Here is a 55098-nt window from a genome sequence, read left to right as displayed (position 1 = left end):
GTGTCTCAGGCCTCCTCGAAGTCGACGGTCTTCGCGCGGATTTTCATGGCCTTGCCGGGCGCTTCCAGCACAAGGTCAGTGGCCGCGGTAATGCGGAGCTTGTCCGGCCCCAGTTCCACCGAGGAACCGTGGCCGTCCGTGAAGCTGACGGTGCGGGCACCGCCGTCGAGCATCACTTGCTGGCCACCAGCGGTCCGGAAGGCGTAGCGGCTGTGCCGGGGCGTCCCTACGTTATGGTCCGGCGGCTGTTCGCGGCCGTAGAGACCACCGAGGACGATTGCCTGGGCGGGATCGCTCGCCGGGAGCAGCACCAGGACGGTGTCGCCCGGAGCGGGGGTGGCCACGAGCCCCTTGTCCGGACCCCCAGCGGGTGTGAGGACCGGCGCCCACGCGGTGTGGAGGTCAGGAAAGGCCGGTAACCGGACCTGCGCCCGTGCCCGCGCTTCGGGATCCTCGGTGTCCACGACGATCCCGAGCGTGAACACATCAGGCCTCCGTTCCGGTGCAGCGGTGGGCGGCCGGGTGGTCACTGTGGTTTCGTATCCCGTCCCGTCCAGCCGGTGCGCGGCGCTTGCGATCAGGTACGTGCCCTCGATATTCGAAGCAACGCCCGCGATCCTGACCCTGCCGCCAGCGCGGAGCCTGGGATTGCCCTCCGCGACGAAAATACCGCTCACCTGCCCGGCCATCCGGAGGTCCAACTCAGCGTGGGCCAAACCGTCCGCGAGCGCAGCGTTGTCCAGGAGTTCGTTGTCCCTCCGGACGGGTCCGCCTGCACCCACGCTGGCCAGGCCCGGGTCGGCAGAGACGCTGGCCTTGGCGTTGGAGGTGCTGGTTGTTGCCTCATGGGTGGATGCGTCCTCCGCGCGCCAGCCGTTGCTTGCGGCACTGGCGAAGGCAGGTTCCTGGCTGACTTCAATCTCCGCTGAATGGAGCGTCGAGCCGAGCATGAGGTCCACGGGTTCGCCGTCGCCGTCGAGCCCGGTGAGGGTCAGCGTGCCATCGTGGACCACGGGATAGGCGCCAACGCGGGCGCTTTGTTCCACGAGCAGGCTGAGGTCCGTTCGGGCGCATTGGTAGACGTTGCCCAGGCGCTCGCCGCCGCCCACCACGTTCAGTCGTGTCCCGTCGCAGAGGGTCTTGGCCAGGGTGGCAAGGTCCGTATCGGAGTGCAGCCGCGTGAATTGGCGTTTCCTCAGCCGGTGTAAAGCATCGTAGGCCCGGACGCGGATTTCCTGGCCAAGGTCCGCCCCGTAGCTGTACTCCACCACCGTGACCTCACCCGCGAACAGCGGTGTACGTTGGCCGCCAAGTTCCACCCGGAGGGCATCGCCGGGCGCGGGGTCCACCCCGCCCCGGGCTGCGGCTGTCCGGCCCGGCCCCGGACGCCAACTGATGAGGCATTGGGCCGGCCTCGCCAGGGAACTGAACACGCTGACGGACACGATGGCTGCGGTCTCCGCGGTGCTGAGCCTGCGCCGGCCGAGCGTGACGATGAGCTCGGGAAGGCCCTGGAGTTGCCTCATGGCGCCTCACCGACCGGCGGGACAGCGAGGGGTCCATTGAAGTGGGCGGGGTCGTCGATGTTGTTGTACTCCAGGAGCAGCTTCCAGAGCAGGGGCGTGCCGAACGCTTCAATGGACAGCCGCCCCAACTCAGCAGGCGGCACCTCGGGGAGGAGGTCACCGCCGTCGGGCATTGGCATGTCCCGGTCGGTGCTGCCGTCCCCGGTGACCTGCAGCGTGTCCACGGGGGGTGCCGTCAGGTCCACGGCAGGGAGGCGCTGGGCGAGTTCGTAGTTTTCGCCGCCTTCCTCATCCGCGGCCTGGCCAACCCGCACGAACACCATCCGCATCCATGAGCGCAGGGGTGAACCGTCGGGCGCGAAACGGTCGAACCGTTCCGCCACTTCCGTGACGATACCCGGCACGTTCCACGCGCGTCCCCAGACAAAACGGACCGACGGCGGCCGGCGTTGCCGCTCCACTTCGGCGCTGTTTTCCGCGAGCGCCCAAATGGGCCGGGTCATCTGCCGCACGTCCTGCACATGGAGCGACGCCGGCGCGAGGTCGACGTCGAACAGGAGATCCAGCCGCAATTCGGTGTGGCCGCCGCCGGTGAAGAGGAGGGGGTCGTCCGCCAACCCGGTGCCGCTGAGCTTGCCGCCCGCGCTCCTTCGCGGCTCCACGCCGGCCGTGCGTTGCATCACGACGGTCTCGGGGTTCAGCAAGCAGCCGAGGTGTTCCCCGGTGTCCTCGATCAGGAAGGCGACCCGTTCCACGTCAGACCGCCTGCTGCTCTTGGTCCAGGCGGGATTGGCGGGCGATGGTCTGGGTCAGGGCGCTCGCCGGGTGTGCCTGCTGGAACGTGGGCCTGGGCGCGAGTTCGGGCCAGGTGCCTTGCAGCGCGGGGGCTGGGGTGTGCAAGGGGGAGTGGGTACGGTTTGGCTGGCGTTGACTGTGTTGCTGGGCCTGCTCTGCGTTCTTTGGTGGCTGGTTGGGGCGCAGGGCGGGCCTAGCAACGGGAGTGTTGGTGGGCGCTTGGGGTGTTTCGGGCTGGGATGGTGTGCGCAGCCTGATGGCCAGAGTTCGCTGTGGGGCCTGCTCCGCGTCTTCTGGGTGCTCCGAAGCACGTACAGCGGGGGCAGCAACGGGAGTCTCTGCGGGGGCTTGGGGCGTTTCGGGTTGGGATGGTGTGCGAAGCCGCAGGGCAGGTGTCTGTTGAGGGGCCCGTTCTGCGTTCATTGGGTGCTCCGAAGCACGTATAGCGGGCCCAGCAACGGGAGTCCCCGTGGGGGCTTGGGGCGTTTCGGGTTGGGATGGTGTGCGAAGCCGCAGGGCAGGTGTCCGGTGAGGGGCCGGTTCTGCGTTCATTGGATGCTCGGAAGCACGCATAACGGGCCCCGCAACGGGAGGCGCCTGGGTGCGAACGACGTGTGGGGCCTGCTGTGCGCTCTTTGTTGGCTGGTTGGGGCGCAGAGCGGGCCCAGCAAGGGGAGTGCTTGTGGGCGCTTGGGGTTCTTCGGGGTGGGATGATGTGCGCAGCCGCAGGGCAGGTGTCCGTTGAGGGGCCTGCTCTGCGTTCATTGGATGCTCGGAAGCACGTGGAGCGGGCCCCGCAGCAGGAGTGGGTTCCTGCTTTGGGGCCTGTTGTGCGGCCCAAAGCCGGCGAATCCCACGCAGAGCGGGCCTTGCAAGGGGAGTTGGTGAGAGGGGCTTGGAAGGAACGGAGCCGCCGGCTACCTTAGGGGCCAGTCCTGCATCCCGCAGCAACGCAACCCAATGCTCGGGCGCGCCGTCGAGGTCGAAGCCGCGGGCCGCCGTCGTGCCTTCCTCAAAGAACCCCGACGCGGGACCCCCGCCGGACACATCGCTGGCACCCGTCGCCGGGCCCAGGTTGGCATCAGGCGCCCGGGCGGCGTCAGAACCGCGAACCGGCTCCACCCATGCGGCCACGCGGCGCAACCGTCCGGCCAGTGCCCGCCGCCAAGAGAAGGGGTCAGGCGACGGGAGCGCGGGCATCGTCGAGCTCCAGGCGGTCGTACGCGATGCTCAGGGTTTCGATCGCGAGGTCCTTCCCCAGCGCATCGAGGGGTGCTCCGAACCAGTCGCACGGCCAGGCGCCCAGGAGGTTCCAGCGCCGGACTTCCGCGGAACCGGCATCGTTGAGCATGGCGATGGACACGTTGCGCCGTTCCACCGTCCCGTTCACTGCTTTGAAAAGCCACTGCAGCATTTCCGTGGAATCGGTCAGGCCGTACTTCAACGTGACGGGCGTGTATTCGACTTGGCCGGGGATGACCCGGACGGTGCTGTTTTCGCCGCCGGAACGGTAGAGAATGCGGCCGATTTTCAGGCCCAGACCCTCGACGTTGGTGAAATGTCCTTGCACCACGCCCTGGATCACGAGCTTGAAGTTGTACGCGCGGTACGGGTCCACCACGTTTCCGGGTTGGGCTGCAGGGGTTGGGGTGCTCATGTCAGGCTCCTGCGTTCTCGGTCTGGCTGGTGTTTTCGGCCGACTGCATGAGCTTGAAGATCACGAACTCGGCCGGTTTCACAGGCGCTATGCCAATCAGCGTGACCACTTGCCCGGCGTCGCGGACTTCGGGTGGGTTGGTTTCCTCGTCGCACTTGACGAAGAAGGCCTGTTGAGGAGTAGTCCCGAGCAGGGCGCCATCCCGCCAGACGTTGGTGAGGAACGCACCAATGTCCCGCCGGATCGACTTCCACAGGGTGTGGTCGTTGGGTTCGAAGACCACCCAGCGCGTCCCGTCCGCCACGGATTCCTTGATCATGTTGGTCAGCCGCCGGACGTTCACGTAGCGGTATTCGCTGGCTTCGGGGGCCTTGGTCCGCGCACCCCACACCCGGATGCCTTCGCCGGGGAAGTATCGGATGCAGTTCACGCCCGCGGGGTTGAGGACCTCCTGCTCGCCCCGGCTCACCCGCCGCACCAGGTCGAGCGCGCCCTGGATGGGCTCGTTGGCTGGCGCCTTGTGGACTCCGCGGGTGGCATCAACGCGCGCCCACACCCCGGCGATATGGCCCGACGGCGGTTGGGTTACCTTCTGGCCGGAAACGGGGTCGATCATCACGATCCACGGAAAGTACAGCGCCGTGTAGCCCCCGGGTGACTGCGGCGCACCCAAGTCTTCCTGGCCGTCCGCCTCGGCGACGGAGGTGGTGTCGCTCTTCTTCGTCGACGAAGACGAATCCGTGTCCTCCGGAACCCCGGACGTCGCCGCCCGGGTGAGGGCGCCGACGTCGTCTATTTTCTCGAGCGTGTCCATGATGGCCATGCGGTCCTGACGCAGCGGGTGTTCAACGTGTGCCTGCAGTGCCGCGTAGGCTTCGGCCGTGGCGTAGCCGGGGGCCGCCACCATGGAGATGTCGTCCACGGCTTCGAACAGCGTCAGTCCGTTCGGCGCCGAGGCGGTCCCGGTCAGGCTGCCGTCCGCCCCGATGTTCACCACATAGCAACGGCTTCCTCCGTTTGAGAAGAAGCCGTAGACAGCGTTGGAGAGGGGCGTCCCCGCAGCCGCGTTGCCGACGTATTGGTCCACGAACTGGGTCCAGTTGTCCAGTACGCGAAGTTCACCCACCAGGGCGTTCTTGTCCGGGGCCAGGCCGACGAAGCCGGCGATGCTTGTGTTCACTTGCCCGATGGCTCGCGCGCCGCTGGGCACTTCCTGTACATAAACGCCTGGCGCCTGATAGTTCGCCATGGTGCGCTCCCTTTCCTACCCGCCTAGCGGGCTCAGGTCCACCGGATGATGACCGGCAGGCTGCTGGTGCTGGCCGAGACTTCCCGTTCAGTGCCGCGTACCGCTACGGCAAAGTGCTGGAGTTCGTCCGCCGAGGCCAGGACCTCAAAATGGCCGGTCGCATCGCTGACGACGGCCGTGGCGGAGGAATGGGCGTGGATGTAGGCGTCGGGGATGCCTTTGTTGTGGACGTCCACCAAGCGTCCGTGGATACGCCGGGCAACGCCGGTCTTGGCGATGAGTGGCTCCAGGACGGGTGGTCCGGAGGGTTCTTCGAAGCGCAGCGCGACGGGAATGCGGACCAGGAACCCGAGCCCGTCTTCGATGCTTTCCTGGTACTCGCCGGGCCGATACTCGTTGCTGGAAACGATGGAGTACAGGCTGTGGCGTTCCACGGACAGCAGGAGCCGTTCCATGGTGTCGAGCTGATCGGGGCCGTGGCATTCAATGGCTACGCGCAGCTCAAGATCGAGTACGGGTCCGTCGCGGCGGGAACGGCCCACCCGGTTGAGGGCCACGGCGTGGACTACTACTGGAGCGTCGGGTGCCGGGACGCCTGCGGTGGGGGAGCCGTCGTCGAACCTGACGCGTTGGGGAGCGACGGCGTCGGAAAGGACCCCGAGAAGGTCGGACAGCGACGAACGCACATAGCCCACGGCAGAACCCCAGCGGTTAGGTGACCCACAAACGTAACTGGGAATAGGTTACTCCCGCTGTTGCCCGTAGTCACTGGGGAAACAGGGGTATCTCCATTCGTTTGAAAACGCCCGGCCCGGTACCCAACCAGGGGACAGCAAACGTTCCACTGAGCCGTGAATGGAGCAGGTGCTGTCCCCCAGTTGGGTGGGGTTCCCCGGACGGGTTAGGCCAGGCCGGGAACCCGATCGTTGATGGTGAAGGACTTCTTGGTGCTGACCGGTGCGCCGGGCCTGGTGACGTAGTCCAGCACGCGGAAATCCGCCGTCATGGAGTCCTTGGTGATGCGGGTGTTCACGTAGCCGCGGTTGTCGTTGTAGAACTTCAGGTGCGGGTTCCAGGCCATGGTCGGGTCCGTGGTTGAGCCGCTGCCATCGCCCGTGGAGGTGATGGAGGAGCACACCAGTTCCGAACCGACCACCGGGGAAGCCGGATCCTTGTAATCCACCTTCAGGTCCGTGGCCCAGTGGCGGTGCACGTCGCCGGTAAGCACGACGGCGTTGCGCACCTTTGCGTCCACCCATCCTTGGGTGATGCGGCGGCGGGAGGTGGCGTATCCGTCCCAGCCGTCCATGGACACGTCGTCGACGTCGGCCGCCTTGTCGCGGTCCCGTTCTGCGAAGAAGACCTGCTGGCCGAGGATGTCCCAGCGCTGGGTGGAGTTCCGGAAGCCGTCCAGCAGCCACTTTTCCTGTTCGGCGCCGGTGATGGTGCGGTTCTCGTCCAGGCGCTCGGCCACGTTCTTCCGCCATCCGTCGCCCGCGAGCTGGTCGTCGCGGTACTGCCGGGTGTCCATCATGTGGAAGTTGGCCAGTTGGCCCCACTGGATGGTGCGGTAGATCTTCATGTCGAAGCCCGCCGGCAACGAGGACCGGCGCAGGGGCATGTTCTCGTAGTATGCCTGGAATGCCGCCGCCCGACGCTGCCGGAAGTGTTCGGTGGTGTCGTTGAGCTGGGCAGGGTCGCTGTTCTCCGGGATGTCGTCAGCCCAGTTGTTGTCCACCTCGTGGTCGTCCCACACCACCAGCCACGGGGCAATGGCGTGGCCGGCCTGAAGGTCGGTGTCGGCCTTGTACTGTGCGTGCCGCTGGCGGTAGCTTGCCAGTCCCACAGTCTCGGGACCTTCGTGGTCGCGCGGGTTGCCGCCGCCGATCACGTAACTGCCCTTCTTGTATTCATAGAGGTAGTCGCCCAGGTGGAGCACCAGGTCCGGGTGGTCCTCCGCGAGGCGGGAGTAGGCCGTGAAGTAACCGTGCTCGTACTGGGCGCAGCTGGCGAAGGCCATGGCGAGGGCAGCCGGTGTTTCACCGGGGGCGGGGCTGGTGAGGGTGCGTCCCACAGCGCTGACGTGGCGGCCCGTCCGGAACCGGTAGAAGTACTCGCGGCCCGGCTGGAGGCCTTTTACTTCGACGTGCACTGAGTGGGCGCTTTCGATCCGGGCATGTTCGACGCCGCGGGCTACTGTCCGGCGCATCGCCTGGTCCTCTGCCAGTTCCCATGCAACGGCGACGTTGCGGGACGGCATGCCGCCCAAGCCGTCTTCGGCCACGGGGTTTACAGCCAAGCGGGTCCACAGCACGAAGCCGTCCGGCCACGGCTCGCCGGAGGCGATACCGAGCGTGAACGGGTCGGCGCGGAGACCGGCGTCGTCCGCTGTTGAAACGGCCACCGCATTGTTGGGGAGGGCGGCAACCAGGCCGGCGCCCAGACCGGCGGAAATGAGGGATCTGCGGGTGATGTTGTCCATGGCCTCGACGCTAAGGAACCTCAGTTGACAGGTGCCGAGGGTAGTGTGAATGGGTGGTTAATTGTGTGACAAAAGCAGTTAATCCGTGTCGGTGCTGAGACGATCGTGGAACCTGCCTGACCCGCCAGGAATGTCAGTGGTTGCTGTGAGGCTTGACCTATAAAACTGAGTCCCAAAGTCCTGACCGACACGCGCGCTCTGTCCTTAGCTGCTGCCTGGACCGCGCAAAGGTGCAACAAGCTGTTGCACCATTGCCGTGATCGTGTCTGGACGATTGCGTCTAGGCCGTCAATTGCCCTGGATTGGGAATCATGACCCAGATCGAGCCCGAGCTGCCGCGGGACTATGCGGCTGCACTCACGTCCCTCAAGGACCTTGTGCGTCAGGCGCAGTTCCGGGCCCAACGAGTGGTGAACACCGCCATGATCGAGCTGTACTGGAACATCGGACGGACGATCTTGGATCGGCAGGCCAACGAGGCGTGGGGCAGTGAAACCTTGGACAGACTGGCGCGTGACCTGCGCTCGGAATTCCCACATATGAGAGGATTTTCCCGGACCAATGTCTACAACATGCGCGCGTTCGCGGCCGCGTGGACCGGTCCGGAACCAATTGTCCAGACACCGTCTGGACAATTGAGTTGGAGCCACAACGTCACGCTCCTGAACAAAGTCAGGAACCACGATCTGCGGCGTTGGTATGCGTCCAAAGCCGTCCAAAACGGTTGGTCCGTTGCGGCTCTTGAACACCAAATCCTCACCGGCCTGCACACTCGCACCGGCGCCGCGCCCAACAATCCAGAAGCCCTCCTGCCCGGTTCACAGGTAAATGTGTTACGTTCTACCCATCAGACATTGCCCCCCTCTGAGCTTCGGCTCAAGGGGGCAATTTTCGTTAACGGGACGAGTCGGTGAAGTGTGGAGTACACCAAGGAATTCAAAGAGCGCGAAGAGTTGCTTCAACATCCCAAAAAGGCCTGATGGACTTCGAAGTTCGTCTGAGGGCTGCGATTGCCCATACCCTCGCGGCGAAGGATGTGGCCGCACATGCGTCCAAGAGGTTCCTTGATGAGCACAATTGTGATCGGCCCGCGGGAGGTCGCACGAAGTTTGAGGCATGGACCTCCACCTGGCGGGGCGCTGTCGGGGCAGCGGCAGAAGACGAAGATTTCCTCAAGCATCACTTGCTGAAGTATCCGCAGCAAGAGGTCCCTATCTGGGCCGTCACCGAGGTGCTGAGCTTCGGAAATTTGCCGTATCTCTTTGAATTGATGCAGACACCTGATGCTCGCGAGGTAGCGCGCATGTTTGGGTTCGCCCACCCGCGGCGCTTCGGTGCAGTGCTCCGGATGATGGTCGACTTCCGGAACGCGTCTGCGCACGGCTCCCGGCTTTTCAATCGGGCTTTCAAAAGGGCTATCTCGCTCAAGGAGCACGACACCATCGGCGCCTTTTTGGCACATCTGACTCGACCTGACTTTACGGCCACGCCCAAAGCACATCAGAGACTCTACATTTATGCTGCAACCCTGGCTTTCATGCTTCGGTCGCACTCCGGCGGAACCAATTGGCACCTGACCTTTGGAACCCACATTAAGAAGTTGGATATCAGGCTTCGCGCCCCAGGTGGGGCTGAACTCCTTTCTCCGTACGTAAGCATGGGATTTCCCGAGGACTGGCAGAACTTGGCATTATGGCAGTCGCGGTGACATCGAGCAGGTTTTAAGCAAGCGTCGCGCGCTTCGCCTGCCACCACGCCACTGTTGCCGCCGCTGCATCCGGGAGGGGAGTCGGGTCCAGGCCAAGGAGCTTTTGGCTCTCACTCGAGTCCATGACGAACGGCCGCTCGAACTGGTACAGCATCTCGGCCAGTTCCCGCATGTCCGTGGCGAAAACGCCGGCGACACGCAAGGCCCAGCCGGGGATCGCGCTCACCTTCGGTGTCCCAACTTCCGCCGCAGCAGCGTAGGCGCCGGCAAGTGCGCGCTGGGTCGTCGCCGGACCCGTCGGCGCGTGATGCACACGGTTCCACAGCTCGGGCCTTTGGGCCGCAGCAATCATGGCCGCGGCCAGGTCGGGGACGAAGGTAAAGGAGTGCGGCTGGTCCGCGCTGCCCAGCACCTGGACCGTCTTGCCTGCCAGGACCAGTGGCACCATGCGCTCGCCGGCGTGGGCCATCATGACCCGCGGCCCGAAGAAGTCGCCCGCCACGATGCTCACGGTGTTCGCCGCATGGGCTTGCCGCGCCTTGAGCAGTTCCGCCCGGACGCCGCGCTTACCGCCCGTCGCCTCGCGTGGGCCGGCTTCCGTCATGACGCTGTCAGGCTCGCTGTAGGAGTAGAGGCTTTCAGGAAAAACGACGACGGCGTCCGCGGCTGCCGCGGCGTCCATCACCACCTGCTCGGCTCCAGGAAGTTCAGCTGCCCATTCCTTTGCGCGGTACTTGGAACCGTGAATGCAATGGAAGATCGCCTGCGCGCCGCGAACTGCTTCGCTGAACTGAGCGGCGTCAGAGGCGTCTCCGCGCACGCGTTGGATCAGGGGATGTTCCGGTCCGCTGCCTGATCTGGTGACCACCCGGACCTCGTTCCCTTGCATGGCGAGAGTTTCAGCCACGGTCCATCCAACGGGTCCTGCTCCGGTGACGACGTACATGGGGTTCCTTTCCTGGCTTCCTGTGAAATAGAGAGCAGTGCTCTCATGGATTCAGAATGAACCGGCGCCGCCCTAAAGTCAAGAGCACTGCTCTCTTTTGTTGACGCCGCTCTCAAATGTGGCAAGCTGTTCCCATGCCGCCAACAGCCAAAGCAAAGCCGCCCACGCCCAGGCAGCGCGCCCGCGCCCAGACCATCGCCGACATCGTCCGACTCGGCAGGGAACATCTGGCCACACATGGAGCTGCCGGACTTTCCCTTCGCGCAGTGGCCCGCGACCTTGGAGTGGTCTCCTCGGCCGTTTACCGCTACGTGGAGAGCCGCGACGAATTGCTGACCCTCCTCCTCATCGATGCCTACAACGATCTCGGTGACGAGGTAGACGCGGCGGTGGACTCCGCCGGCGGACAGGACTTCGCGGGGCAGTTCCAAGCGTTGGGCATGGCCGTCAGGAGATGGGCGCTCCGGGAACCGTCAAGGTACGCACTCCTGTTCGGCAGCCCCGTCCCTGGATACCAAGCCCCTGGGGAGCGCACCACGGTGCCCGGCACCCGCGTCATTGTTCGCCTCGTCGGGATTTTCGACGCCGCGTACCGGGCCGGTGCGTTGACAGCGGCGGTGCCTCCCGCCGTCGTCATTCACCCCAAGCTCTCGGGGGATCTGGCGAGAATCCGTGCGGAGATGGGGCTGGCGGCACCGGATGCGTCGCTCGCGAGGGGTGTGCTCGTGTGGACATCGTTGTTTGGGGCGGTCAGTTTTGAGGTGTTTGGCCAGTACGGCGCGGACACCTTTGCCGCCCGCGATGAACTCTTCGAACACCAGTTGGCTGTCCTGCAGGGAGTCGCCGGGCTGTAGGCGGCGGAAGTAGAGTATTCGGATGGCTCGTGGACTGGCAGATATCGGGGCGGAGGGCGTCCTGCTCGCCGGTGCCGGGCGTGCCATTCTCCTGCAGATCGCCGACCCGCGGGTAGGTCACGGCGTGGCGGACCACAGCAATTTCGTTGACCGTCCGCAGGACCGGCTCAAGGCCACGCTGACTTACGTCTACGCCGTGGTGTACGGGACCGAGGAGCAGGTCGCCGCTGTCCGCCGCGCGGTCAATCGGGCCCATGCCCCGGTCCGGAGCGCGGCCGATGGCAAGTCCAAGGGCTACAACGCCTTCGATGCCTCATCACAGCTCTGGGTGGTGGCCACCCTCTACAACACGGCGCTCACTGTCTACGAGCAGGTCCATGGAACGCTCGACGACGAGACCGCGGACCTCATGTACCAGGACTACGCCCGGATCGGCACAGCCCTGCAGCTTCCGGCGGACATGTGGCCGACGGACCGGGCGGCGTTTGCCGAGTACTGGAACGCGCAGATGGCGGTGCTGCAGCCGGACGATAAGGCACGGAAGATCGCCCGCGACTTGCTCTATCCGGTGGGCGGTCCGGCCCTCATGCGCCTCGTGATGCCCGTTGCCCGGTTCCTGACGGTTGGTCTGTTGCCGGACCATCTGCGGCAAGGGTTCGGATTCGATTGGACTCCGGTGCATGCCCGGCGTTTCGACCGTGCCATGCGTGTTGTGGGGCACGTGTATCCCCGTTTGCCGCAGCGGATCCGGCACTGGCCCCGGGACTATTGCCTGAGTGCCTTGAAGCCGGCCCCGGCCGAGCGCACGGTGCGGCATGCGTAATTCGACGTCGGTTGAACAGTCCATCGACCGGCTCGCCCACCGCTACCTGGACCGATCAGCCGGGCGTCTTCGGGCGGGACTTACGGAGTTCGTCGTCTTCGGCCTGAAGCAGGCGTGGGCCTGCGTTTTCGGAGCATCCCTGCTGGCTGTGATTATCGCGGTGCGGCTCTGGTATCCCTCCGGGGCGGGCCTGGCCAGCAACGACTTCCTGACCTTCGCGGCTGTGGCAATCCAGGTGTTGATGGTGGTCTTCCGGTTGGAGACTATGCGTGAGCTTCGCGTGATCGTCCTGTTCCATGTGGTGGGGACGGTCATGGAGTTGTTCAAGACGGACGTCGGCTCGTGGTCCTATGAAGCGGACGGCATCCTTCGAATTAGTGCGGTTCCCTTGTTCAGCGGCTTCATGTACGCGGCCGTGGGCTCCTACATGGTGCGGGTATTCCGGCTGTTTGACCTCCGCTTCGACCGCTACCCTCGACGATGGATCACAGCCCTTGTAGCGGCCGGGATCTACGTCAATTTCTTCTCGCACCACTACATCTTCGACTTCCGCTGGGTGCTGCTGGCCGCCGTCGTACTTGTCTACGGGCGGTGCGTGATGAACTACCGGGTGTTCCGCAAGCGCTTCCGGATGCCCATCCTGGTGTCGTTCCTGCTGGTGGCGCTGTTCATCTGGTTCGCGGAGAACATCGGCACGTGGTCCCGCGCCTGGCTCTACCCGAACCAGTTGAACGGGTGGCAGGCTGTCTCGATCGACAAGCTGCTGGCGTGGTTCCTGTTGATGATCATTTCGGTGGTGCTCGTGGCGTGGGTGTACAAGCCGGAGCCACCTGAGCAGTTCACCGTAGGCGAAACGAGCCCGGAATTCCGCGTGAACACTGGGAAGTAGGGACGTTGAGCCACAAAGTTGAGCGTACCTCACTCAACTTTGGATTGACATCTTTTCGAGGCTGAGTACAGTTGAGTGCAGAACGCTCAACTAGCCGATTGTTGAGTGGGCTCCCGACAGCAAAACCCGCCTTGGCGGAGAGTGCTGTTCGAGTGCAATCATCAACATCGGTCATTGAAAGGAAACAAGATATGTCACGTGCAGTAGGTATCGACCTCGGAACCACCAACTCCGTGGTCTCTGTTCTTGAAGGTGGCGAGCCCACCGTCATCGCCAACGCAGAAGGCGGCCGCACCACGCCGTCCGTCGTCGCGTTCTCCAAGTCCGGCGAAGTCCTGGTTGGCGAGATCGCCAAGCGCCAGGCCGTCAACAACATCGACCGCACCATCGCCTCCGTCAAGCGCCACATGGGCACCGACTGGACCGTCGCCATCGATGACAAGAAGTACACGCCGCAGGAAATTTCCGCGCGTATCCTCATGAAGCTCAAGAACGACGCCGAGAGCTACTTGGGCGAAAAGGTCACCGACGCTGTGATCACCGTTCCGGCCTACTTCAATGACGCCGAGCGCCAGTCCACCAAGGAAGCCGGCGAAATCGCGGGCCTCAACGTCCTCCGCATCGTCAACGAGCCCACCGCGGCTGCCTTGGCTTACGGGCTGGACAAGGGCAAGGAAGACGAACTCATCCTGGTCTTCGACCTCGGTGGCGGTACGTTCGACGTCTCCCTCCTCGAAGTTGGCAAGGACGAAGACAACTTCTCCACCATCCAGGTCCGCGCAACGGCCGGTGACAACCGCCTCGGTGGCGACGACTGGGACAACCGCGTCGTCGAATGGCTCTTGAGCCAGCTCAAGGTCAAGGGCATCGACCTCTCCAAGGACAAGATCGCCCTTCAGCGTCTCCGCGAAGCCGCAGAGCAGGCCAAGAAGGAACTGTCTTCCTCCACCAGCACCAACATCTCCCTCCAGTACCTGTCCGTCACCCCCGACGGCCCGGTCCACCTGGACGAGCAGCTCACCCGCGCCAAGTTCCAGGACCTCACCAAGGACCTGCTGGACCGCACCAAGAAGCCGTTCCACGACGTCATCGCTGAAGCCGGCATCAAGGTTTCGGACATCGACCACATCGTGCTCGTCGGTGGCTCCACCCGTATGCCTGCTGTCTCCGAGCTCGTCAAGGAACTCGCCGGCGGCAAGGAGCCCAACAAGGGCGTCAACCCGGATGAGGTTGTGGCCGTTGGTGCCGCACTCCAGGCCGGTGTACTGAAGGGCGAGCGCAAGGACGTCCTGCTCATCGACGTCACGCCGCTGTCCCTCGGCATCGAAACCAAGGGTGGCGTCATGACGCACCTCATCGAGCGCAACACGGCTATCCCCACCAAGCGTTCGGAGACCTTCACCACCGCTGACGACAACCAGCCGTCCGTGGCCATCCAGGTCTTCCAGGGCGAGCGTGAATTCACCCGCGACAACAAGCCGCTGGGCACGTTCGAACTGACCGGCATCGCCCCGGCACCGCGTGGCGTTCCGCAGGTCGAGGTCACCTTCGACATCGACGCCAACGGCATTGTGCACGTGTCCGCCAAGGACAAGGGCACTGGCAAGGAACAGTCCATGACCATCACCGGTGGCACGGCACTCTCCAAGGACGACATTGACCGCATGGTCCGTGAAGCCGAGGAGCACGCTGCCGAGGACAAGGCACGCCGTGAAGCTACGGACACCCGTAACTCCGCTGAGCAGCTCGCCTACTCGGTGGAGAAGCTCATCGCCGAAAACGAGGACAAGCTGCCCGAAGAGGTCAAGACCGAGGTCAAGGCCGACGTCGACTCCCTCAAGTCCGCGCTCGAAGGCACCGACGACGCAGCCGTGAAGACGGCGTTTGAGAAGCTGCAGGCTTCCCAGACCAAGCTCGGCGAAGCCATCTACTCGCAGGCCGCAGCAGCCGACGCCCCGGGTGCCGGTGCTGAAGGTGCCTCCGCAGGTGCCGCCGGCGACAAGGCCGACGAGGACATCGTCGACGCCGAGATCATCGACGAAGACGAAGCGAAGAAGTAACCATGCCTCATCACGGCAACGAAGCAGAACACTCCGAAGACGAGCGCGGCAACGAGCAGCGCAAGCCGGTCATCCGGGACAACCGCAAGGTTGATCCGGAAACCGGTGCGGCCCGCCACCCCGAGGGCGAAGCGACTGCTGCGTCCACCGAGGGCGACGCCCTGTCCCAGGCTGAGGAAATCCTCAACGGGGTAGAGGTTCCGGCTGAAGAGTCGGTCGCTCCCGGTGCCGCGGCGGAAGCCCAGGCGGCCGAACTGCGCAACGACCTCCTCCGCCTGCAGGCTGAGTACGTCAACTACCGCAAGCGCGTGGAACGCGACCGCGCCGTAGCAGGGGAGATGGCCGTCATCGGCGTCCTGAACTCCCTGCTCCCGGTGCTGGACGATGTTGACGCCGCACGCCAGCACGGTGACCTCGAGGACGGCCCCTTCGCCGCCATCGCCACCAAGCTGGAGAACGCGCTGAAGACGTACGGACTGGAGCGCATCGCGGACACCGGAGTCGAATTCGACCCCACCATCCACGAGGCACTCATCCAGCAGCCGGGCGAGGACATCGAAGTAGACACGGTCAGCCAGGTGCTGCGCTCGGGATACCGCTCAGGCGAGCGTGTCCTGCGGGCAGCCCAAGTGATCGTCGCAGTACCGGCGTAGCTCACCCCGCCTGCGCGGATGAGGGGGCCCCGCCCCTACGCCGGGTGGCCGAGGATCTGCGATCCTTGGCCACCCGGCTTCGGCAGCGGATATTGGCCTTCCCAACACTCGCAAGCTCGTGTAGGGGCCCTCGGCCAGATCCTTGGATGCCACTCCCGGGCCCCCTCATCCGCTACGGCTAGGCGGTAAGGTCGCCGTACGCTTTAGTTTTGATTTGAAAGGAAACGCTCTTGGCCAGCCAGGACTGGGTTGAAAAGGATTTTTACGCGATCCTTGGTGTTGCCAAGGACGCGTCCGACGCTGACATCAAGAAGGCTTACCGCAAGCTTGCGCGGCAGTACCATCCGGATACCAACGCCGGGGACGCTGTCGCGGAGAAGAAGTTCAAGGACATTTCCGAGGCCTACTCGGTGCTGTCGAGCCCTGAGGACCGGCAGCAGTATGATGCCATCCGCGCCATGGGTGGTGCCCGGTTCGCTCCGGGCGCTGGTGGTCGTGGCGGCGCAGGGGCCAACGGAGGGTTCGAGGACCTGTTCGGCGGCCTGTTCGGCGGCGGCGCAGGTGCACGCCAACCGCAGGGTGGCGGCATTCCGCCGGAGTTCGCTGACCTGTTCGGCGGCGGATTCGGGGGAGGCCAGACAGGTTTCCAGCGCGCCCCGCAGAAGGGCTCGGACCGCACGGCCACCACGTCGATCTCCTTTGCCGGCTCCATCAAGGGCACCACGGTGAGCTTGCGCGAGAGCAACGGCAACGTCATCGACGTGAAGATCCCGGCCGGTATCAAGGACGGCCAAAAGGTCCGCCAGCGCGGCAAGGGCAACGTTGGCCCGGCCGGCAATGGGGACCTCATCATCACGGTCAGCGTGAAACCCCACGACTTCTTTCAGCGCGACGGGGACAACATCCGCGTCCACGTGCCTGTCACGTTCGCGGAAGCGGCGCTGGGCGCCACCATCGAGGTTCCAACGCTCGACGGCGACACCGTCAAGTTGCGCGTCCCGGCGGGCACTCCCGCAGGCCGGACTCTGCGTGTGAAGGGCCGGGGCGTGAAGACGTCCAAGGCGACCGGCGACCTGCTGGTGACCTTCGACGTCGCCGTTCCGCAGAACCTGAGCAAGGAAGCGGAGGAGGCCGTGAAGGCGTTCGCTGCGGCCACTTCCGACGCCAACCCGCGTCACGACCTGGCCGCGAAGGCCCGGTTGTAAGGAGAAGGTCATGGCTATCGACGTCAACCAGCCGATCTTCGTCATCTCCGTCGCTGCGGAGCTTGCCGACATGCATCCGCAGACGTTGCGCCAGTACGACCGTTTGGGCATCGTCTCGCCCAGCCGCGCGCCCGGAAAGTCCCGCCGCTACTCACAGAACGACGTGGACAGGCTGCGCGAGGTGCAACGCCTTTCGCAATCCGGCGTCTCCCTTGAAGGGATCAAGCGCATCCTGGACCTCGAGAACCAGGTGGCTGCCCTGCAATACCGCGTGGCGGAGCTGACGGAAGAACTGTCACGCCGCCGGACTCCCGTGGACGCGAGGATCTTCGCAGCGGGAGCTGCGGGCGACGTCGTAAGCCTCGCACGGGGCCAGCGTCCCCGCGCCCGCTCCCAGGCCGTCGTCGTATGGCGACCGCGGCCGGGGGAGGGACAGCGTTAGCAGCAGGGACTAGGCCGAACGGTCCCAGCGGACCACAACCTTGGCTGCGCCCCCTTCTGTGCGCTCCACCTCGGCGATGATCTGCGACTCGGACGCGCCCATGTCCCGGATCTGCTGCTTGTAGTCCTCGAGGTGTTCCTGCAGGGACTCCTCCGTCCATTCTCCGGGCCGCATGCGGGTGGAGATTTCCACGGGCTCGGTGGGGACTACCAGGTCCTGCGGCTGGGTGTCCGCCACGGGCCCGCGCCGAACGGGTTCACCATCCGGGGCCAGCATGCGCCAGGCAAAGGCGCCGCCAGCAATGCCGGCCAGGAGTCCCATGACGACGAGCCATGCTGTGCGGCCGCGTCGTGGCCTCGGGTGCTGTGCCAGGCTGTTCGGAATGTTTGCAGATCGTCGTGCCATGGGAAGAATCGCCTTCCAGTTGGTTGCCGTACGTCGTGCTGGGTACGTTCTTAGCTTGTCACAGTATCGCCGTGCCTGTGGGCCACCCGCCAGGCACCGTCTTCCCGGCGGTAAACCTGCGTGGCGCGCAGTACGTAACTGCGGGGCTCGCCGTTGACGGAGGTGGAGGTGTGCTCCATGCCGACGGTGTAGGCCATGTCGCCCATGACATCGAAGGACAATAACTCGAACTCATATGCCGTGCAGTCGGAGAAGCTCTTTCCCAGATCAGTGAACAGCCGGTCCAAAGCGGCTTGCCCGAAAGTATTCTGCCAGGCGCCCAACACGCTGACTGGTTCTTTTCGGGACCACAGTGCGCGCCGCGGCGCAGCGTCCCCGTTATGCAGCGCACGTTCGGCCTGGTAAAGATCAGCCCTGACCCAGGCGAGGAAATCATCGTGGTCGGTCATTCTTCCAGAGTGGTGCTTTCCCTTGCCGGATGGAAGGGCAAGCTGTGGCTACGGCGGTCGAATCGACAGATAATAAAGGCATGGCACGGCAAGCAGCGCAGGTGCCTCAGCGTGGAATGTAAGCGCCAGTGGCGTTGAATGCTCATGGGGTGGGGATGGATTCCGATGTCGTTATCGGATGAAGAGCGACGGAGCCTCGAAGAGCTCGAGCGTGGCCTTGTTGCATCGGACCCGGACCTTGACCTTCAGCTGAGGTCCGGGCGCCTCCGTGGAACGGGAGCCAGGATGGTCCTGGGCGCTCTGGCCCTCCTGGTCGGCTTTGCCTTGGTCATTTCGGGAATCATCACCCAGATCCTCATCGTGGGCGTGGCCGGATTCCTCGTCGCTGGTGGCGGAGCCTACCTCTTGCTGAGCCGTTTGGTTCTCAGGCGGCGGATCCGCAGGAACGGCGAGACGGGAAATGAGGCGGGACGAGGCGCCTAAACCACCGGCGAGTCCGGTTTGAACGGCACCTTGTCCAAGTTGGTGGCGGCCTGATCGGGCGGCGTGGTGTCCGCAGGAACGGGAGTGGGCTCACCAGGCCGGGCCATCATCCGCCAGACCATGACGGCACCGAAGCACAATCCGGCACCGACCAGGAACGCCACCAATCCCGCACTCCCGGACTTCTGTTTGCGTCCACGCCGGAGCGTTTGTGTTGCTTTCTTGACGGCCTTCGCTGCGGTGCCGCGCGCATGCTTGGCTGCCTTCCGGTCACCGGTCAGCGTGAGGACAACTCCGTGCACCACCGAAGGCACATCGGCGTGGTTGATCCGGGACAACGCCCATCCCACCACGGCATCAGTTTGCGAAGCAGTACCTTCGGCGGCGTGCTTAACCCACTCGCCTGCCAGGTCCTGGACGGCTGGAACTACGGATTTGACTGAGTACACGATGACCCCTTCACGGAGTAGATGGCCCCGTGTGCCAGCCTACGCTACCCGCCCGGTGACAAACAGTACCGCGATCAGGCTCTAGTCCCGGACCACCGACGCAAGTTCCACGGGGTTGTCGAGCCCTGCCCACGAGCCGTGCAGCGCGAGTTCGGCGTGCAGCTCCGGCGCTGCAGCAGTGTTGACGGCGGCATCCGCGGCCACATCCACCACGCGGTTCACCTTCAGGCGAAGCGACCCCGCATCGATGATCGTCACGCCGCTGCCCGATACTGGCGCCGACGCGCTCAACCCGGGAACACCGCCGTCGAGCGTTCCGCTGCCCTTGACCGTGACGGTGCTGCGGCGCGGCTCGGTCTCACCGTCCACCAGCAACGCCGCTTCTTTTTGTCCGGTGAGGATCGCGGTGGCCAAGGCCTTGACGTAGACCGGATCGCCGCAGGCGTCGTACACCCAGCGCTTGCCCAGGACCGAGTGCTCCATGGTGCCGATCAGCCACTCGCTGGCGCCGCCGAGCTCGTGTCCGCGGTAGCTCAGGGGAATCTGGTAGACGCGTTCACCCGCGGCAACGACGTGGGTTTCAATGCCTACCTCGCCAGCGGGATCGTCAAAACGGTAGGCGCCGATGACCTCTGGTTCGCCGTCCTGGATGAACCACGGCTGCGTCGGCAGGTAGTCAGCGATGAGTTCAAGCTTGGTGGGGGACAGGGTTGCTTTGTGGATGATCGCCATGTCCCCCAGCCTAGGCCACGCCCTTTACAATCGAAGAGACGTCGACCATTGAGGGAATCATGAAGAAACTCACCACTGTCCTGATCGCTGCCGGGCTGCTCGCCTCGGCTTCCGCTTGTTCAGCACCGCAGCTGACCACCGCGCAGACCTGCGACAGGATGGCCGCCGCCGCGTCCGGGCTCACCCAGAGCAACAACAAGACGGCAAGCAACCGCGTGGCCAACGCCATCCGCCCCATCGAGGGTGTCGCCTCGGACGACATGAAGCCGGTTGTGACCTCCATCCTGGCCCTGCTGGATGAGCAGGCGAAGGAGAACCCGGACGAGGAGAAGCTCGGCAAGCTGACTGAGGAGTACCAGGAGGCTGGCACCAAGTACGGCCAGCTCTGCAACGGCGCCCAGTAGCGAACCTTTCCTACGAACGCTCTCTCACCTTCCACCCCTTAAACGCCAACGCTCTCTCATCGGATGAGAGAGCGATCGGCTGAAGGGGCGGTTTGGTGAGAGAGCGTTTTTAGTTGGAGGGGGTATGGAGTACGGCGTGGAAGGCGTAGGAGGCGTTGCTCCAGATCACGAACAGCAGCGGCGCTGGAGCCAGCGCGATGCCCAGGACGGGCTGCAGGACGGCGGCGGAGACGATGATGCCGAGCAGTACCAGCATGGCCAGGCTCAGGTACCAGCGCTGTACCACCAGGTAGAGGGAGGCCTTGAGGATGCTTTTCAGCCTCGCTTGGGGCAGAAGTACGACGCCGGCAATCGCCGTCACTGCCAGGGTCACCGTCACGGCGGCTGCTACGACGATGAGCGGCAACAGAAGCGCGGCACCTGGAAGGGACTGGATGGCTACGAGGTCTACACCGAGGAACAGAAGCAGTGCCACCGCAGCCACGCCGAGCGGAGCGGTCTTCACGAAACTGCGTTTGTATCCCGACAGGAAGGCAGCAACGGGGGTGACCGCGCCGCCGTCGTCGTTCAGGGACCGGAAGGCTGCGAAGAGGCCGGCGAGGGAAGGTGCGATGGTGACTGAGAGGGCGAGGAAGAACGGCCAAGCGGCCGCTGGGTCTGCCACCAGGGAGAGGCAGAGCACCAGCGGCGCGTTGGCCAGGGCCAGCAGGACGTTGCCGGCCAGGAAGGTGTAGACGAAACCGAAGATGCTGCCGAAGGTTTCGAATCCTGGTCCTGACCAGCGGCGTTTGCGGGGAGCACGCACGGTGCTCATCCCTTCATGCCGCTCGTCGCGATGCCCTGGATGAAGTAGCGCTGGCCGATCAGGAAGATGATGAGGATGGGGATCACGGAGATCACCGAGCCGGTCATGATCATGGCGTATTCGGCGTCGAACTGGCCCACGAAGGAGCGCAGGCCCAGCTGGACGGTCCAGAGGCGGTTGGAGGTGAGGTAGATGAACGGGCCCATGTAGTCGTTCCACGTGTTCACGAACGTCAGCAGGGCCAGGCTCGCCAATGCGGGCTTGGACAGGGGCAGGATCACGCGGGCCCAGATGCCGTACTCGCTGAGCCCATCGATGCGGGCTGCTTCGCACAGTTCGTCCGGGATGGTCATGTAGTACTGGCGCATCAGGAACACACCGAACGCACCGAAAGCCTGCAACAGGATCAGGGCGTTGAAGCTGTTGGTCAGGCCCAGGTTCTGCATCATGATGTACTGCGGCACCATGTACGCCTGCCACGGAACGGCGATGGTGCCGATGTAGCAGAGGAACAGCACGTCACGCCCGGGGAAGCGGACCTTGGAGAAACCGTAGGCCGCCAGTGAGCCCGTGAGTACCTGAAGGCAGGTGATGATCACTGCCAGGTAGAGCGAGTTCTGCAGGTAGCCCATCATGGGAATGCGGGTCCAGATGTCGGCGTAGTTGCTCCACACAAACTCCTGCGGGATCCACTGGATGGGGACGGTGAGGACCTGGTTGTTCTCCTTCAGCGAGGAGGACACCATCCAGATGAACGGCACCATGAGCGCCACCACCAGGACCACCAGCACACCGTAGATGATCACATTGGCGGTCCGCTTCTTCTGCTCGCGCGGCGAACGCTTGCGGACTGTCCGACGGCGGTCTCCCGCACCTGCAGGAGGCAGGCCCGACCCGGCGAAGCGGGCCTCAGCCTTGAGGTCTTCGGCCATGTTGGTCATCAGCGTTCCCTCCGCTGTTGGATCTTGAACTGCAGGACGGTGACCGTCAGGACGATGAGGAACAGGACCAGCGAAATGGCCGAGGAGTAGCCGAACTTACCTTCGCCGATGCCCTCCTGGTAGATCAGCTGGGACAGGACTGTGGTGGAGCGTCCGGGGCCGCCGTTGGTCATGACGACGATCAGGTCGAACACCTTGAAGCTGGAGACCGTCAGCATGACCACCACGAAGAACGTGGTAGGCCGCAGCGACGGGATGGTGACGTTCCAGAAACGCTGCCAGGCGCTGGCGCCATCGACTTCCGCGGCCTCGTAGAGTTCGGTCGGGATGGCTTGGAGTCCGGCCAGGTAGAGGACCATGTAGTAGCCCATGTCCCGCCACACGCTGGTGATGATCACGGCAGGGAGCGCCCAGTCCGAGCTTGAGGTCCAGCCCGGTGCGTTGGCGATGCCGATCGCGTGGAGGAGCTGGTTGATCGGTCCGTTGTCCGGGCTGAACAGCATGTTCCAGACGACGGCGACGGCAACCAGCGAGGTGATGTACGGGAAGAAGATCGCAACCCGGAAGAAGCCGATGCCCTTGAGCTTCCGGTTCAACAGCATGGCCAGGAGCAAGGCCAGGGCCATGGTCAGGGGAACGTGCCCGAGCGCATAGACCACGGTGTTGCGCAGCGCGATCCAGAACGAGTCGGAGGCGAACATCCGCTGGAAGTTCGCCAGCCCAACCCACTTGGGAGCACTGAACGAGGTCCACTCCATGAAGGAGAGCGCGAAGGCGGCGAGGACGGGGATCAGGGTGAAGGCCAGGAAACCGATGAAGTTCGGGAGGATGAACGTCCAGCCGATCAGGGTATTACGCCTGGCCTGCTTCCTGTTGCCCCGGCCGGCAACAGCCGGGGCAACGGGCTTGGAGATTGTTTCTGTACTCATAACGAGCCTTACTGGCCGAGGACTTCGCTCTTGACGCGCTTGCCCATCTCGGCAATTCCATCCGTGACGGAGCGCTCGCCAACCATGATCAGCTCGTGCTCCTGGTTGAGGACCTTGTCCGTGGCCGCCGACTTGTCGCTCACAGGCATTTCGAGTGCGGTGGTGTCCGGGGTGAAAGCCTTCTTGGACAGCTCGTCGGTGGGCATGCCGTCCAGTTTGAAGTAGGCGTCCTTCACAGCATCGTTCTGCAGAGCAGGAACAACGCCGATCTTGGAGATGGCCTTGGCGCCCTCCTCACCGGAGGCCCATTCGATGAACTTCTTGGCCTCATCGGAGTGCACGGCGTTCTTGTTCACGGCGAAAGCCGTGGGCGAACCGAACGTGGTGACCTTGCCGTCGTCGTTCTTCTGGGGCATGGGGGCCAGGCCCCAGTTGACGTTGGTCTTGCCGTCCTTCTTGGCCTGCAGGATGCCGGCGATGTACCAGGTGCCCATGGGCATCATGGCTGCCTGTCCGGTTTCAAACATGGTCCGGTAGCTGGTCTTCTGGCTCTTGGCCGTGCCAAAGTCCAGGGTGGCGCCGCTCTTCTGCAGGTCCAGCGCGGTGTTGTACTGGTCCTCGAAGTAGCCGTAGTCGCCGCTGTTCTGGTCCTGGCCGTTCTGGGCTGCAGAGATGGCCTCAACCACTGAACGCCAGATGTGATGGTACGTGCCGTAGACCTTCTTGCCGTCCGCGCCGGTTGTGGTGAGCTTCTTGGCCAGTGCCGTGTACTCGTCCCAGGTCAGGTCCTTGGGGTCTTCCACCCCGGCGGCCTTGAGCAGGTCCTTGTTGTAGTACAGCAACCAGAAATCCTGGCGGTAAGGCGCTGCGTAGTATTTGCCGTTCATGTCGAAGGCATCGAGGCCGGCGAGTTTGTCCTTGCCAACCTTGTCCACTACGTCGCCGATTTCCTGCAGCTGGCCGTTGCTGGCGTAGCGGGAGTAGTCAATGACGTTCTTCATGGTCAGGACGTCCGTGGTGTCCCCGCCGGCCAGCATGGTGGTGACCTTCTGTGGGTAGTCATCGGCGAGGATGTCCACGGGCTCAATGTCGATGTTCGGGTTGGCAGCCTCGTAGCTGTCGAACAATGCCTTGAACTCCGGGGTTCCCTCGTAGTTCCAAACGGAGACCGTCAGCTTGGTCTTGCCGTTTGCTGCCGGTTGGTCGGCAGGGCCTGCTGCGCCTGAGCAGCCGGCGAGTCCAAGCCCTGCAGTCACCGCAAGGGCGATCGCGGCGAGGGTTGTGCGCTTCATTGCGTTCTCCTTAGTACTGGTATTAAGTCTGCCGCACGTGCGGCAGGTTGGTTCGTGCGGACTTAGGCGCTGAGGCCAAGATCCGCGTGCACTACTTGGGCCAGGAGGTCCTTTCCGGCGAGGTACCGTTCAAGGTCATCCAGGGCGGCATCGGACATCCGCCGGGTTTCCGTGCCGAGCGATCCGGCGATGTGTGGGGTGATGATCACATTGGGCAGGTCATACAGGACCGAATCCGCCGGGAGCGGTTCGGGTTCGGTGACATCAAGGAGCGCGGTGATGCGACCCTTGCGGCATTCGGCTTCGAGCGCCGCTGTGTCCACAAGGGAGCCGCGCGCGGTGTTGATGAGCGTCGCGTGGTCCTTCATGATGTCCAGTTGGTGGGTGCTGATCATGTTGCGGGTTTCCGGCAGGGCCGGTGCGTGGATACTTACGACGTCGGACTCCCGCAGCAGTTGCTCCAACGTCACCAAGCTGCCACCGGCGGCAGCGACCTCCGCCGGGTTCGCGTGGGGATCGCTGACCAGGCACGTAACGTCCTGCAGTTGCTGGACCAGGTTCACCACGCGGCGGCCGATGCGCGAGAAGCCGACGATTCCAATGACCCGGCCGATGTTTCCGAGTTCTCCGCGGGCCGTAGCGTAGTCCCAGTCCTCGCGGAAGGTCCGGGCATCGTTGGCCAGGACGTGGGCCTTCTTGCCTGCCAGCACGATCGAAGCGAACGTGAACTCGGCGACGGGGATCGCATTGGCGTCTGCTCCGTTGGTGACAGTGATGCCGCGATCCCACAACTCCTCGCTCACAAAGCTGCGGACCGTCCCTGCACAGTGGAACACTGCCCGGAGTTTGGGCATACGCTCCAGGCGTTCTGCAGTGAGTCGCGGAACGCCCCAGCTGGTGAGGAGGATTTCCACCTCTTCCAAGCGGCCCGTGAGTTCGGGTGCGTCGAGGGAATCCGTCCATGGTTGCCCGCCGAGGTCCACCATTCCTGCCAGCCGCTCCAGTCGTGCGGAATCGAACTGGTCAGCAAAGGTTCCGCTATTCATGACCAGCAGTGCCTGGGGCTTGAGCGACATTCAGGGACCCTCCCTTCGGTTCTTTGTTGGTCTGTTCGACCGTGATTTATGTGTTGCATCACATCTAATAATCAGTACATACTCATGAACAAGACAGTTCATTCAACTCAATCGAGCTTGATCTAAAACGTTCATACTCGAACATCTGAGAGAAGAATCTTCATGGCAACACCCTCCGGCTCCGTCACCGTCGACGCACCGCCGCTTCGCAGTGCTTGGGGCGCCGAGGCGTCCGTTCCGGCCTTGCGTGAATCGCTCCGCGACGCCCGCTCGCGACTCACCGTGCCACCAGCGTCCGACGTCGGGTGGCAGCACATCTCTTTGGACTCGGCGGCGTCGCTGGCTGAGCAAGCAGCCACCGAGAAGGGCACCCCTTGGCCGCAACCGTTGGTCTCCCACTATGCGCGGTACTTCCGCGACGGAAACCGCACGGCCTATGAGGGACTCGTGGCGGGACGGCAGCAGCGGCTGACACGCGCCGTCGTGATGGCTGCTTTCTCCGGTGAGGGCTGGCTGGACGAGGTGATCGACGGTGCGTACCTGCTGTGTGAGCAGAGCTCGTGGAGTTGGGCCGCGCACGACGACGTGTTCACCCAATCCGGCGAGGTGGTTCCGGACCGTTCACGCCCGTATCTGGATCTTGGTGCCGGCGAAGTGGTGTCGCAGCTGGCCTGGCTGGACCACGTCCTGGGTGCTGCGCTGGATCAGCGGGCGCCTGGTCTGCGGAAGCGCCTGCGCCTTGAGGCCCATGAGCGCGTGATCCGTCCTTTCCTGGAGCGACTCGATTGGCACTGGCTTGGCCTCAACGGCGACGTGCACAACTGGAACCCGTGGATCCACTCGAACATCATTGCTGCGGCACTGCTGTTGGTTGACGATGCCGAACTGCAGGCAACGGTCATTGCCCGCTGCATCGAGGGCCTGGACCGCTTCCTCGCCTCGATCCCGGCCGACGGCGCGATCGACGAGGGCTTCGCGTATTGGTGGAACGGAGCCGGCCGTGCTTTGGAAGGTTTGGCACTGCTTGAGCAAGCCGCGGGGCTCAATCCCGATCTCCCGGTGGTCCGTGCGCTCGTCGCGTTCCCCAGCAGCATGCATGTGGGCGGGTCCTGGTTCCTCAACGTTGCCGACGGCCCCGCCCGCGCGGCCGACTCCTTGCCCTGGGACATGCTGCATCGCTGGGCCGTCCGGCTGGACGATGACGCAGCCGCCCAACTCGCCGCAACCTTTGCCGCCGTCGAGCCTGAACCCAACCCAGCCGCCGGACTGGGCCGCGTCCTCACCCAACTGAGTCGCAGCAGTGCGCGTTTTGAGCCCTCAAAACGCGCACAACTGCGACCCAGTTGGGGGACGTGGCTCCCGTCCGTGCAGATCATGCTTGCCCGGCAGACTCCCGGATCCACGGACGGGCTCACGCTTGCGGCCAAGGGCGGGCACAACGGCGAGCACCATAACCACCGGGATGTAGGCTCCGTCGTGGTTGCCGTGGACGGTGTGCCCCTCCTGGTCGACGCCGGCCAACCCACGTACACCGCGCAAACGTTCGGCCCCGATCGCTACCAGATCAGGGCCATGCAAAGTGCGTGGCACAGCGTCCCGGCACCGTTTGGGCTCGAACAAGGGACGGGCTCGGAGTTCGGGGCAACCGTCCTGCAGGAACCCACTCCTGATGAGCCAACGCTTGCGCTGGGCCTCGGCGCCGCCTACGGGCTCGACCATCCTGAGCAGTGGATCCGCACCTCGATCCTCAACCGGGAGGCCAGGACCGTAGTCATCGATGACCGCTGGAACCTCCCGTCCCCGGCACCGGAAGGAACGGACGACGTCGACATCACCTACCTGGCTGCCGGCACCGTCCGCTTGGGCCAGGACGCGACGGCGACCATCACCCCTGAGGGCATCCCGACTGTGGCGGGCGGCCGCGGAGTCCAGCTGCGCTGGAAGCCCGAGACCGCCGTCGTGCTCGTGGACGAATGGCACCAGGACGATCCGCTGCTGGGCGATATCTGGGGCGACAAGCTGACCCGGCTGCGGTTCCGCATGCCCGCCGAAACCCGCGCTTCCGGCGCGTTCACCCTCACTCTGGAGGAAACACATGAGCACTGAACCAGGCCAGGAATCCGGCGGAAAGTCGCTGTTCTCGCTGCAACGCCGAGAGCGGTTGATGGAGGAGTTGCGCGCCCACGGGGCCATCACCGTCCGCGACATCGCCGCCAAACTGGGAGTCAGCGAACTGACCATCCGCCGCGACGTGAACATCCTCGCCGACGAAGGACTCGTGTCCCGTGTACACGGCGGCGCAACACTTCCGAGTCCGCTGGACCGATCCACGGCAGGGCGGGCCACCTCCCACAGCTACTCGATCGGCATGGTTGTCCCGTCCCTGGACTATTACTGGCCGCAGGTCATCAGCGGTGCCCGCGGCGAGGCCGAGGTTCAGAACCTCCGGATCGCGGTCCGTGGCTCCGCCTACGACGCCGCTGACAACCGCCGCCAGGTGCAGGCGTTGCTTGATACCCAGAACATCGACGGGCTCATCGTGGCTCCGGACATGGGTGGCGAGCACGGCAAAGAGTTGCTCCGCTGGCTCAATGCCCTGCCCATTCCCGTGGTCCTGGCCGAGCGCCGGGCGCCGTCGGAGATCCCGGCGCACAAGCTCGAGTGGGTGGCCACCGACCATGCATTCGGCGCGGGAATGGCCGTGCGGCATCTGTGGCAGGAGGGGCACCGCATGATCGGATGCCTTACCGATTCCACGAGCCCTACCAGCCCGCACGTGGTCCGTGGGTGGAAGCAGGCCATGAATGCGTTGAAGATTCCCCTGGACAAATCCATCCACGAGGATTCGGCCAAGCTGGACAACGGAGACCGGGCCAAGCATTTCGACCGCGTGCTGGAGCTGTGCCGTGAATCGGGAACCACCGCCATGTTGGTGCACTCCGATACCCAGGCTGTGGCATTTGTGCAGCACTGCGTGGACCGCGGCGTGGACGTGCCGGGAAGCATGGCAATTGTGGGCTACGACGACGAGGTTGCCTACCTTGCCGAGCCCGCCATCTCGGCAGTGCGGCCGCCCAAGAGCTATGTGGGGAAGGTGGCAGTGCAACTCATGGCCGCGCGCCTGGCCGAGGGAAGGATGCGGCCGGTGCATCGGATCGACCTGAACCCTGAACTGATTGTCCGGGAGTCGTCCGTCGGGGCGCCGCGTGCTGCTTCCGTCAGCCTGGTGGAGGATGCGCTCTGATGGCTCTTGAACTCCCGCCGTTGGACCACGCGCTATCCCCGTACACCGGCCTGACCCGTTCCCACTGGACCGCCTACGCGGACTACATGCTCCGCTCTGTGCACCGCTTCGGTTCCGAGGACCACGCCAACATCTACCTGCCCGGACCCAACAGCCGGTACGGCCGGGGGAGCGATTCGCTGGAGGCCTTCGCCAGGACGTTCCTGCTCGCCTCCTTCCGGATCGCCGGTGACCCCGCGAACACTGGCTGGATCGCGGAGTGGTACGCCGCCGGCCTGGATGCCGGGACCAACCCGGCGAATCCCAACCGATGGCCGACGCCCGGCGAGCTGGGGCAGGCGAAGGTTGAGGCGGCGTCGCTGGCGGTTGGCCTGGCACTGACCCGCGATGTCCTGTGGGACAAGTTGCCGCAGCGGGTGCAGGAGCAACTCATCGCGTGGTTCGAGACCGTGATCGGCGAGGAGTATCCGCCGATCAACTGGGTGTGGTTCCAGATCGTGGTGGAAACGTTCCTGGCTTCCGTCGGCGGGCGGTACTCCGACGAGGACATCGACGCCGGCCTCGCCATCCACGATTCCCTCTATCGGGGCGGTGGCTGGTTTTCCGACGGTCCTGAACGTGCTTACGACCATTACGTGGGCTGGGCCTTCCAGGTGTACCCGCAGCTCTGGGCGTTGATGGCAGCCGACGATCCGCGCGTCGCGGCCCGCAAGAAGCTCGACGGCGACCGGCTGGCTGATTTCCTGGACGACTTTTCCTACCTTGTCGGCGCCAACGGGGCCCCGCTGATCCAGGGTCGGAGCCTGATCTACCGTTTCGCGGCTGCAGCGTCATTCTGGGTGGGGGAGTTGTCCGGGCACACCCGCTTGGCTCCGGGGATGGCCCGGCGGGCCGCCTCGGGGATGCTTGACTACTTCGCGCGGCACGGAGCCCTCAACCCGGAGGGGCTCCTGTCGATCGGCTTCCACGGCGAGTTCCCGGGCATGAAACAGGCGTACTCCGGGTTCGGATCGCCGTACTGGGCAGCGAAGGGGATGCTGGGCCTGGCCCTTCCCGCCGACCACCCGGCGTGGACATGTGTGGAGGCGCCCTTGCCCGTTGAGGTCGGCGATACCCAGCGGCTCATCACAGCACCGGGTTGGCAGGTTGACGGCACTGTCGCTGACGGAGTGGTGCGAATCCGGAACCACGGGACGGACCATGCCGTTCCGAGAGCCGTTTTGGCGGATTCGCCCCTCTATGCCCGGATTGGCTACTCGACGCACACGTTCCCTGACCTGAATCCCGAGTCGTTGGACAACGCGGTGGCGTTCGTCGACCCTGACGGCGGCCTGACGCACCGGACCGGCTTTGAGTACCTGGGGACATTTTCCGTGGACGGCGTTGAAGTTGGGGCGTCCCGGTTCACCGCCAACTGGATCACGCCCGATCCCGACGCCGGCCCGGACCACGGCAGCGGCGTCTCCGGCACTGCGAGTCCAGGGCCGACCGTGACCGTGGTGTCCGCGACGCGTGGTGCTCTGGAGCTACGGTTGGTACGGGTTACTGGTGCCTCAGAGGCGGCGTTACGGATTGGTGGCTGGCCCGTGGATGCTGCTTCATCCGTGGTCAGCTCGGTCCACGCCGTGTCCGGGTTCGGGAATGTCCTGGATACGTCCGGGACTTTCCTCCGGCCCGGCGCCCACCCGATGGGCTCGGAGTTCACCATCCCGTGGGCCGGAACCGCCGGTCCCGCGCGCGACGGCGACTACGCCGCCGTCGTACATCTCGCCGGTGCCGGAGGTGCTTCGGACACGGTGCGTTACACCGACGGCTGCTTCGAATTCCCCGACGGCGTGGTCATCCCGGCCGATCTGCTCACCCGATTCGACGACCAGTGAAAAATTCTGCTGGATCATTCCCTCCCTCACCCGGGACCGACCTTGAAATGATGCGGCAGGCGGCGGCTGATTCGGGAATGATTCAGCAGAATCCCATGGGTAGGCTCTCCAGATGACTCAAACCGACACCAAAGCCCGCCTTCTCGCGGCCTACGATGCCCAACTTCGCACCGACGCAGAGACCCCGAGCGCCCTCACGGTGACCGAGCACGGACCACTCCGTCTGGTGACTTTCCTGGGTGGCCGCGGCTTCATCACGTACCGGGACCTGGGCGGAGCCGATGAAGTCGGAGTCCGCGGGCTGGTCTCGGACGCCGTGGCCTACTTTGACGGTCTGCCGGAAATCACAAAGGTCGAGTGGAAGTCCCGCGGCCACGACCATGCGCCCGGGCTCCACGAAGCACTCCTGGACCATGGCTTCACACCTGACCCGCCGGAGTCGATCATGATCGGCGAAGCCCGGGCGCTCAGCCAGGACGTGCCCTTGCCGGAAGGCGTGACATTGCGCCGGGTGGTTGATGAACCTGACGTCCGGGCCATGAGCGCCATGCAGGACAAGGTCTTCGGCGAGCCCGTCTCGGACGAGATGGCGGAGGCGCTGCTTCGCCGGCTTTCGCTTGATGATGCCATGGAACTCTGGGTTGCCGAGGCGGACGGCGGCATCGTCAGCGCCGGCCGTCTGGAACCCGTGCCCGGCACCGACTTCGCCGGGATCTGGGGCGGAGCCACGCGACCGGAGTGGAGGGGCCGAGGGATCTATCGTGCGCTGACTGCCCGCCGGGCTCAGTCCGCGTTGGCGCACGGCAAAACGCTCATCAACAGCGACTCCACCGAGTTTTCCCGCCCGATCCTCGAGCGCTCCGGCCTGGTCAAGGTCTCAACCACCACGCCCTATCGTTGGACGCGGAGCTGACCGGCTTAGGACGGTGAGTAGCGGTTCCCTTATTCACATTTAGGACCACAAATGTGAATAAGGAGGCCTGTTGTTGTTAGTTGTGCCCGAAAATAACAATAAGGGACCCGTATTGCTCGTTCGGAGCACAGGGAGGCCCCCTCGGAAAGCTTCCGAGGGGGCCTCCCTGGAGAACGCAGATTCTTACTTACCGGCGGCGAAGCTGCTCACACACTGCCCCTGGTTCTTGAAGATCGGCGACGGGCTCCACTTCCATCCGTCGTCCTTGCAGGCTTCCTTTCCTGTGGAGATGTCCACGCGGTACTCCTTCACGGTCCCGTCCGGAGCGGTCACGGTGACAACCGCCGTCGGGCTTTCCGCGGTGGGTTGCCGGACGGTCACCTTCGCGTTCGTGTCCAGCGGGTAGCCGACGACGGCGGGAGTCGCCGACGAGGCCAGCGCGCGGTACGCGGTGGTTCCGGGAGCGAAGCCGACCACTGATGCCTGGTTGACCAGGAGCCGGCCGAGCTCGGCGAATCCTGCGTCGGCCAAGCGGTTTCCGGCGATGGCTACCTCGGCGACCTTCGTGTAGGAGGCCGTGGTGACGAAGGAGACGCGGATACCGCGGGTGGTGACTGGATCGAAGGAAACGGTGGTCGGAGCGGAAACGGAGAGCCCGGTCACCGTGCCGGCTGAGGTGTCCTTCCACGTGCCCGCTGCATCCTGGTACTGGACCTTGAGGCTTTGCGCGGTCTTCTCGGCCGACATGACTGTCACGGAGGAGACGGTGTAGTCGCGGCCGAAAGCGTAAGACAAGCTGTCACCGTTGCGCCCGCCGCTGACCCAGTTGGACCAGCGGGTGGAGGGGTTGGCATCGCACGTGTTCTTCGCGATGTACGAGCCCTCGGTGTAGCTTGCCATGACGGTGGTGGCGGGGTCGTCCTTGCAGATGTTGGCCACGGGGACGCGGTCCACCACGATGACGGTCAGGGTGGCATTAAGTGAGCCGGCCTTGCCCGGGACCGTCAGAGTTCCCGCCGTTTCCAGAGAAGCGGCACCCAAAGCAGACCAATCCCATGTCACGGCGAGCGGATTGCGGGCCGGGCCGTCTGCGATCTGGCCGGGCACCGTGGCCGGAGCTGCCGCCTGCACGCTACCCAGCGAAGACCCAACCCCCACTGTCACCGACGCAGGATCTGTAGCAATGTACTGGCCCACAGTCACGGTCAGGACTGCCTCAAATGCCTGCCCATAGGGATCGACGCCGGAACCGTACACCGTCACTTTGCCTGCCTTCTGCCACGCGCCCGCGTCGACGGAGGACCACGTCACAGGCAGCGGTTTGCCCGGGCCTGACTTGTACACGGGGTGACGGTGGTTGGCAGCGCAGGAGGAGCCCCAACGGGAGTGCTCACGTCCAGCGGTGCCACTCCCAGCAGCCTCAGATCCGCGATGTCCGTGAACGCCCATGCTTGGTGCGGGCTGGCAAGCGCGGTGGCCGTCGTGCCAGTTGATGAAGCCAAGGCAACGGATGTCCCGGCCGCCGTTTGGTTACCTGAAACCTGCAACGAAATGGCGGCCCCGGCGTTCACCAACGTCCACTGTTTCGCGTTCTCCGTGGTCACTATCCACTGTGCAGAAGGAGTGGACCTGGCCTGTTCCAGTGAGAGGGAAGCCAAGGAAGCTGCGCCGGATTGGCTGCCATTCAACACACCGCCGGTGCCTGTCAGGACCCGCCCATCGGAAGCAGTGACAATCCAGCGACGGTCATTCGCGAACTCGTCATCGGCACGAACCGCGTTGAACGTCCAGATCTGCGGAGCCACTCCGGCGGCGTCGGAACCGAGGTCCTGGATCGAAGCACCGCCCGTGCCGGCCGTCAGGTACTTGCCGCTCGCCTCACCGGAGAGGTGGTAGCGGTGACCGTCCTCAACAGGTGCGGCGTCCTCCGAAACGCCGCTGACGCCGTCGACGACGAACGTCACCACGGACGCGGCTGGCACCTCAACCGTGGCGGACTTCGCCGCGGTGTCGATGGCGACCGGCGCGCCTTTCACCAGGGCGTTCTTCTCAATGTCGTCCAGGGGCGACTTGGTGGTGACCACCGGCGTGACCTTCGCGCCCGGAGCGATGCTCCCGAAGCGGCTGAGATCGATGGTGACCTTCTCCGCCGTCGGGGTGTCATTGAAGTGGACCAGCGTGGCACCGGTGCCGTCGGCGCGGAGGGCGCTGGCCGTCTTGGCGTCGTTGTTTTGGATGAGGAAGTCGCCGGGGCGGATGTAGTGCGTGAAGTTGCGGGTGGTGTTGTACTTCTGGTTGGTCAGGACCTTGCACTTGGCCGAGTCCAGGACGGCGCCGTCGTTGAGCCTGCGGTTGGAGTAGCCCTCACGGCCGGCGTAGTCGCAGTCGAAATCGACGTAGATGGAACCCCAGCCCTTGTCGGCTTTCTCCTGCTTGTACGTGTCCTCCACAGGCTGCCAGAACACCCAGGCATTCGGCTCGAGTTCGCGGAGGTCGTTGACCATCCGGCTCGCGATGCCCAAGCCATTGGTGATGTTGGAGCGGTCCCAGCCGCTGGTCGAGTCGCCGAGCGCCGGGTTGCCGGTCCAGAAGCCGCCCACTTCGCTCATCCACAACGGCTTCTCCGTGGAGTTGGCCAGGTCGCGGACCCTGCGACGGTCATTGGTTCCGTAGGTGTGGACGTTGAGTTGTGAGACAGCGTCCTTGGCTTCCTGGCTGTAGCCGTTCCAGTTGGTCATGAACTTGGTGGGATCGGTCTCGTCCATCGCCGAGATCACCGCGTCGGTGCTGCCTTTGGCGAGTTCGGCGGCCAGCAGCTTGGTGACGCGGTCCTGCGCGGCGGGGTAGATCAGCGCGCCTTCCTGCTTCTGCGTGTACGTTGTGGGCGGCTTCCCCGTGGCGGCGTTGATGTCCGTGCCCCAGTAGCCGGAGTTGGGCTCGTTGAACGGATCGATGGTGTCCACCTTGATCCCGCTGCCCTGCTCAAGAAGCTCGACGGCGTGCCGCATGTACGCGGCGAACTTTCCTTCCGCTTCGGGCAGCAGGTTTTCGCCCTTGTTGGTGTTGACCTGTCCGGAGACGTAGCCGCTCTTGGTCATGAACCAGGGCGGCGAGTTGCTGAAGGCTTCCCAGTGGGTGATCTGCTGATCTTCGGCCAGACGCTCCACCCACCACCGCTGGTTCTGGTCGGCGTCGGGGTTGTAGGAGGCGGGGTCGTCCGGGTCCCAGGCGTTCAGGAAGGCGAGCTTGTTGGCTTGGGTTTTGTCGACGCTTCCGTCAGGGTTGTAAAGGTTCGACGCCGGATGGCCGGGTTGCGCTTCGGCGACCGGCTTCCACCATCCCTCCACAGCGCTGCCGTCGTTGAGGTAGTTCGCGACATCCGATGCGTTGCCGCCCCCGACGTTGTAGCGGGCGATGTTGAGGTTCAGCCCGTCCTCACCGAAGACCTTCTGGTACAGCTCCTCGCGAAGCACCGGTGAGTATCCCGCCGTCGCATTCGCAAACCAGACCAAGCTGGTTCCCCACCCTTCGAAAGCCTCGCTCCGGCTGGCCGGGTTCGGGGTGATGGTGATCTGGGTTGCGTCGACTGCCTGTGCGGCTGGTGCTGTGGGCAGGAGGGCCAGGCCTGTGGCTGCTGTGACGGCTGCCGCCAGAGCAGCCACAGGCCTTCGGAGTCTTGGAATCGCCATGGGTGTACCTCGTCATCGGGGCTTGGGTGCTTGTCTGTGCCGGTCTTCGTGCGAAGCCGGGCAAACCGAGACTATGAGGAGGTTTGGGGCCTCACAAGCGAGTCGAACAGGGTCGATCGGGGTTGGTCGGAAGTGTTCTTGGTCGATTGCAACGCGAGGTCACTTAGGGCCCATTCAAGCCGTCTGGATGGGCCGTATCTGACCCCGCGTTGCGGTTGACCGCGACAAGCTGTATAGATGTATACAAGTACACTCACTCTTCATTGGCGGCACCCTTGGCAGATCCTCAACCTCGGAACACCGGGGCACACCTCGTTTACACGGAATTGAAGCGGCAGATCCTCGACCTTGAACTCAAGCCAGGCGCGCGCATCTACGAGCCCGCAATGGCCTCGTCACTGCAGGTCAGCCGCACGCCGCTGCGCGAAGCGATCCGCCGTTTGATTTCGGAGAGCCTCCTGGAGCAGCAGCCCACCGGGGGAGTGCGGGTTCCGCTGCTTGATGCGACGGCAATCTCCGAGCTGTACGACGTGCGGGCCGCACTGGAATCCCTGATGGCCCGTGAAGCGTGTGCCCGCGCAACGGAGGCCGATATCGAAAAACTGCAGGGAATCCTTGAACGCAACGCTGCCATGGTGGGCTTCGCGGACGAAGCCATGAAGTACGGGGTAACGCTCCACGCCACCATTGCCTCAATCGCCGGCAACTCCTGGGCATTGCGTTTCCACGGGCAGATCGCCAGCCAGGTGGAACGGTACCGATACTTCACCAACAACTCCGCCGAGCGTCGTGAGGAAGCCTTGGCCGACCACCGCCGGTTGGTGGCCGCCCTGGCTGCGAAGGACGCGGACACTGCGGCGAAGATCGCATTTGACCACGTCATAGGAGCCCGGGACGAGACAGTGCGCATGATCTCGGTCAAGGGCCTCGACCTCGAATGATCGGTGAACTGGGGCGGCGTTCGTCCACGGCACTTCTTGTCCATTCTGCGTTGATCCAGGCAGTGACGTTCCTGGTCCGGCCCGCCGCCACCTACCGGGCCCTTGAACTCGACGTCCCAGCCTTCGCCCTCGGTGTTCTCGCTGCCAGCTACGCCGTCTTTCCCTTGCTGCTCGCGCTGCCCATCGGCAACCTGGTGGACCGCCTGGGCGAGCGTCGGCTCATGGCTGCAGGGTCCGCCGTCGTTCTTCTTTGCTCAACGTTCCTGCTCTTTTGGGGGACGTCCGTAGCGGCGCTGATCGCCGGAACGGCGCTTCTGGGTGCGGGCCAGCTGGCCTGTGTTGTGGGGCAGCAGGCGGTGGTGGCGAACAACGCGGTGTCTTCGCGGCTCGACTCAGCCTTTGGCTACCTGACGTTCGCGGCGTCGTTGGGGCAGGCGTTGGGACCGCTCGCCATTTCGCTTGTTGGCGGTGCATCCGTGCGGCCGGACACCCAGGCAATCTTCATTCTGGCCGTTGCCATGGGATTGGTGCTGTTCTGCACCACGTACCTTGTTTCCTCCCAGGTGAGCAGCGGTCGACGAACCTCACGATCCGCCGAGGCACCGCGGGGGAGCGCCTTTTCCCTGCTGCGGGCCCCCGGCGTGGCCCGTGCACTCGCCACCAGTGCAACAGTGTTGGCAGTGGTGGACCTGACTGTTGTTTACCTGCCCGCGCTGGGCGCCGAACGCGGCATCACCGCCGCCACGGTTGGCCTGATGTTGACCGTGAGGGCGGTGTTCTCCATGGTCTCCCGGCTTGGGCTTGGCCGGGTGTCCCGGACGCTGGGCCGTTTGAAGCTGTTGATCCTCAGCCTGGCCGTGTCCACAGTGTCCCTGGCCGTTGCCGCGATTCCGATGCCGGAATGGCTGTTGTTTGTTGTCATGGCCTTCCTTGGCCTCGGTTTGGGAATTGGCCAACCGCTCACCATGTCCTGGCTCTCCGCGCAGGCGCCACCGGGGCAGCGCGGGCGGGCGTTGGCTCTGCGGCTCGCGGGAAACAGAGTCGGCCAAGTGATCCTGCCGAGCGCCATAGGTGTTGTTGCTGTTGGGCTCGGCGCGGCCGGTGTGTTCCTGGCCTCTGCGGTGGCCGTCGGCGGGACGATGCTGATGCTGCGGGGTGTGCGCCTGGACGACTGATGGAGTTGCCGGGAGGTGGCTGTATAGACTGCCGAGCATGCTGTTAGAAGTCGGGGCAAAACGAAACGTTGCTGAGTCCGGATCGTCGTCGATTCGGTTCGGTGAAGAGCCCAAGAAGTCGGGGCAGTGGGCCGGACGACGGCTGCTCTGGAACGGAGACGAGGCTGCTTTCAACCTCTCGTTCTGGTGCGGCACCTGCCCGTTGGTCTTTGAACGGCTCGAGGGTGCCACAGAGACAGTTTCGATCCCCGAGGTCCAACTGCAACTCAACTCCGGGCTTGAAGGTATCGACGACGGCGTCCTCAACGCACTCGCATCTGTTCTGCCAGCCGGGCAGTACATTCCCCTGTTGCTCGAAGTGCGGCCGGGCCTGGTGTATCCGGGGAAGCCAGGCGACTACTTCAGCGAAGAGCAGGTAGATACTTGGGGCCTGTCAGGTTTTTGGGGTTTGCCCGAGTATCCGAGCACCCCCTACTATCGCACTTGGCAGGCGCCCGTTGATCAAACAGCTCATGCGTTTGAGTTCGTTGTGCCGATGGTTCCACCCACATGGAACGACAGCGGCCGTGTGGCGGAATACTCCGCCATGCTGGCAGATGTCTCAACGCCGACTGCAGTGTCTGTTTCAGTGCTCGACGTCTGTCAGCCGGCCATGGACAACGGCTCCGACTATTACGTTCATTGGGGCCTGATGCATTTCCTGCTGGATGGACATCACAAGATGCAGGCTGCCGCGGAATCCGGCCGGCCACTGCGCCTGCTGTCTTTGTTGGCTGTCGAGGACGGACTGTCGAGCGAAGACAAAGTGGATCAGATCGTTAAACTCCGCGCGAATCCTCCGGCACCTCGAAGGGCCTCGTCGTAGGGTGATTCTCCACAATCAACCCTTCCGACACTGAGCATCCGTCATTTTCCGCAGGCTCCCTTCACTGCTAATTAGGCAGACGTGGAGGGGGTCTTTTGCCATGGAAAAGAGCACAGTTTTCCGGATGATGGATCCGGAGGCGCTGTCGGCGCGGTGCGACCAAGCCTGGGAGTACTTCCTGCCCGGTGATGAAGTCGAGATCGACTTTGCGGGGGGGGGGGGGGGTAATGGCTGGTTTGGTACAGGACGTCATGCCTGACGGAACTGGCGTCTGGATCTACGTCAACGGAGTTGGCAGGCGACTGTTCGGCGCCGGGGAAGACGTAGAAATCAGGGTGGTCCGGAAGGTCCCCCGCCCGAACATCGTGCCGGAACCGGGAGGGGACGATGATTGGAGGCTCCTTTGAAATTACACATCTTGGCGGCGGCGGTCGCACTGGTGATCGGCGGCGCCGGTGCCATCATTTCCAATCCCGAGGTGGGGGTCGCTTTGGGTATCTCCGTGTTCGCAGGTGGCCTGGCGGATGTGAAACGCAGCCGACGCCAGAATTTGTCAGTCGCAGATGATAAGGAGTAACTCATGGAGAAACCACTATCGCCCATCTTTGACGACGCTGGCACGGAAGTCAGCCGTGATGCCTATTGGGGTCAGAAAGAACTCGGAGCGGCAATTGGCACTACCCCGGCATACGCCGGGACCTTGCTGCGCTTGGTTGGCCTGCTGGAGAGCGAAACCAAAGAACCAACCGGCGAGGCCCTGAGGACCGGTGCGGCCAAGCACGTCACGGTTGCCACGGCGGATGGGCCGCATCGATATCCGCGATGGAGGAAGGACCTGGTCCTCGGTGTTCTTTCACAGGCGTTGCAGGACAACCCAAAACCCCTGACAAGGTCTGAGTTGGAGAAGCGCAGGCATGGCGCGTCTTATTACAGTCGGCCGCAGTCTCCCGAAGGGCCACAATCTCCGGAAGAAAAAATTGTGGAACTGGAGCGCCGGATCGAGTTGTTGGAAAAGCGGCTGGTCGCCGTGTCAGGCCCGCTGTGAAACGGTAATGGCTGGCACAGAGGGATTGGTACCTCGTGGCAGCTCCGCCGGTCTTACTCCGCGAACAGCGCCGCCAGGTCCTCCGCCGTCAACGAACCGCCGGCCAGGGCATCGCCTTCCATCACATCCGCGAAGAGCTGCGACTTCTTGGCCTTCAACGCCATGACCTTCTCTTCGATGGTGTCCTTGGCCACCAGCCGGTAGACCATGACGTTCCGCGCCTGGCCAATGCGGTGCGTCCGGTCCACAGCCTGTGCTTCCGACGCCGGGTTCCACCACGGGTCCAGCAGGAACACGTAGTCGGCCTCGGTCAGGTTCAACCCGAAACCGCCGGCCTTCAGCGAGATCAGGAAGACGGGCGCGCTGCCGTTCTTGAATTCGCTCACTACGTCGCCTCGGTTCCGGGTGCTGCCGTCGAGGTAGCAGTATTCGATGCCCTCGGCATCCATCCGCTCGCGGACCTTGCCCAGGAAGCCCGTGAACTGGCTGAAGATCAGGGTCCGGTGGCCTTCGGAGATGATGTCCTCGAGCTGCTCGAACAGGACATCCAGCTTGGACGAGCGGACGGCGGAGAGGGAAGAGTCCACCAGCGAGGCGTCCAAGCTCAGTTGCCTCAGCAGGGTCAACGACTGGAAGATCGTGAACCGGTTCTTGTTGACGTCATCAATCAGGCCCAGGATCTTTTGCCGTTCGCGCTGCAGATGGGTCTGGTAGACCTTCTGGTGGCGCGGGTTCAGTACTACTTCCAGGACCTGTTCCTGCTTGGGCGGCAAGTCCTGGATAACTTGCTCTTTGGTGCGGCGCATCATGAGTGGACGGACACGACGGCGGAGCTTGCCCAGTTGCGCCGAGTCACCGTTCTTCTCCACGGGCTTCTGGTAGTTTTCGGCGAATCTCTTGGGGCTCGGGAACAGCCCGGGCGCCACGATCGAGGTGAGGGCCCAGAACTCCATGAGGTTGTTTTCCAGCGGAGTACCCGTGATGGCCAGCTTGAACCGCGCAGGAAGTTTTCGCGCGCACTGGTACGCCTTGGACTGGTGGTTCTTCACGAACTGAGCCTCGTCAAGCATGAGCCCGGCCCACTGGAAGTAGGCGTAGGCCTCATAGTCGATGCGGAAGAGGGCATAGGAGGTAATAACGACGTCGGCACCCGCCATCGCTTCGGACGGCAACAGGCCACTCTTCGCGAAAGTCTCCGAAACGGTGCGCACCACCAGGCCCGGAGCAAACCGCTGAGCTTCGGACGCCCAGTTGCTGACCACGCTGGTGGGGGCCACCACCAAGAACGGCGCCCTGTCGTTTCCGCCGTCCACGGCCAGCTCCTGCGCCGCGCACATCAGTGCAATGGCCTGCACGGTCTTGCCGAGACCCATGTCGTCGGCCAGCACTCCGCCCAGGCTGTGTTTGTACAGGAAGCTGAGCCAGTTGAAACCTTCGTGCTGGTATGGCCGCAGCTCAGCGTTAAGGCCGGCCGGCAGCGGCAGCCCGGTCACGCCGTCGTCGAGCAGTCCACCCACCGACTCCCGCCACGCGGCCGCCTGCTCGTCCACAATCCCCAGTTGCGCCAGCTCGTCCCAGAGCCCCACCTGGAAACGGCTGATCTGCAGGGTGCCGTCCTTGTTGTCCGGATTGTCCTGGAGGGAGCGGGCCTCGTCGATGAGTGCGCGGAGCTGGTGAAGTTCGGGGAGGTCCAGGGAGAAGTGGGCGCCGCTGGGCAGGAGCATGCGCGTTTGTCCGGCGGCGAGCGCGGAGAAGACTGCGGCGAAGGAGACCGGTTCGCCCTCGAGGGTGATAACGATGCCGAGGTCGAACCAGTCGCCGCTCGCGGTCTCCTTGGTGGAGATCGACACGACGGGCGCCTCTTCCGCCTCCCGGTAATCGGCGATGTCGCCGGACGTTTCAACCACGACGTCGGGCAGTTCCCTGAGTGCCGGCAGCACCTCTTCGGTAAACGCGAGGGTGTCGAGGCCGCCCAGTTCCGCGGTGGCCGTGAGCCGCGGCGCACCCCAACCTCCGGTGGCGGACTCTGCCAGGGCAGGGACGGTCTCCCACGGGTGCCCCAGCGATTCGAGAATGCGTGCCTCGGCGGCATCGTCGCGGTAGCCACGGTCCTCGGGATGCCGCCACAAAGGCTGTGCCGTGACCAGCGTTCCCGAGGTGTAATGCCACTCCCAGTGCAGCCTCACCTTGTGGTCATTGCCGTAGTTGGCCAGCAGGGAGAGCGTTGGCACTGCCAGCGTGGGCAGCTCCACTGACTCGTCGGCTGCCTGCACGGGCGTGGACTGCCGAAGCTTCGGGTAGAAGGAGGTGAGGAAGCGGCTCTCGTCCTCCGCGGGGATCTGCAGTGTGGAACCATCCGTGACGAACTCCAGGAGCTCGTCGCTGATACCGCCATCGATCGGGGCCAGCGTGATCAGGTTCTTCTGCGCCGTCACTCCGGGCAGCGTTTCCGCCCCGGATTGTGTGAAGAAGATCCCGTTGGCCGGCTTGCCCAGGAAGCCCACGGTTCCGGCATCAACCTCCTCCCCGCCTACGGTCACCGACGGCGCGAGCTGCAGGCCGCCGTCGTGCTTTCCGTTTGTGGTGCCGTTCGCGTCGGGCCGGGCCGCGCCGTGCCGGGCAAGGCTGAGGCCGACGACGGCGGGTTGGGACTCGACGCGGACAGGCTCGCTCCCAGCCGCATGAATCAGCGGGATTCCGGCCTTTGTTGCTTCGTCGAGGAGGACCCAGAGGTTTTTGCCGGTGAAGTCGTTCAGGCTCAGCCACATGGCACCCGACGGTTGCTGGCGGCCGTTGGGGGAGCCGTGGGCGGCGAGGAAGGTTTGCAGCCATTCCACCTGCGTTTCGTTGAACTCGCGGCGGAAGCTGACGTAACTGAGGTTGTTCCAGGACACGTCGCCGCGGATCCACTTGCCCTTGGCGCCCATCATCATGGGGCGGACCTTGAGTTGCCGGACACTGCGCACGGGGTCGCGGCGACCTGTGTAGGAAAAGTGGGCTGCCGGTTCCTCCACTTCGAATTGCAACGCGAGCTGAGTCCCGGCGGGGCTTTGCGTCGGACCGGGCTTGGCAATCAGCCTGTTGAGGGCGAGTTCCCACGCCGGGCGCGTTCCGGCCTGGTCCGGGCGGGCTGTCTGCATGCCGGGAGCCTGGGCCAGAAGCTGGGCGCGGATGCTCGGGTGGTCCTCGGCCGTGAAGAGGAGGGCGGCAACGTGCTTGCAGTCCTTGCGCACCGGGCAGCTGCAAATGCCCACTGAGCAGCTCCAGCCGCTGGGTTTGCGGACGAGTTTTGCCGAGGTGGAGTAAGGCTGCGGCGTGTTGCCGCGGACCTTGCCCAGGAGGAGCCCCGTGGCCGCATCGAACGTGATCCCCGTGACCCGGCTGCCCATGGCATAGGCCAGTCCGGCCGCGAGGGAGCGGTCGTTAATGGCGGGTGTTTGTATGGCCAGTTCCCAATTGTCATCGGGGTGGGACGGCATGCAGGCGGCTACTTTCGGCAGGAGGTTATCTGCTCAATCTTAGTCAGCCCCGAGCGGCCCCCAAACTTCGCCCACCGTTAACCTCAACCTCGATTGCGGCGCCATTCGCGCGCGTACGTTGAAGGTGTCCGGAGCACCATCAGCTTTCAGCAGTGAGGATTTCCCATGACTACCAACGAGTACCCCGTCGTCCTGAACAAAACCGCCGTCGAAGCCGGCAATGGGGACGTAGTGGATTCCAACGTCAACGTCGTGAATGAGATGTACGCGGAGCTCCTCAACAGCGACGAAATCGCACCGGCCGCGCTCAACAGCTACTTTGTTGACTTCTACCTGACGCAGGCACTGGCCGGCGGGTTTGCCCAGTACGTGTTCACCGCCCCCGAGCGCGATGAAGTGGATGCCTTTGTCCGCGCTGGATTGGTGGGAATCGGCGCTGCCCGGCACCTGGAACTTTTCAACCGCACCGCTGCTGCTTTTGACGCGTTGTCCGAAGACGAGGCTGAGGCCTACCTCGATGGCGAGCTGGACGAGTCCGAGGCCACGCCCGCATCGGTGGCGTTGCTGGATGAACTCGACGGCGAGTTCGAAGGCCTGCTCGAAGAAGAGGACATCGTGGACCTCAACGCCGACTACCTCCGCAGCCAGCCCGGCCTGCTGGTCCTGTCCGAGGAGGATATCGAGGCACACATTGCCGAGCGTGTTGCCCTCATCCCCGACCTGGAAGAACGCCGGGCCGAGGCCGAGGACGAAGCCCTCGCCAACGCACCCGAGTTCGAGGTCATCATTCGCGAATTGTGCGACGTTGCCGGCTACGCCCTGGAGAAGATCACCATGGGCGACCCCAACTACGAGCACGACGGCGTCACTACGCTGGCGTGGCATTTCTCCACCGACCACGGCGACTACATCATGATCGAGGACGAAGACGAGGCTTTCATGATCCACCCGGAGACGAAGGAAATCATCGCGGCCGTGGAGTTCGAAGAGTCCGACGAGTTCGTGGAGGCGTAGGCTTCCCTTTTCTCACCGCCGGGTTCCCGCGAACCCGGCCAGCACCCCCGGAAGTTTCCGGGGGTGCTGGTTTGTTTCCAGCGAACCCGGCGGGAGGGGGTGTGACGGGCATGGATCAACCTCAGGAGCCCGTCGTCGCCGTCCCCTTAACCATCTCGCTGCTGGGGCTCACCAATGACCGGACGTTGCTCACGCCCTGGCCCGCCGCAGCTTGACGAAGCCCCAGACAATAGATGCTTGCCAGCAGACAAGCAGGCCTATCCAGACCCAGTCAAAGCCACGGTTTCCAGCATTAATGACCATGGCTATGGCACCCAAGATCCAGGCCGACTCCTGAAATGCGAGGAATCCCAGGTTCTGCGGATTCCTGGTGGTCTTGCCTTCTGCCACGTTCTCTCCCCCGTAGTGTTGCTTTCCAGCGACTCTCACCTGGTCAGGGCCAGCTACCCTGGAAACTCATGGTCGGCGTCTTCTGCCGTTCTTTTACCGTACGCTGCCGCTTTGATTGCCCGCGCGGGGTTCGCGGGAACACTGCCTTTTCGCGCGGAAGTTTCCGGACGGCAGGCATCCTTCCCGCGAACCCGGTTCCTGAGGCGCCCGTGCCTGTCCACATAGGCTCATTTCAGCCTTCTGCCGGTCCCGGTTGTGTGGCGATGCTGGGTCGATGAGCACACCGCCGGAAACATCCAGATCCCCCAAGCTTCGGGGACTCCCTGCCCGCGGAAACATGTAGCGAACCGAGCAGTTGCTCGGCATGGGCCACAACAGTCGAAGCATCAAAGCGTTGTTGGACTCCGGGCAAATCCATCGGCTGAGGTACGGGTGCTACATCCGGACCAGCCGTTGGGATGCCTTGGGTCCTCGCCAGCGTGCCCTGCAACGGATTGCTGCCCACGCACACGGCACCCTGACAACGTCTACCGGGGCTTTTACCTACAGCCACCTGTCTGCGGCACGACTTCACGGGCTGTTCTTGTTCGGGGTAAATGACAAGGTTCATTTGCTTCACCCCGCCCGGCCCTCCGCCGACCGTTGGGGAAAGGATGTGCAGGCCCACACTGAAGCTTTCTCCGAGGACGAGGTCAGCACGGTTCGTGGCTTGAGGGCGACAACGCTTGAGCGGACGATGTCCGACTGTGCCCGGATGCTTAGTTATCCCAAGGCCTTGGTCATCGTGGATCACGGGTTGCGGCTGGGCGCCAACCGGGCCCTGGTTGAAGAGCTGGCCGACGCCTCTGCCGGCAAACGGGGTGTCCGGACTCTGCGCAAGGCTCTCGAGAACGCCGATGTGCGCGCAGAATCGGCCGGCGAGACGCTGACGCGGGAACTTATGCAGCGCCTGCGCATCAGGCTGCCCGAGCCGCAGTTCGAGGTGCGAACCAGAGTGGGCGAGCACCGGATGGACTTCGCCTGGGAGGAGGAGAAACTCGCACTGGAGTTTGATGGGCGGACCAAATACTTCGATTACAAACCAACCCAGGAGGTCATCTTTCAGGAGAGGCGCCGCGAGAAGGCCCTCATGGAAGATGGTTGGCGTTTCATTCGCATCGAATGGAAGGACTTGTTCCAGGAACAGGCGTTCAAGGAACGGATTCTGCGCGCTCTCCGATGACGCCGCCTGCACCCCGTTCGCGGGAAGGGTGCCTGCTCGTACGGAAATTTCCGGGATGTTGGCACGTTTCCCGCGAACTCGGCGGGGACAGGGTAGGTTTGCCGCGAACTCGGCGGGGATCGGTGGGGTTTGCCGCGAACTCGGCGGGGACGGGGTGGGTTTGCCGCGAACTCAGTACCCCGTCGTCGCGGCCCCCTTGACCATCTCGCCGCTTGGGCTCACCAGGTACCAGACGTTGCTCACGCCCTGGCCTGTCACGTCGCCCGGTGCCTTGTCCTTGGCGTAGTAGTACAGGGGCATGCCGTTCAGCGTGACCTGCTTCTTCCCGTCAGGCGTCGCGATGGTTCCCACGGTCCCGGTGACGCCGTCAACAGTGGGGGCGTCCGCCGTCGTCGTAAATACCGGCCAAGCCGCAAGGCAGGCCCCGGTGCAAGCGCTGGTTCCCGAGTCCTTGACGTCCTTGGTGAAGAAGTAGAGGCTCATTCCTTTGCTGTCCACCACGATCTGGCCGGCGCTGGAAGAGGCCACCTTCATTTCGGCAGCTGCGGTGGGACTGGACGAAGCCGCCGCCGAGGAAGCGGCAGCGGACGATGCAGACGTCGGTGACGTGGACGTTCCCGGGCTCCCGCCGCATCCTGCCAAAGCGGCCACGAGGGCAAGTGCCCCGATTCCCAGGCTGAGTTGCTTTTTCATCCCTAGCTCCTATGACGAGCCGGCCGGACGGGTCGGCGCTAACCCGTACGACGCCGTCGGGTGAAGAATGGTTCAAGGGTGAACCGCGGGCGCCTAAAACGCGTCGTAGGGGATGACAAGCGAAGGAGGTGGCTATGCCGTTGGACGAGGACGTGGTGGCAGCGATCTACCGCGACCACGGCACGGCCCTGAAACGCTTCGTCCTGAGTTGCACACCGGATGCGCATCTGGCGGACGACGTCGTGCAGGAAACCATCCTGAAGGTGTGGCAGCATGCCCCGCAGATCACGGGCAGCCTGCGCAGCTACCTCTTCAGGACCGCGAGGAACGTGATCATCGACAACTACCGGAAAGCCCAGCGGCGCCCCACGGAAACGGGCGAGCATGACCTCCCGGACCAAGGCGCCACGGAACGGGTGGACGAACTCCTCAACCGCGTGCTCATGGAGGAGGCGCTGCTGAGGCTCAGCCACGAACACCGCGAGGTACTTGTGGCCCTGCACTACCAGCGGTACACCGTCACGGAGGCAGCCCTGCAGCTGAACATTCCGGCGGGCACCGTGAAATCCCGGGCCTTTTACGCAGTGAAGGCCCTCCGAACGATCCTTGACGAAATGGGGGTGGAGAAATGAACGGCGAATCCGTCCACCAGTTGCTGGGGGCCTACCTGTTGGGCGGCCTTGAAGCGGACGAGGCCCGCGCCTTTGAGGACCACCTCACGCGTTGTGCGGAGTGCCGCAAGGAGTTGGAGGAACTCGAGAGCCTCCCGGCTCTGCTCGACGCCGTCCCGGCAGCGGACGCCGTCGCCCTCACTGCTGCTGGCGGAACGCAACCACTCACACCCTTGGAATCCGCGCCGCAGGCCCTCCTGGTTGATCTTTCGGCCCGCAGGCGGAAATCACGACGGCGGTGGGCGGCTGTTGTGGGGGCCGTCGCTGCGGCGTGCCTCGCGGTGGGTGTCCTGGCCGGTCCGATCCTGAACCAGCCGCAGAAGCCTGACGCCAGCTATTCCGTACAGTCCGGCGATGGCCTTCAGTTGACCGTTGGAATGGTCAAGAAGACCTGGGGGACTGAACTGGATGTCGAGGGCCGGAGCATGCCGCTTGAGGGGACACTTTACCTGTGGGTGAAGGGTCGTGACGGCGCCGAGGAACGGACCTGCGGGTGGACGGCCACACCGAGTGGGCGGATCAAGATCACCGGTGCAACGCCAGTGCAGCTGACCGGCATCGCGGGAGTGGAATTGAGGGACGACTCGGATAAGACAGTGGCATCAATCTCCGTGCCGTGATGCGGCGTGCAGCTCGGCCACCAGTGCCGGATCCTCGCACGCCTTGGCGAACGCGTCGATGCGTCGTTCGATTTCGAGGCCCAGGACTTTCGCCCCCATCCGTTCGGCCAGTGGCCTCAACCAAGCCGGCTTGCAGGAGAACGTGTACTTCCAGACAGCCCGGGTGCCGTCGCCCTCAGGGGTGAAGCGCCAGCCACCACCGAAGTTGTCGAAGAACCACGGCCCGGCGACCATCGTCATGCCCACGTTGCGTGGCGATGTGTAGGAAACGTATTCCGTGACCATCGTCAGGCCCATGCGGGATACCGTCCTGGTCCGGACCCCCTTGCCTGCACTCGTGGCCCCGTCCACAAAGGACTGCGCCGAAATGAACGGATCCCACTTGAGCCGGAATTCGCCCGTGGTCTGCGAGAGCGCAAACGTCGTTTTGGGGTCGAGCCGGATGAACCTCTCCGCGCGTACCTGGGGCATGTCAGGCCCCCTGCCCGGAACCGAGCAGCAGGATGACCAGGAATGCCACGCCGAACACGTTGACGGCCATGATGGAGAGGCCGACGATGCCCGTGACCCGTCCGGCGTTCATACGGCCTGACCGGAACACGGCGATCAATCCGGAAACCATGGACACCACGGCCAGGAGGACTGCCAAGGCAGCGAAAGCCAGGGCGCCCACCCACCATGCGTCGTTGCCTTGGTTGTAGCGGCTGATCTGCGAGGCAACTGCCGCGATCCCCAGGGGTATGCTCACCACTGCGGCCACCGGTGACAGCACTGCGGCCACGATGCTCGTGATGCCCGCGCCCAGCCCAAGTGTCCGGGTCCGTGGCGGCTGCTGATAGTAATCAGCCGGCGGGTGGTAGCTCATGGTTCCCCCGAAATCCGTTCGCTAGATCTTGCGGTACGTGAGGTCGAAGATCATGCGCCCGGCCTCATGCGCCTTGTTCTCGAAGCTCGTCCGGATGCGGCCCTCGAACCGCGGAGCCCAGCCGCCTTCCTGGTCAACGCCCTCGTTCGGTCCGGTGTGCTCCGTGCTGACAGGGGCGCGGCCTTCCTTGACCGGCGCACCTCCCACCACGGATTCGACGCCGGATTGCCACACTTGCGTCAGCGGGCTCTCCTCGCCGCTGCGCTCGCCGTCGTGCATGTTCTCAAACTCTGTTGAGCCCGCCAGGACTTCGCGGACGTGGACGGCGTAGTTGGACCAGTCGGTAGCGATGCGCCAGTAGCCGCCCTTTTCGAGGGCCTTCGCCGCAACGGATGCGAAGGCAGGCTGGATGAGGCGGCGTTTGTGGTGCCGGGCCTTGTGCCACGGATCCGGGAAGAACACCCAGAGTTCGCTGACGGATCCGGCAGGGAGCATGGATTCGAGGACCTCGGGAGCGTTGGCTTCCACGACGCGCACGTTGGTCAATCCACGGCTGTTGATCTTGATGATGGTGTTGGCCAGCCCGGGGGTGTAGACCTCCACGGCCAGGAAGTCCTTGTCCGGGTTCTGCTCCGCTGCGTGGACCACGGCGTCGCCCAAACCGGAACCAACCTCGACGATCAGGGGAGCCTTGCGCCCGAACACTGCCTCGGCGTCGAAGACGTATTCCGGGTGCACCGAGGTGTTGGCTACATGCCGCGGGACCTGGATTGCCCATCGCTCTGCATGTTCCTCCCAGGCGGCTTGCCGGCGGCCCTGGAGGCGCGTTCCACGGCGCACGAAACTGACCGGCCGGCCGCCGTAGGTGCCGAAGGAGGCCTGGCTGCCGGGAGTAATGGGGCGCGGGGTTTCTGGGGTGTCACTCATGTCTTATCCAGAATACTTTGCCCCGCTGGCTCTGCAGCGCCGGGTCTGTGGCCAGAGTCGCCATATCAGGTGAGCAGGCCAAAGTACTGCGATCGCGCCCGGCTGACAGAATAGGACGTGTGACCTCCTCCCCGAAGCCGGCCTCGTCCACGCAGCGCCCAGAGATGTCCGTGAACAAAAGGCCCTTGCCCGAGATCGCAGTGGATGCCGAGATCGACGACGACCCCGCAGCAGCCCCCACCCAGCTACGGGGCAAACGCGGCCTGGCGTATCTGGCGGTCTGCCTGATCCTGATCGGGCTCAACCTGCGAACGGTCTTCTCCAGCTTCTCCGCCGTGCTTCCCGAAATAACGTCCGACGCCGGTCTGCCGGGCTGGTCTGTTGTGGTCCTGACGACTGTTCCGGTGACACTGCTTGGCGTCTTCGCGCCCCTTGCCCCGGTGCTGGCCCGCAGGTTTGGGGCGGAACGGGTGCTTCTCGGAGCCATGGCAGTCCTCACGGCGGGCCTCCTCATCCGGCCCGGCGAGCTACCCGGAACCGGCCATGTGCCGACGCTCCTGGTGGGAACAGCTGCGTGCGGCGCAGCGATCGCACTGTGCAACGTGCTCCTGCCTGGAGTGGTCAAGAGGGATTTCCCGCACCGGCTGGGCCTCATGGGCGGGCTCTACACCACGGCTATCTGCGCGTCTGCGGCACTCGGTGCGGGCTTCACGTATCCGGTCTTTACGGCAACCGGCCACTGGACATCGGCGCTGTGGTTCTGGGCGGTGCCTGCCGCCGTCGTGCTTTTGCTTTTCCTGCCGCTGGCTATCAGGCAGCACCCCGTACATCACCACGCCATCACATCAGGCGTCAACGTATGGCGTTCCGCGGTGGCGTGGCAGGTGACGGCGTTCATGGTGCTGCAGGCGATGATGTCCTTCAGCGTGTTCGCGTGGCTGGCGCCTATTTTGCGCGAGAGAGGCGTGGATGGCGGCACGGCCGGGTTGATCGTGTCTGTGTCGATCGTGCTTCAGATGCTCGGCTCTTTGTTTGCCCCAGCCTTGGCCACACGCTTCAAGGATCAGCGGGCCATCAACACAGTGGTGGCGCTCATGACCGGCGGCGGCTTCGCCCTGAGTATTTTCGGGCCTACCGAGCTGATCTGGCTCTGGACCGGACTGCTCGGGCTGGGCCAGGGTTCACTCACGGCCGTGGCCCTGACGATGATCATGGTCCGCACCCGGGATGCCCATTCGGCCGCGCACCTGTCCGGAATGATGCAGGGCGTCGGTTACGGACTGGGTTCCACCGGCACCTTGATGGTGGGCCAGCTTCACCAGGCAACTGGTGGGTTTGCTGCCGCTGGAATCCTGTTCCTGGTGGTGGGCTCGCTCGCGGCGTTCTTCGGGTACCGGGCCGGCCGCGACCGCTTCGTTTAACCCAAGTAGGGGACAGCTCCTGTCGCTATGAGGGCTCATAGCGACAGGAGCTGTCCCCTGCTTGGGAGAGCCTAGACGGTCAGGTCCTTGCCCTTCGTTTCCGGAATGGTGAAGACGAACGCGATGCTGATGACCAGCAGGATCACGGCGTAGACGTTGAACAGGTATCCCTGCCCGATGGTGCCCAGCCACGTCTGCAGGTAGGGGGCGGTGCCACCGAAGGCGGCGACGCAGATGGAGTACGGAACGCCGACGCCCACAGTACGGATGTGCGTGGGGAACAGTTCGGCGTACACGGCCGGAACAATGGCGGCACTGCCGGCGATGAAGAACAACATCACGGACATGGACACCGCGAGCTGCCACGGGGAATCCTTCAGGAGCCACGTCATGGGGAAGTGGAGCAGGGCCGAGCCGGCGGAGGACATGATCAGCACGGGCTTGCGGCCGATCCGGTCGGACAGCTTGCCCCAGAACGGCAGTGCTGCAATGAACACGATGTTGGCGATCACGCCGGCCCAGAGAGCCGCGCCGCGGTCCATCTTGAGAGTGGTTGCCGCGTAGCTCGGAGCCACGACGCCCCAGATGTAGTAGACCACCGTGAGGCCAACGGTAAGGCCGATGACCTGCAGCGCCTGCTTGCGGTACTTCACGATCTGCGGCCACATTGGAGCGCGCTTTTCCTTGGGAGCCTCGGCCTCGAACGCCTCGGTTTCCTTCATTTTGGAGCGCATGATCAGGGCATAGATACCCAACGCGCCGCCGATCAGGAACGGGATTCGCCAGCCCCAGGCACTCATGTCCTCCTTGCTCAGGACGGCCGTGAGGATCGCGCCGAGCAACGTACCCGCCAGGATTCCGGCGGTGCCGGAGGTGTAGATGAGGGTGGCCCAGAAGCCGCGCTTTTCCTTGGGTGCCATCTCGGACAAGTACGTTTGCGACGACGGCAACTCGCCACCGTGCGCCAGGCCCTGGATGAGGCGGGCCACCAGCAGCATCACGGATGCGAAGGCGCCAACGGCAGCGAAGGTGGGTGCGATGCCGATCAGCAGGCTGCCAACCGCGCCGAGCGCAACGGCAATTGTCATGGAGGTCTTGCGGCCGATCCTGTCACCGATCCAGCCGAACACGAAGCCACCGAACGGGCGGGCAACGAATCCGACGGCGAAGATCGCCAACGTGGACAGCACGGCCGAGGTGGGGTCCGAGGTGCTGAACAGGGCACTGGCGATGAACGGCGAGAACGTGGCGTAAATGGCCCAGTCGTACCATTCCACGGCGTTGCCGATGCCGGTGCCCACGAGCGTGCGCAGGTGGGACTTGTGGACCTTGACGTCAGGGGACGTTCCAACGGTGGCGGTCATGGGGTTCTCCAAAGGGGCCGTGGGACTAGTTGGCGGAAAGGGTGGCGATGCGGGAAACGGCGAGTTCGGCGTAGAGCGCCGCACCGTCGGTGAGGACACCGTCGTCGAACGTTGCGTACGGCGAGTGGTTGAAGGGCGACGTCGCGTGGTCGGCACCGGGGGCCACGGCGCTGAGACCCACGAAGGTTCCGGGAACCTCGGCGAGGACGCGGGAGAAGTCCTCGGAGCCGCTCAGGGGAGTGGCCATCCGGGTGAGGCGGGATTCGCCGAACATTCCGGCGATGACCTTTTCGGCCGTGTTGGTCTCGTCCTCATCGTTGATGGTGAGGGGGTATTCCTGCTGGTAGTCCACGTCCACCTCCAAACCGTGGGCCGCTGCGATGCCTTTGAGCAGTTTGGGTACTGCAACCATCATCTTCTGCCGCGAGTCTTCGGAAAAGGTCCTGATGGTGGCTTCGATGCGGGCTGTCTCCGGGATGACGTTGCGCTTGGTGCCTGCGTGCAGCACGCCGACCGTGAGGACTACGGGATCGAACATGTTGAACTGCCGGGTAACCATCACCTGCAGGGCCGTGACCATCTCAGCGGCTGCTGTCACGGGGTCCTTGGCCGAGTGTGGGGCCGAGCCGTGGCCGCCCGCGCCGAGGACGGTGACCACCAGGCCATCGGACGAGCTGAGCATCACGCCATTCTTGGTGACGAACTGGCCATGCGGTTCCAGCGACGAGAAGACGTGCATCCCGTAGGCGGTGTCCACGCGACGACCGGCAGCATCCAGGACACCTTCGTTGATCATGTAGCTCGCGCCGTCGAATCCTTCCTCGCCGGGCTGGAACATGAGCACAACGTCGCCAGCCAACTGCTCGCGGCGCCCGGCAAGCAAGGTGGCGGCTCCGGCCAGCATGGAGGTGTGGAGATCATGTCCGCAGGCATGCATCGCGCCGTCGATCCGGGAGGTGTAATCCACGCCGGTCGTTTCCTGGACCGGCAGTCCGTCCATGTCGGCGCGGAGCAGGACCACGGGCTTCTCAGCCGAAGCGTGGGCCGCACCACCGCGCAAAACCGCGGTGACCGACGTCGTGTCCTTGCCCAGCGTGATTTCGTACGGGAGTCCATCCAGCGCCTTGAGTACCTTTTCCTGCGTGCGGGGGAGTTGCAGGCCGATCTCCGGTTCGCGGTGGAGGTCGTGGCGGAGGCGAACGATGTCTTCCTGCAGTTCCTTGGCATCGGCGGCGATGGTCATGTGTTCTCCTGTGGTGCTCGGCTTCGTGATTCCTTATGCCATTCTGTGGTGACCTGCTTCACAAGTTCTGAAACAACTGGAAATGCGCATGAAGTCTCCAACGACGCAGGATTCATGCACCTTTGCGAGAGAATGGACGTATGGAACTCAGTGAAGAAGATCTGCGCCTCATTAACGCACTGCAGATTTCACCGCGGATCAGCTGGTCGGACGCCGGCAATGTCCTGGGCGTCCACGCCACCACCCTGGCTGCACGATGGGACCGGCTCCGGGCGGTCGGCGCCGCCTGGACTACCGCCCACCTCATGGGCGACCCCAAGAACATGTGCCTGGCCATGGTGGACATCGACTGCGAAATGGACCTCCGGCCCGAGGTGACAGCCGCCGTCGCCCAACTCCCTGAGGTGATCACTGTCGAGGAAGCCGCCAGCAACCGCGATCTCACGCTGACTGTCATCACGGAAGACCTGGACAAGTTCAGTACTGGACTGCTGCCGCGCCTGAAGGAAGTCCGCGGGCTCACCAAGTACCAGACGTCCCTCTGCACGCGCATCCACACGAGCGGTTACGCCTGGCGGCTCAACGTCCTGAGCAAGGCCGAGCAACAGGCCATCCGCGCGCTCGCCGGGCCGGAGTCGGCCAACCCGTCCGCGCCCGACGCCATCGTCGTACCGTTGCCGGAAAGCCACCTGGCACTCATTCCGTTTCTGGCCCGGGACGGCCGCGCCTCCGCCGCCGAGATTGCGCGAGCCCTCGGCCGCCACCCAGCTACGGTCCAGCGTCAACTGGGCAGGGTACTCGCCAGCCGGATGCTGTCCTTCCGCTGCGAGATCGCGCAGAAATTTTCCGGTTACCCCGTCACCGTCCAATGGTTCGCCAACGTCCCGGCCGGCCAGCACGAGGCCGCGGCCACCGAGCTCCGCGCCGTCAGGAACGTCCGCTTCTCGGCCTCCACCACGGGCCGGACCAACTTCACCATGATCATGTGGCTGCGCACCTTGGCCGAGGTCATGGAAATGGAACTCGCCATCCAGCAGCGCATCCCCGGCGTTGAGCTCGTGGAAAGCGTGGTCATGCTGAACACAGCCAAACGCGTCGGCTGGATGCTCAACCCGGACTCGACTGCCACGGGAACGGTGGTGGCACCCTACGGTGAACTGCTGCCGGACGCTGTTTAGGTACGACGCCGGAGCGCGGCTTCGGTGCCTCGGCCCGGCGACGCTTGGGCTGGCATTGCTCCGGGAGGCCGAGTGCCGCGGCAGTGGTTTGGAGCGAACCGAGGCCGGACGGCTCCCGGCGCAGGCTAGGCCTTCTTCGTCGCCCGCAGGACAGTGTCCAGGATGGTCGCGGGGTTGCCATCGGGATCGTCGATGGTCCGCTCCCGGGCTTCCAGGACGTCAATAAGCCAAGGCCCCTGTTCCAGGCCGAGCGATTCCGCCAGTTCGTCCGGAGCGTAGAACATTCCCGGTTCGTGGTGATGACCCCATGGCGCAAGCCCGTGCGGGTGGTGCCCAACGATCAGGAGCGTGCCACCCGGCGCAACTGCGGCCGCTGCCTTTGCGGTGGAGTCCTGCCACGGCAGCAAGGGGGAGTGGAGGAACTGTGCCGAGACCAAGTGGTACTCGGGCTCGGGAGTCCAGTCAGCCAGATCCTGTTGCTGCCACGTGATCCGGTCCTGCTGGCCGTTCTCTGCGGCGTGTGCGGCTCCGCGGTCCAGGGCGACGGCTGAGACATCCATGGCCGTGACCTGCCACCCTTGCTTCGCGAGCCAGATGGCGTCGCCGCCCTCGCCACAGCCCAGGTCCAGGGCTGTGCCCGGTTCCAGGTTGCCTACTTCAAGCACCAGTTGCGGATTGGGGTTGCCGCTCCAGATCTTCGGGCGCTCCCTGTACATGCCGTCCCACATGTCCACGGCGTTGTCCGCATCCTCGTGGAGGTTCAGGCGACCCTGCTGGTCGCCGTGTTGGTGGGTGCCGCCGTCGTGAGTGTGTTCAGCCATGACCCAAGCGTGCCGGTCGCCGGCAAACGCGCGCAAGACCTTTTGCTGTTCCGGCAAAATCTGGCTGGCAGTTGTGGTTGTTCCCAGCTGGCGGTTTCTAGCGGTTATCGCAACAGGAAGGTTCTGATCATCTCATTTGGGGTGCAGAAGTCGAATCGTTGGCGGGGTCTGTCGTTGAGTTCGT

General features: G+C 64.3%; 55 protein-coding genes. 28 read left to right on the top strand and 27 right to left on the bottom strand.

The window, feature by feature from the left end; all coding sequences use genetic code 11:
• Positions 1-5 precede the first annotated feature (5 nt).
• From ACIQTZ_RS19260 to ACIQTZ_RS19230, 7 genes are all read right to left on the bottom strand, one after another.
• On the bottom strand, positions 6-1526 hold the full coding sequence (locus ACIQTZ_RS19260; protein ID WP_402982894.1) for a phage baseplate assembly protein V: 1521 nt from the start codon (positions 1524-1526) through the stop codon (positions 6-8).
• On the bottom strand, positions 1523-2281 hold the full coding sequence (locus ACIQTZ_RS19255; protein WP_402982892.1) for a hypothetical protein: 759 nt from the start codon (positions 2279-2281) through the stop codon (positions 1523-1525). Before ACIQTZ_RS19255 ends, ACIQTZ_RS19260 begins: the two co-directional genes overlap by 4 nt.
• A gap of 1 nt (position 2282) precedes the next feature.
• Positions 2283-2426 carry a hypothetical protein gene (locus tag ACIQTZ_RS19250; protein ID WP_402982890.1) on the bottom strand — a complete coding sequence of 48 codons (144 nt, stop codon included), beginning with the start codon at positions 2424-2426 and terminating at the stop codon, positions 2283-2285.
• A gap of 1072 nt (positions 2427-3498) precedes the next feature.
• Positions 3499-3978: a phage tail protein gene (locus ACIQTZ_RS19245; protein ID WP_397323589.1), complete on the bottom strand. Its 480-nt coding sequence runs from the start codon at positions 3976-3978 to the stop codon at positions 3499-3501.
• Between the two features lies 1 nt (position 3979).
• Positions 3980-5227, bottom strand: a complete 1248-nt coding sequence (locus ACIQTZ_RS19240; RefSeq protein ID WP_400336938.1) for a phage tail sheath family protein — start codon at positions 5225-5227, stop codon at positions 3980-3982.
• Positions 5228-5259: 32 nt separating this feature from the next.
• The gene (locus ACIQTZ_RS19235; RefSeq protein WP_400336936.1) at positions 5260-5922 is read right to left on the bottom strand and encodes a hypothetical protein; all 663 of its coding nucleotides are present in this window, start codon (positions 5920-5922) and stop codon (positions 5260-5262) included.
• Between the two features lie 206 nt (positions 5923-6128).
• Positions 6129-7709 (bottom strand): alkaline phosphatase D family protein, encoded by a 1581-nt coding sequence (locus ACIQTZ_RS19230; RefSeq protein WP_402982888.1) that lies wholly within the window; start codon positions 7707-7709, stop codon positions 6129-6131.
• Between the two features lie 311 nt (positions 7710-8020).
• Here ACIQTZ_RS19230 and ACIQTZ_RS19225 point away from each other — a divergent pair, with 311 nt between their 5' ends.
• Both ACIQTZ_RS19225 and ACIQTZ_RS19220 read left to right on the top strand, forming a co-directional pair.
• Complete coding sequence (locus ACIQTZ_RS19225) at positions 8021-8623, top strand: DUF1016 N-terminal domain-containing protein (protein WP_402982886.1); 603 nt, start codon at positions 8021-8023, stop codon at positions 8621-8623.
• Entirely contained in the window at positions 8620-9417 is a 798-nt protein-coding gene (locus ACIQTZ_RS19220) for an Abi family protein (protein WP_402982884.1), read from the top strand. The genes ACIQTZ_RS19225 and ACIQTZ_RS19220 overlap by 4 nt, the downstream gene beginning before the upstream one ends.
• A 13-nt stretch (positions 9418-9430) precedes the next feature.
• Here the strand turns inward: ACIQTZ_RS19220 and ACIQTZ_RS19215 are convergent, their stop codons facing one another.
• Complete coding sequence (locus ACIQTZ_RS19215; RefSeq protein WP_402982882.1) at positions 9431-10363, bottom strand: NAD-dependent epimerase/dehydratase family protein; 933 nt, start codon at positions 10361-10363, stop codon at positions 9431-9433.
• Between the two features lie 134 nt (positions 10364-10497).
• On the opposite strand from ACIQTZ_RS19215, the gene ACIQTZ_RS19210 reads away from it, so the two are divergent.
• The 7 genes from ACIQTZ_RS19210 (at position 10498) to ACIQTZ_RS19180 (ending at position 17289) form a co-directional block, all read left to right on the top strand.
• Positions 10498-11217, top strand: coding sequence for a TetR/AcrR family transcriptional regulator (locus ACIQTZ_RS19210; RefSeq protein WP_402982880.1), 720 nt, complete (start codon positions 10498-10500; stop codon positions 11215-11217).
• Between the two features lie 22 nt (positions 11218-11239).
• Positions 11240-12040, top strand: a complete 801-nt coding sequence (locus ACIQTZ_RS19205) for an oxygenase MpaB family protein (protein ID WP_402982878.1) — start codon at positions 11240-11242, stop codon at positions 12038-12040.
• On the top strand, positions 12033-12929 hold the full coding sequence (locus ACIQTZ_RS19200) for a DUF817 domain-containing protein (RefSeq protein ID WP_402982876.1): 897 nt from the start codon (positions 12033-12035) through the stop codon (positions 12927-12929). The genes ACIQTZ_RS19205 and ACIQTZ_RS19200 overlap by 8 nt, the downstream gene beginning before the upstream one ends.
• 191 nt (positions 12930-13120) lie before the next feature.
• On the top strand, positions 13121-14989 hold the full coding sequence (gene dnaK, locus ACIQTZ_RS19195; protein WP_400271150.1) for a molecular chaperone DnaK: 1869 nt from the start codon (positions 13121-13123) through the stop codon (positions 14987-14989).
• A 2-nt stretch (positions 14990-14991) separates the two neighbouring features.
• A complete protein-coding gene (locus ACIQTZ_RS19190; RefSeq protein WP_402982874.1) occupies positions 14992-15642 on the top strand; it encodes a nucleotide exchange factor GrpE in 651 nt (216 codons plus the stop codon).
• Positions 15643-15872: 230 nt separating this feature from the next.
• Positions 15873-16847, top strand: coding sequence for a DnaJ C-terminal domain-containing protein (locus ACIQTZ_RS19185; RefSeq protein WP_402982872.1), 975 nt, complete (start codon positions 15873-15875; stop codon positions 16845-16847).
• 10 nt (positions 16848-16857) lie between these two features.
• Positions 16858-17289 carry a heat shock protein transcriptional repressor HspR gene (locus ACIQTZ_RS19180; RefSeq protein WP_402945211.1) on the top strand — a complete coding sequence of 144 codons (432 nt, stop codon included), beginning with the start codon at positions 16858-16860 and terminating at the stop codon, positions 17287-17289.
• Positions 17290-17298: 9 nt separating this feature from the next.
• Here ACIQTZ_RS19180 and ACIQTZ_RS19175 read toward each other — a convergent pair whose 3' ends face one another.
• Together ACIQTZ_RS19175 and ACIQTZ_RS19170 are read right to left on the bottom strand one after the other, a co-directional pair.
• Positions 17299-17694, bottom strand: a complete 396-nt coding sequence (locus tag ACIQTZ_RS19175; protein WP_402982870.1) for a hypothetical protein — start codon at positions 17692-17694, stop codon at positions 17299-17301.
• A 50-nt stretch (positions 17695-17744) separates the two neighbouring features.
• Positions 17745-18143 (bottom strand): YybH family protein, encoded by a 399-nt coding sequence (locus ACIQTZ_RS19170; RefSeq protein ID WP_402982868.1) that lies wholly within the window; start codon positions 18141-18143, stop codon positions 17745-17747.
• Between the two features lie 165 nt (positions 18144-18308).
• Between ACIQTZ_RS19170 and ACIQTZ_RS19165 the strand changes: the two genes are divergently transcribed.
• Positions 18309-18626, top strand: coding sequence for a DUF3040 domain-containing protein (locus ACIQTZ_RS19165; protein ID WP_402945219.1), 318 nt, complete (start codon positions 18309-18311; stop codon positions 18624-18626).
• Here ACIQTZ_RS19165 and ACIQTZ_RS19160 read toward each other — a convergent pair.
• Together ACIQTZ_RS19160 and ACIQTZ_RS19155 are read right to left on the bottom strand one after the other, a co-directional pair.
• On the bottom strand, positions 18623-19075 hold the full coding sequence (locus ACIQTZ_RS19160) for a hypothetical protein (protein ID WP_402982866.1): 453 nt from the start codon (positions 19073-19075) through the stop codon (positions 18623-18625). The genes ACIQTZ_RS19165 and ACIQTZ_RS19160 overlap by 4 nt on opposite strands.
• 81 nt (positions 19076-19156) lie before the next feature.
• Entirely contained in the window at positions 19157-19807 is a 651-nt protein-coding gene (locus ACIQTZ_RS19155) for a hypothetical protein (RefSeq protein ID WP_402982864.1), read from the bottom strand.
• Positions 19808-19866: 59 nt separating this feature from the next.
• On the opposite strand from ACIQTZ_RS19155, the gene ACIQTZ_RS19150 reads away from it, so the two are divergent.
• Positions 19867-20211: a hypothetical protein gene (locus ACIQTZ_RS19150; RefSeq protein ID WP_397323568.1), complete on the top strand. Its 345-nt coding sequence runs from the start codon at positions 19867-19869 to the stop codon at positions 20209-20211.
• Between the two features lie 109 nt (positions 20212-20320).
• On the opposite strand, the gene ACIQTZ_RS19145 is transcribed toward ACIQTZ_RS19150, so the two are convergent.
• From ACIQTZ_RS19145 to ACIQTZ_RS19125, 5 genes are all read right to left on the bottom strand, one after another.
• The gene (locus ACIQTZ_RS19145; protein WP_402982863.1) at positions 20321-21025 is read right to left on the bottom strand and encodes a DUF624 domain-containing protein; all 705 of its coding nucleotides are present in this window, start codon (positions 21023-21025) and stop codon (positions 20321-20323) included.
• The gene (locus ACIQTZ_RS19140) at positions 21022-21957 is read right to left on the bottom strand and encodes a carbohydrate ABC transporter permease (protein ID WP_402982861.1); all 936 of its coding nucleotides are present in this window, start codon (positions 21955-21957) and stop codon (positions 21022-21024) included. Before ACIQTZ_RS19140 ends, ACIQTZ_RS19145 begins: the two co-directional genes overlap by 4 nt.
• Entirely contained in the window at positions 21957-22886 is a 930-nt protein-coding gene (locus tag ACIQTZ_RS19135; protein WP_397323564.1) for a carbohydrate ABC transporter permease, read from the bottom strand. Before ACIQTZ_RS19135 ends, ACIQTZ_RS19140 begins: the two co-directional genes overlap by 1 nt.
• An 8-nt stretch (positions 22887-22894) precedes the next feature.
• The gene (locus tag ACIQTZ_RS19130; protein ID WP_402982860.1) at positions 22895-24178 is read right to left on the bottom strand and encodes an ABC transporter substrate-binding protein; all 1284 of its coding nucleotides are present in this window, start codon (positions 24176-24178) and stop codon (positions 22895-22897) included.
• A 62-nt stretch (positions 24179-24240) separates the two neighbouring features.
• Complete coding sequence (locus tag ACIQTZ_RS19125) at positions 24241-25254, bottom strand: hydroxyacid dehydrogenase (protein WP_402945234.1); 1014 nt, start codon at positions 25252-25254, stop codon at positions 24241-24243.
• 162 nt (positions 25255-25416) lie between these two features.
• Here ACIQTZ_RS19125 and ACIQTZ_RS19120 point away from each other — a divergent pair, with 162 nt between their 5' ends.
• The 4 genes from ACIQTZ_RS19120 (at position 25417) to ACIQTZ_RS19105 (ending at position 31291) form a co-directional block, all read left to right on the top strand.
• On the top strand, positions 25417-27360 hold the full coding sequence (locus ACIQTZ_RS19120) for a heparinase (RefSeq protein ID WP_402982858.1): 1944 nt from the start codon (positions 25417-25419) through the stop codon (positions 27358-27360).
• Positions 27350-28498: a LacI family DNA-binding transcriptional regulator gene (locus tag ACIQTZ_RS19115; protein WP_402982856.1), complete on the top strand. Its 1149-nt coding sequence runs from the start codon at positions 27350-27352 to the stop codon at positions 28496-28498. The genes ACIQTZ_RS19120 and ACIQTZ_RS19115 overlap by 11 nt, the downstream gene beginning before the upstream one ends.
• Positions 28498-30378 carry a DUF2264 domain-containing protein gene (locus tag ACIQTZ_RS19110; RefSeq protein ID WP_402982855.1) on the top strand — a complete coding sequence of 627 codons (1881 nt, stop codon included), beginning with the start codon at positions 28498-28500 and terminating at the stop codon, positions 30376-30378. The genes ACIQTZ_RS19115 and ACIQTZ_RS19110 overlap by 1 nt, the downstream gene beginning before the upstream one ends.
• A gap of 112 nt (positions 30379-30490) precedes the next feature.
• Entirely contained in the window at positions 30491-31291 is an 801-nt protein-coding gene (locus tag ACIQTZ_RS19105; protein ID WP_402982853.1) for a GNAT family N-acetyltransferase, read from the top strand.
• 183 nt (positions 31292-31474) lie between these two features.
• Here the strand turns inward: ACIQTZ_RS19105 and ACIQTZ_RS19100 are convergent, their stop codons facing one another.
• Together ACIQTZ_RS19100 and ACIQTZ_RS19095 are read right to left on the bottom strand one after the other, a co-directional pair.
• A complete protein-coding gene (locus tag ACIQTZ_RS19100; RefSeq protein WP_402982851.1) occupies positions 31475-32635 on the bottom strand; it encodes a discoidin domain-containing protein in 1161 nt (386 codons plus the stop codon).
• The gene (locus ACIQTZ_RS19095; RefSeq protein ID WP_402982850.1) at positions 32599-34980 is read right to left on the bottom strand and encodes a glycoside hydrolase; all 2382 of its coding nucleotides are present in this window, start codon (positions 34978-34980) and stop codon (positions 32599-32601) included. The genes ACIQTZ_RS19100 and ACIQTZ_RS19095 overlap by 37 nt, the downstream gene beginning before the upstream one ends.
• A gap of 275 nt (positions 34981-35255) precedes the next feature.
• On the opposite strand from ACIQTZ_RS19095, the gene ACIQTZ_RS19090 reads away from it, so the two are divergent.
• The 6 genes from ACIQTZ_RS19090 to ACIQTZ_RS19065 all read left to right on the top strand — a co-directional run bounded on the left by ACIQTZ_RS19090 (position 35256) and on the right by ACIQTZ_RS19065 (position 39006).
• Positions 35256-35921 carry a GntR family transcriptional regulator gene (locus ACIQTZ_RS19090; protein WP_402982848.1) on the top strand — a complete coding sequence of 222 codons (666 nt, stop codon included), beginning with the start codon at positions 35256-35258 and terminating at the stop codon, positions 35919-35921.
• Positions 35918-37096 (top strand): MFS transporter, encoded by a 1179-nt coding sequence (locus ACIQTZ_RS19085; RefSeq protein ID WP_402982846.1) that lies wholly within the window; start codon positions 35918-35920, stop codon positions 37094-37096. The genes ACIQTZ_RS19090 and ACIQTZ_RS19085 overlap by 4 nt, the downstream gene beginning before the upstream one ends.
• Before the next feature lie 37 nt (positions 37097-37133).
• A complete protein-coding gene (locus tag ACIQTZ_RS19080; RefSeq protein WP_402982845.1) occupies positions 37134-37961 on the top strand; it encodes a hypothetical protein in 828 nt (275 codons plus the stop codon).
• A gap of 251 nt (positions 37962-38212) precedes the next feature.
• Positions 38213-38368, top strand: a complete 156-nt coding sequence (locus tag ACIQTZ_RS19075; protein WP_402982843.1) for a hypothetical protein — start codon at positions 38213-38215, stop codon at positions 38366-38368.
• Positions 38365-38538: a hypothetical protein gene (locus tag ACIQTZ_RS19070; protein ID WP_402982842.1), complete on the top strand. Its 174-nt coding sequence runs from the start codon at positions 38365-38367 to the stop codon at positions 38536-38538. The genes ACIQTZ_RS19075 and ACIQTZ_RS19070 overlap by 4 nt, the downstream gene beginning before the upstream one ends.
• A 3-nt stretch (positions 38539-38541) precedes the next feature.
• Entirely contained in the window at positions 38542-39006 is a 465-nt protein-coding gene (locus ACIQTZ_RS19065) for a hypothetical protein (protein ID WP_402982840.1), read from the top strand.
• A 53-nt stretch (positions 39007-39059) separates the two neighbouring features.
• Here ACIQTZ_RS19065 and ACIQTZ_RS19060 read toward each other — a convergent pair whose 3' ends face one another.
• Positions 39060-42485, bottom strand: a complete 3426-nt coding sequence (locus tag ACIQTZ_RS19060; protein WP_402982838.1) for an SNF2-related protein — start codon at positions 42483-42485, stop codon at positions 39060-39062.
• Between the two features lie 165 nt (positions 42486-42650).
• Between ACIQTZ_RS19060 and ACIQTZ_RS19055 the strand changes: the two genes are divergently transcribed.
• On the top strand, positions 42651-43499 hold the full coding sequence (locus ACIQTZ_RS19055; RefSeq protein WP_402982837.1) for a hypothetical protein: 849 nt from the start codon (positions 42651-42653) through the stop codon (positions 43497-43499).
• A 754-nt stretch (positions 43500-44253) separates the two neighbouring features.
• Positions 44254-45111, top strand: coding sequence for a hypothetical protein (locus tag ACIQTZ_RS19050; protein ID WP_402982835.1), 858 nt, complete (start codon positions 44254-44256; stop codon positions 45109-45111).
• A 171-nt stretch (positions 45112-45282) separates the two neighbouring features.
• On the opposite strand, the gene ACIQTZ_RS19045 is transcribed toward ACIQTZ_RS19050, so the two are convergent.
• A complete protein-coding gene (locus tag ACIQTZ_RS19045; RefSeq protein WP_400336886.1) occupies positions 45283-45804 on the bottom strand; it encodes a hypothetical protein in 522 nt (173 codons plus the stop codon).
• Between the two features lie 134 nt (positions 45805-45938).
• Here ACIQTZ_RS19045 and ACIQTZ_RS19040 point away from each other — a divergent pair, with 134 nt between their 5' ends.
• Positions 45939-46436, top strand: coding sequence for a sigma-70 family RNA polymerase sigma factor (locus ACIQTZ_RS19040; RefSeq protein ID WP_397323542.1), 498 nt, complete (start codon positions 45939-45941; stop codon positions 46434-46436).
• Positions 46433-47095 (top strand): anti-sigma factor family protein, encoded by a 663-nt coding sequence (locus ACIQTZ_RS19035; RefSeq protein ID WP_400336884.1) that lies wholly within the window; start codon positions 46433-46435, stop codon positions 47093-47095. Before ACIQTZ_RS19040 ends, ACIQTZ_RS19035 begins: the two co-directional genes overlap by 4 nt.
• Here the strand turns inward: ACIQTZ_RS19035 and ACIQTZ_RS19030 are convergent.
• From ACIQTZ_RS19030 to trmB, 3 genes are read right to left on the bottom strand one after another with little or no spacing between them, the layout of a single operon-like run.
• Positions 47078-47566, bottom strand: a complete 489-nt coding sequence (locus ACIQTZ_RS19030; protein WP_402982833.1) for an SRPBCC family protein — start codon at positions 47564-47566, stop codon at positions 47078-47080. The genes ACIQTZ_RS19035 and ACIQTZ_RS19030 overlap by 18 nt on opposite strands.
• A gap of 1 nt (position 47567) precedes the next feature.
• The gene (locus ACIQTZ_RS19025; protein WP_402982831.1) at positions 47568-47960 is read right to left on the bottom strand and encodes a hypothetical protein; all 393 of its coding nucleotides are present in this window, start codon (positions 47958-47960) and stop codon (positions 47568-47570) included.
• Positions 47961-47981: 21 nt separating this feature from the next.
• Complete coding sequence (gene trmB / locus ACIQTZ_RS19020; RefSeq protein ID WP_400336878.1) at positions 47982-48887, bottom strand: tRNA (guanosine(46)-N7)-methyltransferase TrmB; 906 nt, start codon at positions 48885-48887, stop codon at positions 47982-47984.
• A 164-nt stretch (positions 48888-49051) separates the two neighbouring features.
• Between trmB and ACIQTZ_RS19015 the strand changes: the two genes are divergently transcribed.
• Entirely contained in the window at positions 49052-50308 is a 1257-nt protein-coding gene (locus ACIQTZ_RS19015) for an MFS transporter (protein WP_402982962.1), read from the top strand.
• A 71-nt stretch (positions 50309-50379) separates the two neighbouring features.
• On the opposite strand, the gene ACIQTZ_RS19010 is transcribed toward ACIQTZ_RS19015, so the two are convergent.
• Both ACIQTZ_RS19010 and ACIQTZ_RS19005 read right to left on the bottom strand, forming a co-directional pair.
• Positions 50380-51672, bottom strand: a complete 1293-nt coding sequence (locus ACIQTZ_RS19010; RefSeq protein WP_400336876.1) for an MFS transporter — start codon at positions 51670-51672, stop codon at positions 50380-50382.
• 25 nt (positions 51673-51697) lie between these two features.
• Positions 51698-52915: a M20 family metallopeptidase gene (locus ACIQTZ_RS19005; RefSeq protein WP_402982829.1), complete on the bottom strand. Its 1218-nt coding sequence runs from the start codon at positions 52913-52915 to the stop codon at positions 51698-51700.
• Positions 52916-53055: 140 nt separating this feature from the next.
• On the opposite strand from ACIQTZ_RS19005, the gene ACIQTZ_RS19000 reads away from it, so the two are divergent.
• On the top strand, positions 53056-54093 hold the full coding sequence (locus ACIQTZ_RS19000) for an Lrp/AsnC family transcriptional regulator (protein ID WP_402982828.1): 1038 nt from the start codon (positions 53056-53058) through the stop codon (positions 54091-54093).
• Positions 54094-54218: 125 nt separating this feature from the next.
• Here the strand turns inward: ACIQTZ_RS19000 and ACIQTZ_RS18995 are convergent, their stop codons facing one another.
• Positions 54219-54914 (bottom strand): SAM-dependent methyltransferase, encoded by a 696-nt coding sequence (locus ACIQTZ_RS18995; protein ID WP_402982826.1) that lies wholly within the window; start codon positions 54912-54914, stop codon positions 54219-54221.
• Between ACIQTZ_RS18995 and ACIQTZ_RS18990 the strand changes: the two genes are divergently transcribed.
• Positions 54897-55098: hypothetical protein (locus ACIQTZ_RS18990; protein ID WP_402982825.1), on the top strand; the 202-nt coding region annotated here is incomplete at its 3' end. The genes ACIQTZ_RS18995 and ACIQTZ_RS18990 overlap by 18 nt on opposite strands.

It is taken from the genome of Paenarthrobacter sp. NPDC090520 (genome assembly GCF_044769205.1).
GTDB lineage: Bacteria > Actinomycetota > Actinomycetes > Actinomycetales > Micrococcaceae > Arthrobacter.
The sequence above is the reverse complement of the archived record's forward strand: the minus strand, read 5'-3'. Positions and strand labels throughout refer to the sequence as shown.

Coding starts and splice junctions, on each gene's coding strand:
- ACIQTZ_RS19170 (WP_402982868.1), bottom strand. CDS start 18,143: ATGACCGACCACGATGATTTCCTCGCCTGGGTCAGGGCTGATCTTTAC.
- ACIQTZ_RS19065 (WP_402982840.1), top strand. CDS start 38,542: ATGGAGAAACCACTATCGCCCATCTTTGACGACGCTGGCACGGAAGTC.
- ACIQTZ_RS19075 (WP_402982843.1), top strand. CDS start 38,213: ATGCCTGACGGAACTGGCGTCTGGATCTACGTCAACGGAGTTGGCAGG.
- ACIQTZ_RS19150 (WP_397323568.1), top strand. CDS start 19,867: ATGAAGAAACTCACCACTGTCCTGATCGCTGCCGGGCTGCTCGCCTCG.
- ACIQTZ_RS18995 (WP_402982826.1), bottom strand. CDS start 54,914: ATGGCTGAACACACTCACGACGGCGGCACCCACCAACACGGCGACCAG.
- ACIQTZ_RS19205 (WP_402982878.1), top strand. CDS start 11,240: ATGGCTCGTGGACTGGCAGATATCGGGGCGGAGGGCGTCCTGCTCGCC.
- ACIQTZ_RS19130 (WP_402982860.1), bottom strand. CDS start 24,178: ATGAAGCGCACAACCCTCGCCGCGATCGCCCTTGCGGTGACTGCAGGG.
- ACIQTZ_RS19055 (WP_402982837.1), top strand. CDS start 42,651: ATGACTACCAACGAGTACCCCGTCGTCCTGAACAAAACCGCCGTCGAA.
- ACIQTZ_RS19005 (WP_402982829.1), bottom strand. CDS start 52,915: ATGACCATCGCCGCCGATGCCAAGGAACTGCAGGAAGACATCGTTCGC.
- ACIQTZ_RS19080 (WP_402982845.1), top strand. CDS start 37,134: ATGCTGTTAGAAGTCGGGGCAAAACGAAACGTTGCTGAGTCCGGATCG.
- ACIQTZ_RS19180 (WP_402945211.1), top strand. CDS start 16,858: ATGGCTATCGACGTCAACCAGCCGATCTTCGTCATCTCCGTCGCTGCG.
- ACIQTZ_RS19115 (WP_402982856.1), top strand. CDS start 27,350: ATGAGCACTGAACCAGGCCAGGAATCCGGCGGAAAGTCGCTGTTCTCG.
- ACIQTZ_RS19145 (WP_402982863.1), bottom strand. CDS start 21,025: ATGAGCACCGTGCGTGCTCCCCGCAAACGCCGCTGGTCAGGACCAGGA.
- ACIQTZ_RS19155 (WP_402982864.1), bottom strand. CDS start 19,807: ATGGCGATCATCCACAAAGCAACCCTGTCCCCCACCAAGCTTGAACTC.
- ACIQTZ_RS19120 (WP_402982858.1), top strand. CDS start 25,417: ATGGCAACACCCTCCGGCTCCGTCACCGTCGACGCACCGCCGCTTCGC.
- dnaK (WP_400271150.1), top strand. CDS start 13,121: ATGTCACGTGCAGTAGGTATCGACCTCGGAACCACCAACTCCGTGGTC.
- ACIQTZ_RS19040 (WP_397323542.1), top strand. CDS start 45,939: ATGCCGTTGGACGAGGACGTGGTGGCAGCGATCTACCGCGACCACGGC.
- ACIQTZ_RS19200 (WP_402982876.1), top strand. CDS start 12,033: ATGCGTAATTCGACGTCGGTTGAACAGTCCATCGACCGGCTCGCCCAC.
- ACIQTZ_RS19125 (WP_402945234.1), bottom strand. CDS start 25,254: ATGTCGCTCAAGCCCCAGGCACTGCTGGTCATGAATAGCGGAACCTTT.
- ACIQTZ_RS19025 (WP_402982831.1), bottom strand. CDS start 47,960: ATGAGCTACCACCCGCCGGCTGATTACTATCAGCAGCCGCCACGGACC.
- ACIQTZ_RS19060 (WP_402982838.1), bottom strand. CDS start 42,485: ATGCCGTCCCACCCCGATGACAATTGGGAACTGGCCATACAAACACCC.
- ACIQTZ_RS19045 (WP_400336886.1), bottom strand. CDS start 45,804: ATGAAAAAGCAACTCAGCCTGGGAATCGGGGCACTTGCCCTCGTGGCC.
- ACIQTZ_RS19085 (WP_402982846.1), top strand. CDS start 35,918: ATGATCGGTGAACTGGGGCGGCGTTCGTCCACGGCACTTCTTGTCCAT.
- ACIQTZ_RS19135 (WP_397323564.1), bottom strand. CDS start 22,886: ATGAGTACAGAAACAATCTCCAAGCCCGTTGCCCCGGCTGTTGCCGGC.
- ACIQTZ_RS19230 (WP_402982888.1), bottom strand. CDS start 7,709: ATGGACAACATCACCCGCAGATCCCTCATTTCCGCCGGTCTGGGCGCC.
- ACIQTZ_RS19030 (WP_402982833.1), bottom strand. CDS start 47,566: ATGCCCCAGGTACGCGCGGAGAGGTTCATCCGGCTCGACCCCAAAACG.
- ACIQTZ_RS19015 (WP_402982962.1), top strand. CDS start 49,052: ATGTCCGTGAACAAAAGGCCCTTGCCCGAGATCGCAGTGGATGCCGAG.
- ACIQTZ_RS19225 (WP_402982886.1), top strand. CDS start 8,021: ATGACCCAGATCGAGCCCGAGCTGCCGCGGGACTATGCGGCTGCACTC.
- ACIQTZ_RS19140 (WP_402982861.1), bottom strand. CDS start 21,957: ATGACCAACATGGCCGAAGACCTCAAGGCTGAGGCCCGCTTCGCCGGG.
- ACIQTZ_RS19000 (WP_402982828.1), top strand. CDS start 53,056: ATGGAACTCAGTGAAGAAGATCTGCGCCTCATTAACGCACTGCAGATT.
- ACIQTZ_RS19010 (WP_400336876.1), bottom strand. CDS start 51,672: ATGACCGCCACCGTTGGAACGTCCCCTGACGTCAAGGTCCACAAGTCC.
- ACIQTZ_RS19215 (WP_402982882.1), bottom strand. CDS start 10,363: ATGTACGTCGTCACCGGAGCAGGACCCGTTGGATGGACCGTGGCTGAA.
- ACIQTZ_RS19210 (WP_402982880.1), top strand. CDS start 10,498: ATGCCGCCAACAGCCAAAGCAAAGCCGCCCACGCCCAGGCAGCGCGCC.
- ACIQTZ_RS19260 (WP_402982894.1), bottom strand. CDS start 1,526: ATGAGGCAACTCCAGGGCCTTCCCGAGCTCATCGTCACGCTCGGCCGG.
- ACIQTZ_RS19245 (WP_397323589.1), bottom strand. CDS start 3,978: ATGAGCACCCCAACCCCTGCAGCCCAACCCGGAAACGTGGTGGACCCG.
- ACIQTZ_RS19035 (WP_400336884.1), top strand. CDS start 46,433: ATGAACGGCGAATCCGTCCACCAGTTGCTGGGGGCCTACCTGTTGGGC.
- ACIQTZ_RS19165 (WP_402945219.1), top strand. CDS start 18,309: ATGTCGTTATCGGATGAAGAGCGACGGAGCCTCGAAGAGCTCGAGCGT.
- ACIQTZ_RS19175 (WP_402982870.1), bottom strand. CDS start 17,694: ATGGCACGACGATCTGCAAACATTCCGAACAGCCTGGCACAGCACCCG.
- ACIQTZ_RS19240 (WP_400336938.1), bottom strand. CDS start 5,227: ATGGCGAACTATCAGGCGCCAGGCGTTTATGTACAGGAAGTGCCCAGC.
- ACIQTZ_RS19095 (WP_402982850.1), bottom strand. CDS start 34,980: ATGGCGATTCCAAGACTCCGAAGGCCTGTGGCTGCTCTGGCGGCAGCC.
- ACIQTZ_RS19110 (WP_402982855.1), top strand. CDS start 28,498: ATGGCTCTTGAACTCCCGCCGTTGGACCACGCGCTATCCCCGTACACC.
- trmB (WP_400336878.1), bottom strand. CDS start 48,887: ATGAGTGACACCCCAGAAACCCCGCGCCCCATTACTCCCGGCAGCCAG.
- ACIQTZ_RS19050 (WP_402982835.1), top strand. CDS start 44,254: ATGGGCCACAACAGTCGAAGCATCAAAGCGTTGTTGGACTCCGGGCAA.
- ACIQTZ_RS19105 (WP_402982853.1), top strand. CDS start 30,491: ATGACTCAAACCGACACCAAAGCCCGCCTTCTCGCGGCCTACGATGCC.
- ACIQTZ_RS19190 (WP_402982874.1), top strand. CDS start 14,992: ATGCCTCATCACGGCAACGAAGCAGAACACTCCGAAGACGAGCGCGGC.